Source organism: Pseudomonas sp. AK-TSAG1-1, assembly GCF_056821665.1.
Genome location: NZ_CM165965.1, coordinates 5,605,001 through 5,662,671 on the forward strand (window position 1 = coordinate 5,605,001; position 57,671 = coordinate 5,662,671).

51 protein-coding genes and 1 pseudogene (2 of these 52 running past the window's edge) are annotated in these 57,671 nt (G+C 60.2%); 27 read left to right on the forward strand and 25 right to left on the reverse strand.

Going from position 1 to position 57,671, the window contains the following annotated elements; all coding sequences use genetic code 11:
- Both AC1UK9_RS25455 and AC1UK9_RS25460 read left to right on the forward strand, forming a co-directional pair.
- A protein-coding gene (locus tag AC1UK9_RS25455; protein WP_482578703.1) for a peptidoglycan DD-metalloendopeptidase family protein crosses the window boundary here: on the forward strand, positions 1-1,377 show its 3' portion. It extends 48 nt beyond the left edge of the window; the window shows 1,377 of its 1,425 coding nt (coding positions 49-1,425); its start codon lies beyond the left edge, outside the window; it ends in the stop codon at positions 1,375-1,377.
- Between the two features lie 3 nt (positions 1,378-1,380).
- Positions 1,381-2,472: an anhydro-N-acetylmuramic acid kinase gene (locus tag AC1UK9_RS25460; protein WP_482578704.1), complete on the forward strand. Its 1,092-nt coding sequence runs from the start codon at positions 1,381-1,383 to the stop codon at positions 2,470-2,472.
- A 75-nt stretch (positions 2,473-2,547) separates the two neighbouring features.
- Here the strand turns inward: AC1UK9_RS25460 and erpA are convergent, their stop codons facing one another.
- Together erpA and argC are read right to left on the reverse strand one after the other, a co-directional pair.
- The gene (erpA, locus tag AC1UK9_RS25465; protein ID WP_003228776.1) at positions 2,548-2,898 is read right to left on the reverse strand and encodes an iron-sulfur cluster insertion protein ErpA; all 351 of its coding nucleotides are present in this window, start codon (positions 2,896-2,898) and stop codon (positions 2,548-2,550) included.
- Between the two features lie 168 nt (positions 2,899-3,066).
- Positions 3,067-4,101: an N-acetyl-gamma-glutamyl-phosphate reductase gene (argC, locus tag AC1UK9_RS25470; RefSeq protein ID WP_064589472.1), complete on the reverse strand. Its 1,035-nt coding sequence runs from the start codon at positions 4,099-4,101 to the stop codon at positions 3,067-3,069.
- 135 nt (positions 4,102-4,236) lie between these two features.
- On the opposite strand from argC, the gene hemJ reads away from it, so the two are divergent.
- From hemJ to coq7, 6 genes are all read left to right on the forward strand, one after another.
- The gene (gene hemJ, locus AC1UK9_RS25475) at positions 4,237-4,665 is read left to right on the forward strand and encodes a protoporphyrinogen oxidase HemJ (protein WP_025113540.1); all 429 of its coding nucleotides are present in this window, start codon (positions 4,237-4,239) and stop codon (positions 4,663-4,665) included.
- Between the two features lie 33 nt (positions 4,666-4,698).
- Positions 4,699-5,667, forward strand: a complete 969-nt coding sequence (locus AC1UK9_RS25480; protein ID WP_482578705.1) for an NAD(P)H-dependent flavin oxidoreductase — start codon at positions 4,699-4,701, stop codon at positions 5,665-5,667.
- A gap of 77 nt (positions 5,668-5,744) precedes the next feature.
- A complete protein-coding gene (locus AC1UK9_RS25485; protein WP_482578706.1) occupies positions 5,745-6,695 on the forward strand; it encodes a DUF805 domain-containing protein in 951 nt (316 codons plus the stop codon).
- A gap of 61 nt (positions 6,696-6,756) precedes the next feature.
- Complete coding sequence (locus tag AC1UK9_RS25490) at positions 6,757-7,545, forward strand: SDR family NAD(P)-dependent oxidoreductase (protein ID WP_025113537.1); 789 nt, start codon at positions 6,757-6,759, stop codon at positions 7,543-7,545.
- A gap of 80 nt (positions 7,546-7,625) precedes the next feature.
- A complete protein-coding gene (locus AC1UK9_RS25495) occupies positions 7,626-7,964 on the forward strand; it encodes a histidine triad nucleotide-binding protein (RefSeq protein WP_003228789.1) in 339 nt (112 codons plus the stop codon).
- A 209-nt stretch (positions 7,965-8,173) separates the two neighbouring features.
- Positions 8,174-8,821, forward strand: a complete 648-nt coding sequence (gene coq7, locus AC1UK9_RS25500; RefSeq protein WP_025113536.1) for a 2-polyprenyl-3-methyl-6-methoxy-1,4-benzoquinone monooxygenase — start codon at positions 8,174-8,176, stop codon at positions 8,819-8,821.
- Between the two features lie 97 nt (positions 8,822-8,918).
- On the opposite strand, the gene speD is transcribed toward coq7, so the two are convergent.
- Together speD and AC1UK9_RS25510 are read right to left on the reverse strand one after the other, a co-directional pair.
- A complete protein-coding gene (speD, locus tag AC1UK9_RS25505) occupies positions 8,919-9,713 on the reverse strand; it encodes an adenosylmethionine decarboxylase (RefSeq protein ID WP_025113535.1) in 795 nt (264 codons plus the stop codon).
- A 237-nt stretch (positions 9,714-9,950) separates the two neighbouring features.
- Positions 9,951-10,373 (reverse strand): OsmC family protein, encoded by a 423-nt coding sequence (locus tag AC1UK9_RS25510; RefSeq protein WP_016772921.1) that lies wholly within the window; start codon positions 10,371-10,373, stop codon positions 9,951-9,953.
- 239 nt (positions 10,374-10,612) lie between these two features.
- On the opposite strand from AC1UK9_RS25510, the gene crp reads away from it, so the two are divergent.
- Complete coding sequence (crp, locus tag AC1UK9_RS25515; RefSeq protein ID WP_003228797.1) at positions 10,613-11,257, forward strand: cAMP-activated global transcriptional regulator CRP; 645 nt, start codon at positions 10,613-10,615, stop codon at positions 11,255-11,257.
- A 10-nt stretch (positions 11,258-11,267) separates the two neighbouring features.
- Here the strand turns inward: crp and AC1UK9_RS25520 are convergent, their stop codons facing one another.
- The 4 genes from AC1UK9_RS25520 to AC1UK9_RS25535 form a co-directional block, all read right to left on the reverse strand.
- The gene (locus AC1UK9_RS25520; protein ID WP_482578707.1) at positions 11,268-11,966 is read right to left on the reverse strand and encodes a lipoate--protein ligase family protein; all 699 of its coding nucleotides are present in this window, start codon (positions 11,964-11,966) and stop codon (positions 11,268-11,270) included.
- A gap of 135 nt (positions 11,967-12,101) precedes the next feature.
- Entirely contained in the window at positions 12,102-12,938 is an 837-nt protein-coding gene (gene trpC, locus AC1UK9_RS25525; protein WP_025113533.1) for an indole-3-glycerol phosphate synthase TrpC, read from the reverse strand.
- Entirely contained in the window at positions 12,935-13,984 is a 1,050-nt protein-coding gene (trpD, locus tag AC1UK9_RS25530) for an anthranilate phosphoribosyltransferase (protein ID WP_025113532.1), read from the reverse strand. The genes trpC and trpD overlap by 4 nt, the downstream gene beginning before the upstream one ends.
- An 8-nt stretch (positions 13,985-13,992) precedes the next feature.
- Entirely contained in the window at positions 13,993-14,586 is a 594-nt protein-coding gene (locus tag AC1UK9_RS25535; RefSeq protein WP_025113531.1) for an aminodeoxychorismate/anthranilate synthase component II, read from the reverse strand.
- 408 nt (positions 14,587-14,994) lie between these two features.
- Here AC1UK9_RS25535 and estP point away from each other — a divergent pair, with 408 nt between their 5' ends.
- Positions 14,995-16,905, forward strand: coding sequence for an esterase EstP (gene estP / locus AC1UK9_RS25540; protein WP_473013729.1), 1,911 nt, complete (start codon positions 14,995-14,997; stop codon positions 16,903-16,905).
- A 175-nt stretch (positions 16,906-17,080) separates the two neighbouring features.
- Here estP and trpE read toward each other — a convergent pair whose 3' ends face one another.
- The 11 genes and pseudogenes from trpE to AC1UK9_RS25595 form a co-directional block, all read right to left on the reverse strand.
- A complete protein-coding gene (gene trpE / locus AC1UK9_RS25545; RefSeq protein ID WP_473013730.1) occupies positions 17,081-18,562 on the reverse strand; it encodes an anthranilate synthase component I in 1,482 nt (493 codons plus the stop codon).
- A 71-nt stretch (positions 18,563-18,633) separates the two neighbouring features.
- On the reverse strand, positions 18,634-19,452 hold the full coding sequence (locus AC1UK9_RS25550) for a phosphoglycolate phosphatase (RefSeq protein WP_102356217.1): 819 nt from the start codon (positions 19,450-19,452) through the stop codon (positions 18,634-18,636).
- Entirely contained in the window at positions 19,449-20,123 is a 675-nt protein-coding gene (gene rpe / locus AC1UK9_RS25555) for a ribulose-phosphate 3-epimerase (RefSeq protein WP_003228808.1), read from the reverse strand. Before rpe ends, AC1UK9_RS25550 begins: the two co-directional genes overlap by 4 nt.
- A gap of 113 nt (positions 20,124-20,236) precedes the next feature.
- A complete protein-coding gene (locus AC1UK9_RS25560; RefSeq protein ID WP_025113556.1) occupies positions 20,237-21,385 on the reverse strand; it encodes an iron-containing alcohol dehydrogenase in 1,149 nt (382 codons plus the stop codon).
- A 223-nt stretch (positions 21,386-21,608) separates the two neighbouring features.
- Positions 21,609-21,713 (reverse strand): annotated as a pseudogene (locus AC1UK9_RS25565) (ABC transporter permease); the annotation flags it as partial.
- Positions 21,714-21,897: 184 nt separating this feature from the next.
- Entirely contained in the window at positions 21,898-22,722 is an 825-nt protein-coding gene (locus AC1UK9_RS25570; protein ID WP_007966446.1) for an ABC transporter permease, read from the reverse strand.
- Positions 22,723-22,734: 12 nt separating this feature from the next.
- Entirely contained in the window at positions 22,735-23,982 is a 1,248-nt protein-coding gene (locus AC1UK9_RS25575) for an ABC transporter permease (RefSeq protein WP_482578708.1), read from the reverse strand.
- A gap of 160 nt (positions 23,983-24,142) precedes the next feature.
- The gene (locus tag AC1UK9_RS25580; protein WP_025113554.1) at positions 24,143-25,186 is read right to left on the reverse strand and encodes an ABC transporter substrate-binding protein; all 1,044 of its coding nucleotides are present in this window, start codon (positions 25,184-25,186) and stop codon (positions 24,143-24,145) included.
- A gap of 48 nt (positions 25,187-25,234) precedes the next feature.
- Entirely contained in the window at positions 25,235-26,359 is a 1,125-nt protein-coding gene (locus AC1UK9_RS25585) for an ABC transporter ATP-binding protein (RefSeq protein ID WP_025113553.1), read from the reverse strand.
- A gap of 354 nt (positions 26,360-26,713) precedes the next feature.
- On the reverse strand, positions 26,714-27,343 hold the full coding sequence (locus tag AC1UK9_RS25590; protein WP_003228820.1) for a response regulator: 630 nt from the start codon (positions 27,341-27,343) through the stop codon (positions 26,714-26,716).
- 125 nt (positions 27,344-27,468) lie between these two features.
- On the reverse strand, positions 27,469-29,865 hold the full coding sequence (locus tag AC1UK9_RS25595) for a PAS domain-containing sensor histidine kinase (RefSeq protein WP_482578709.1): 2,397 nt from the start codon (positions 29,863-29,865) through the stop codon (positions 27,469-27,471).
- A gap of 74 nt (positions 29,866-29,939) precedes the next feature.
- Between AC1UK9_RS25595 and AC1UK9_RS25600 the strand changes: the two genes are divergently transcribed.
- Positions 29,940-30,929: an alpha/beta hydrolase family protein gene (locus AC1UK9_RS25600; protein ID WP_482578710.1), complete on the forward strand. Its 990-nt coding sequence runs from the start codon at positions 29,940-29,942 to the stop codon at positions 30,927-30,929.
- A 129-nt stretch (positions 30,930-31,058) separates the two neighbouring features.
- Here the strand turns inward: AC1UK9_RS25600 and AC1UK9_RS25605 are convergent, their stop codons facing one another.
- The 3 genes from AC1UK9_RS25605 to AC1UK9_RS25615 are packed head-to-tail and all read right to left on the reverse strand — an operon-like array spanning position 31,059 to position 33,515.
- The gene (locus AC1UK9_RS25605; RefSeq protein WP_025108658.1) at positions 31,059-31,826 is read right to left on the reverse strand and encodes a TerB family tellurite resistance protein; all 768 of its coding nucleotides are present in this window, start codon (positions 31,824-31,826) and stop codon (positions 31,059-31,061) included.
- A 1-nt stretch (position 31,827) separates the two neighbouring features.
- A complete protein-coding gene (murU, locus tag AC1UK9_RS25610) occupies positions 31,828-32,499 on the reverse strand; it encodes an N-acetylmuramate alpha-1-phosphate uridylyltransferase MurU (protein ID WP_482578711.1) in 672 nt (223 codons plus the stop codon).
- Positions 32,496-33,515: an aminoglycoside phosphotransferase family protein gene (locus tag AC1UK9_RS25615; RefSeq protein WP_473013736.1), complete on the reverse strand. Its 1,020-nt coding sequence runs from the start codon at positions 33,513-33,515 to the stop codon at positions 32,496-32,498. Before AC1UK9_RS25615 ends, murU begins: the two co-directional genes overlap by 4 nt.
- Before the next feature lie 130 nt (positions 33,516-33,645).
- Between AC1UK9_RS25615 and AC1UK9_RS25620 the strand changes: the two genes are divergently transcribed.
- From AC1UK9_RS25620 to AC1UK9_RS25670, 11 genes are all read left to right on the forward strand, one after another.
- Positions 33,646-36,441 carry an LPS-assembly protein LptD gene (locus AC1UK9_RS25620; protein WP_025108655.1) on the forward strand — a complete coding sequence of 932 codons (2,796 nt, stop codon included), beginning with the start codon at positions 33,646-33,648 and terminating at the stop codon, positions 36,439-36,441.
- Positions 36,416-37,738, forward strand: coding sequence for a peptidylprolyl isomerase SurA (gene surA, locus AC1UK9_RS25625; RefSeq protein ID WP_029977375.1), 1,323 nt, complete (start codon positions 36,416-36,418; stop codon positions 37,736-37,738). The genes AC1UK9_RS25620 and surA overlap by 26 nt, the downstream gene beginning before the upstream one ends.
- Complete coding sequence (gene pdxA / locus AC1UK9_RS25630) at positions 37,735-38,724, forward strand: 4-hydroxythreonine-4-phosphate dehydrogenase PdxA (RefSeq protein WP_482578712.1); 990 nt, start codon at positions 37,735-37,737, stop codon at positions 38,722-38,724. Before surA ends, pdxA begins: the two co-directional genes overlap by 4 nt.
- On the forward strand, positions 38,721-39,536 hold the full coding sequence (gene rsmA, locus AC1UK9_RS25635; protein ID WP_025108652.1) for a 16S rRNA (adenine(1518)-N(6)/adenine(1519)-N(6))-dimethyltransferase RsmA: 816 nt from the start codon (positions 38,721-38,723) through the stop codon (positions 39,534-39,536). Before pdxA ends, rsmA begins: the two co-directional genes overlap by 4 nt.
- A gap of 114 nt (positions 39,537-39,650) precedes the next feature.
- Positions 39,651-40,031, forward strand: a complete 381-nt coding sequence (gene apaG, locus AC1UK9_RS25640) for a Co2+/Mg2+ efflux protein ApaG (protein WP_025108651.1) — start codon at positions 39,651-39,653, stop codon at positions 40,029-40,031.
- Positions 40,031-40,912: a symmetrical bis(5'-nucleosyl)-tetraphosphatase gene (locus AC1UK9_RS25645; protein WP_482578713.1), complete on the forward strand. Its 882-nt coding sequence runs from the start codon at positions 40,031-40,033 to the stop codon at positions 40,910-40,912. Before apaG ends, AC1UK9_RS25645 begins: the two co-directional genes overlap by 1 nt.
- 33 nt (positions 40,913-40,945) lie before the next feature.
- Positions 40,946-41,275 (forward strand): thiosulfate sulfurtransferase GlpE, encoded by a 330-nt coding sequence (glpE, locus tag AC1UK9_RS25650; protein ID WP_025108649.1) that lies wholly within the window; start codon positions 40,946-40,948, stop codon positions 41,273-41,275.
- Positions 41,276-41,569: 294 nt separating this feature from the next.
- Positions 41,570-43,492 carry a PrkA family serine protein kinase gene (locus AC1UK9_RS25655; protein ID WP_003228848.1) on the forward strand — a complete coding sequence of 641 codons (1,923 nt, stop codon included), beginning with the start codon at positions 41,570-41,572 and terminating at the stop codon, positions 43,490-43,492.
- A gap of 105 nt (positions 43,493-43,597) precedes the next feature.
- Entirely contained in the window at positions 43,598-44,869 is a 1,272-nt protein-coding gene (locus AC1UK9_RS25660) for a YeaH/YhbH family protein (RefSeq protein WP_003228849.1), read from the forward strand.
- Entirely contained in the window at positions 44,866-46,428 is a 1,563-nt protein-coding gene (locus tag AC1UK9_RS25665) for a SpoVR family protein (RefSeq protein WP_473013740.1), read from the forward strand. Before AC1UK9_RS25660 ends, AC1UK9_RS25665 begins: the two co-directional genes overlap by 4 nt.
- Before the next feature lie 63 nt (positions 46,429-46,491).
- Positions 46,492-47,721 (forward strand): multifunctional CCA addition/repair protein, encoded by a 1,230-nt coding sequence (locus AC1UK9_RS25670; protein WP_482578714.1) that lies wholly within the window; start codon positions 46,492-46,494, stop codon positions 47,719-47,721.
- Positions 47,722-47,805: 84 nt separating this feature from the next.
- Here AC1UK9_RS25670 and folK read toward each other — a convergent pair whose 3' ends face one another.
- Both folK and folB read right to left on the reverse strand, forming a co-directional pair.
- Positions 47,806-48,324 (reverse strand): 2-amino-4-hydroxy-6-hydroxymethyldihydropteridine diphosphokinase, encoded by a 519-nt coding sequence (gene folK / locus AC1UK9_RS25675; protein ID WP_482578715.1) that lies wholly within the window; start codon positions 48,322-48,324, stop codon positions 47,806-47,808.
- Positions 48,315-48,671, reverse strand: coding sequence for a dihydroneopterin aldolase (gene folB / locus AC1UK9_RS25680; protein ID WP_016772885.1), 357 nt, complete (start codon positions 48,669-48,671; stop codon positions 48,315-48,317). Before folB ends, folK begins: the two co-directional genes overlap by 10 nt.
- 74 nt (positions 48,672-48,745) lie before the next feature.
- On the opposite strand from folB, the gene plsY reads away from it, so the two are divergent.
- A complete protein-coding gene (gene plsY / locus AC1UK9_RS25685; protein ID WP_025108645.1) occupies positions 48,746-49,315 on the forward strand; it encodes a glycerol-3-phosphate 1-O-acyltransferase PlsY in 570 nt (189 codons plus the stop codon).
- Positions 49,316-49,338: 23 nt separating this feature from the next.
- Here the strand turns inward: plsY and tsaD are convergent, their stop codons facing one another.
- On the reverse strand, positions 49,339-50,364 hold the full coding sequence (gene tsaD, locus AC1UK9_RS25690; protein WP_482578716.1) for a tRNA (adenosine(37)-N6)-threonylcarbamoyltransferase complex transferase subunit TsaD: 1,026 nt from the start codon (positions 50,362-50,364) through the stop codon (positions 49,339-49,341).
- 199 nt (positions 50,365-50,563) lie between these two features.
- Between tsaD and rpsU the strand changes: the two genes are divergently transcribed.
- The 4 genes from rpsU to AC1UK9_RS25710 all read left to right on the forward strand — a co-directional run.
- Positions 50,564-50,779, forward strand: coding sequence for a 30S ribosomal protein S21 (gene rpsU / locus AC1UK9_RS25695; RefSeq protein WP_002551877.1), 216 nt, complete (start codon positions 50,564-50,566; stop codon positions 50,777-50,779).
- A gap of 481 nt (positions 50,780-51,260) precedes the next feature.
- Positions 51,261-53,225, forward strand: coding sequence for a DNA primase (gene dnaG, locus AC1UK9_RS25700; protein ID WP_482578717.1), 1,965 nt, complete (start codon positions 51,261-51,263; stop codon positions 53,223-53,225).
- 67 nt (positions 53,226-53,292) lie between these two features.
- A complete protein-coding gene (rpoD, locus tag AC1UK9_RS25705; protein ID WP_025108642.1) occupies positions 53,293-55,140 on the forward strand; it encodes an RNA polymerase sigma factor RpoD in 1,848 nt (615 codons plus the stop codon).
- 126 nt (positions 55,141-55,266) lie between these two features.
- Positions 55,267-57,671, forward strand: partial view of a bifunctional diguanylate cyclase/phosphodiesterase gene (locus AC1UK9_RS25710; RefSeq protein ID WP_482578718.1) — the 5' portion only. 1,342 nt of this gene lie beyond the right edge of the window; 2,405 of the gene's 3,747 nt are visible here — the first part of the coding sequence; it begins with the start codon at positions 55,267-55,269; its stop codon lies beyond the right edge, outside the window.

Here is a 57,671-nt window from a genome sequence, read left to right on the forward strand (position 1 = left end):
CTGCTCGCCGCAAGTGGAATCGCCGCCCTTCTCAGCCTGGCGCTCCTGGTATTCCCTTCCAGTGATGTTGAAGCGAAAAAGACGACCCTGAGTCTTGAACTGGAAAGTCCTGCTGAACAACTGACACAAGATCAAGACGCTGCTGATGCGGCTCAAGCCACAAATGAGCCCGTTGCCTCGCCATTTGCCCAGATCGAAAACACTGACGAAAACACCCCGCAAACCGCTGAAACGGCACCAGCGCCGGCTCCCGCTGCTGAAAAACCAAAGGCTCCCGGCCATCGGGAAGTGATCGTTGCCAAGGGCGACACGCTGTCCACCCTGTTTGAAAAGGTGGGCCTGCCAGCTGCAGCCGTCCATGACGTACTGGCCAGCGATAAACAAGCCAAACAGTTCAGCCAACTCAAGCACGGCCAGAAGCTCGAGTTCGAATTGAACCCGCAAGGCCAACTGACCAGCCTGCACAGCAAGGTCAGTGACGTGGAAACCATCACCCTGACCAAGAATGACAAGGGATATGCGTTCAACCGGGTCACCGCCAAACCTACCGTTCGCACCGCTTACGTCCACGGCGTCATCAATAGCTCGCTGTCACAATCCGCCGCTCGCGCCGGTCTCTCCCATAGCCTGACCATGGACATGGCCAGCGTCTTCGGCTACGACGTCGACTTCGCGCAGGACATCCGCCAGGGCGACGAATTCGACGTGATCTACGAGCAGAAAGTGGTCAACGGCAAAGCCGTCGGCACCGGTCCGATTCTGTCTGCGCGCTTCACCAACCGCGGCAAGACCTACACCGCCGTGCGCTACACCAACAAACAAGGCAACAGCAGCTATTACACCGCCGATGGCAACAGCATGCGCAAGGCGTTCATCCGCACGCCGGTGGACTTCGCCCGCATCAGCTCGAAGTTCTCCATGGGTCGCAAACACCCGATCCTCAACAAGATCCGCGCCCACAAAGGCGTCGATTACGCAGCGCCACGCGGCACGCCAATCAAGGCTGCCGGTGACGGCAAAGTGCTGCTGGCCGGGCGTCGCGGCGGCTACGGCAACACCGTGATCATTCAACACGGCAACACCTACCGCACCTTGTATGGCCACATGCAGGGCTTCGCCAAAGGCGTGAAGACAGGTGGCACGGTCAAGCAAGGCCAGGTAATCGGCTACATTGGCACCACCGGCCTGTCCACCGGCCCACACTTGCACTATGAGTTCCAGGTCAATGGCGTCCACGTCGACCCACTGGGCCAGAAGTTGCCGATGGCCGATCCGATTGCCAAGTCAGAACGTGCACGCTTCCTTGCGCAGAGCCAGCCGCTGATGGCGCGTATGGACCAAGAGAAGGCCACCATGCTGGCCTCGAGCAAGCGTTAAGCCATGGCCCTTTATATCGGTGTGATGTCCGGAACCAGCCTCGATGGACTGGACATCGCGCTGATCGAGCAGACCCAGGCGATCAAGCTGGTCGCCACACACTACATCCCAATGCCTGACACCCTGCGCACTGAGCTCTTGAGCTTGTGCGCCAGCGGCCCTGACGAAATAGCCCGCTCGGCGATTGCCCAGCACCATTGGGTGACACTCGCCGCACAGGGTATCCATACCCTCCTCGACCAGCAGCAGCTCAAGCCTGAAGCCATTCGCGCCATTGGCAGCCATGGCCAAACCATTCGTCATGAGCCGGCACGTGGCTTCACGGTACAGATAGGCAATCCTGCGCTGCTCACAGAGCTGACCGGTATCACTGTCGTCAGTGATTTCCGTAGCCGCGATGTCGCCGCCGGCGGTCAGGGCGCCCCTTTAGTGCCTGCGTTCCACGAGGCTTTGTTCGAAGAGCGTACCGGTAACCGTGCGGTCTTGAATGTCGGCGGTTTCAGCAATCTCAGTCTGATTGAACCGACCAGGCCTGTAGCCGGTTTCGACTGCGGCCCGGGGAATGTGCTGATGGATGCCTGGATTCACCAGCAACGCGGCGAGAACTATGATCGCAACGGCCAGTGGGCAGCCACCGGCACTGTCGAACCCACACTGCTGGAAGCCCTGCTCAGCGACCCGTTCTTCGTCACCAAAGGCCCGAAAAGCACTGGCCGCGAAGTGTTCAACCTGCCTTGGCTGGAACAACATCTCTCAAAACTGCCGACCTTTGCGGCGCAAAACGTCCAGGCTACGCTGCTGGAGTTGACGGCACTGACCATCGTCGAGTCGCTGCAAAGCGCTCAAGCCGACACCCGGGAAATGCTGGTCTGCGGTGGTGGCGCGCACAATGCCACGCTGATGAAACGCCTGGCGGATCTACTGCCGAATGCAATCGTTGCCAGTACTGCCAGCCACGGCGTCGATCCAGACTGGGTCGAGGCCATGGCCTTCGCCTGGCTGGCTCATTGCTGCCTCGAAGGCATAGCCGCCAACCGCCCGAGTGTCACCGGCGCAAGAGGCTTGCGCGTACTTGGTGCGATCTACCCTAACTAAGCAAAACGCAGACAACAAAAAACGCCGCAGAACCGTAGGGCTCTGCGGCGTTTTGTTGTGTGTAACGCAGTGCGATCAGATCGAGAACGAAGAACCGCAACCACAGGTCGTGGTGGCGTTCGGGTTCTTGATCACGAAGCGCGAACCCTCCAGACCTTCCTGGTAGTCGACTTCGGCACCGGCCAGGTACTGGAAGCTCATCGGATCGACCACCAGGCTCACGCCTTCGCGCTCGACGATGGTGTCGTCCTCGGCCACATCTTCATCGAAGGTGAAACCGTACTGAAACCCTGAACAACCGCCGCCCGTAACGAATACGCGCAGCTTCAAGCGATCATTCCCCTCTTCATCGACCAGGCTCTTCACCTTGTGCGCAGCACCTTGGGTGAATTGCAAAGCCGTGGGGGTGAAGGATTCGACGCTCATGCTGACTATCTCCCGGCGTTACGCCGCCATAATGCGTGATGACGCGCATTATCCGCTTGTCCTAGAAAATCGGTCAACTATTGTTACGGTATATCAATAAACCCGACCAACTGCCCAAAATGCAAAAAGGCCCGTTTAACGGGCCTTTTTGCTGTGTTGCCGAAAGTGTTACGGCAGCATACCGGCGTGGGAAAGGCCGAAGCGCTCATCCAGGCCAAACAGGATGTTCATGTTCTGCACTGCCTGACCCGACGCACCTTTGACCAGGTTGTCGATCACCGACAGCACCACCACCAGGTCGCCATCCTGCGGACGGTGAACCGCGATGCGGCAGACGTTGGCGCCACGCACGCTACGGGTTTCCGGATGGCTGCCGGCCGGCATCACATCGACGAACGGCTCGTTGGCATAACGCTTTTCAAACAGCGCCTGCAGATCCACCGAACGATCGACCACGGTCGCGTAGAGCGTGGAGTGAATGCCACGGATCATCGGAGTCAGGTGCGGCACGAAGGTCAGACCGACGTCTTTACCGGCGGCGCGGCGCAGGCCCTGACGAATTTCCGGCAGGTGACGGTGACCTTTCACCGCGTAAGCCTTCATGCTTTCCGACGTCTCGGAGTACAGCGAACCTACCGCCGCGCCACGACCGGCGCCGCTGACACCGGATTTGCAGTCGGCGATCAGGCGCGAAGTATCGGCCAGACCCGCCTCAAGCAGTGGCAGGAAACCCAGCTGAGTAGCGGTTGGATAGCAACCCGGAACGGCGATCAGGCGCGCCTTCTTGATCTGCTCGCGATTGACTTCCGGCAGCCCGTAGACCGCTTCGTCCAGCAGCGCCGGCGCGCCGTGCGGCTGGCCGTACCACTTGGCCCACTCTTCAGCGTCCTGCAGACGGAAGTCGGCCGACAGGTCGATGACCTTGGTACCCGCTGCCAGCAATTCACCGGCCAACGCATGGGCGACACCGTGCGGGGTAGCGAAGAACACCACGTCGCAGGCGCCAAGGGTCTTGATGTCCGGCACGCTGAACGCGAGGCCATCGTAGTGGCCGCGCAGGTTCGGATACATGTCAGCCACAGCCAGACCGGCCTCGGATCGGGAAGTGATCACTACCACTTCTGCCTGCGGATGCTGTGCCAACAGACGCAGCAGTTCGACACCGGTGTAACCCGTGCCGCCGACGATACCGACCTTGACCATAAACCTGCCCTCAACGAACCCACTGGAAAGCCGTCGATAATAGGGGCCGCGCGCGCCTGCGACAACCGTCAAGGTGACGTGCGGACGCTCAAGCCTCTACTATCCCGGCTACCGTGAACCTGGGAATAACCAAAAATGCTCTATCTATGGATCAAAGCGTTTCATATCGTCAGCATCGTGTGCTGGTTTGCCGGGCTGTTCTACCTGCCGCGGCTGTTCGTTTATCACGCGCAAAGCGAAGACGCGATCAGCAAGGAACGCTTCAGTACCATGGAGCGCAAGCTGTATCGCGGCATCATGGGCCCGGCAATGATCGCCACGCTGATTTTCGGCGGCTGGCTGATCTACCTCAATCCAGGCATCTTCAGCATGGGCGGCTGGATTCACGCCAAGCTGACCCTGGTGGTGTTGCTGATCGGTTATCACCACATGTGCGGCGCGCAGGTAAAACGTTTCGCCCGTGGCGAGAACACCCGCAGCCATGTCTTTTATCGCTGGTTCAATGAAGTGCCGGTTCTGATATTGCTGGCTATCGTAATTCTGGTCGTGGTCAAGCCGTTCTAACTTCAACAGGCACCACACTTCGGGGGATTTCCAATGTCGCTGCCCGCTCTACTCGAACAACGTCTGCGTCTGCCCGTCGTGGCGGCGCCGATGTTCCTGATTTCCAACCCGCAGCTGGTGCTCGCCTGCTGCCGTAACGGCGTGGTCGGCAGCTTTCCGGCCCTGAACCAGCGCGAAAGCAGTGGTTTCAAAGCCTGGCTGGAACAGATCGAAGCGGGACTGGCGACGCTGGATAACCCCGCGCCGTATGCAGTGAACCTGATCGTGCACAACAGCAACCCGCGCCTGCAGGCGGACCTGAACATCTGCGTCGAGCACAAGGTGCCGATTGTCATCACCAGCCTCGGTGCGGTGAAGGAATTGGTCGACGCCGTTCACAGCTATGGCGGTCTGGTGTTCCACGACGTAACCACCCGCCGCCATGCCGAGAAAGCGGCCGAGGCCGGGGTCGATGGCTTGATCGCCGTAGCGGCGGGCGCCGGTGGCCATGCCGGCACCTGGAGCCCGTTTGCACTGATCGCCGAGATCCGCGAGTTCTTCGATAAAACCCTGCTGCTTGCAGGATGTCTTAACCACGGCCATGAGATTCTTGCCGCGCAGCTGCTCGGCGCGGATCTGGCCTACTTCGGCACGCGATTTATCGGCACCACCGAAAGCCATGCGCCTGACGCTTACAAGCAGATGCTGCTGACAGCCAAGGCAGCGGACATCATTCATACTCCTGCGGTCTCTGGGGTGCCGGCCAGCTTCATGCGCCAAAGCCTGCAAGCGGCAGGTTTCGACATGGCCGCGCTGCAAGGCAAGGGCGAGGTCAATTTCGGCGACAAGCTCAAACCGATCAACGATGAAGCCAAGGCCTGGAAGACCGTGTGGTCCGCCGGCCAGGGCGTGGGGCAAATCGACGACTTGCCGAGTGTGGATCAGTTGATCGCCCGACTCGATGCGGAATATCGTCAGGCACTGGAACGCGCAGCGCAGTTGCCGAAACACTGGCCGCGCTGAGAAAAACCAGGCCAGTCGCCAACCGACTGGCCTTACAATCCGACCTTCAATTCATTCGCGACAAGGATGCCTCGGCCATGAGCGAACCCCGTTACAAGATCGTTTTCGACGGTGCTCTACAGCCCGGTGTCGATCTCACCACTGCCAAGCTCAATCTGGCGGCCCTGTTCAAAAGCGATGTCGCCGGCGTCGAGCGTCTGTTCAACGGCAATACCATCGCCCTCAAACACGACCTGTCCCACAGTGACGCCCAGACCTATCTACAGGCACTGAGCAAGACCGGGATCGAGGCGCGGATCGAAGCCGAAACCGCAATTGAGCTGAACCTGGCGGACGTGCACGAACACCCGACCACCTCTGCAGAACCGGACTCCCCCTACGCACCACCGCGCGCCAACGTTGGCGAGCACCTGCCGGCATTCGCTACGCTCAAGCCATTCAGTGTCGAAGGACGTATCGGTCGCCTGCGCTTCCTCGCCTGGACGATGGTGTTGAGCCTGGTGACCCTGCCGATCGTTGGCGTGTTCGCACTGATCGGTCTCGGCCTGGTCAGCGGCGACTCCACCACAGGCCTGATCATCGGCGGGATTTTTGCGTTCTTCCTATTCCTCGGCTTCATCATTGTCAGCATCCTGTTCAGCGTGCAGCGCCTGCACGACATCGGCTGGTCCGGCTGGCTGTGGTTGCTGAACCTGGTGCCCTTCGTGGGCAGCTTCTTCCCGCTGGTAATCATGGTCGTGCCGGGCAACACCGGCGCCAACCGCTATGGCCCGCCACCGCCACCCAACAGCACCGCGGTCAAGGTCCTGTGCTCGCTGTGGATCGTGTTCTTCGCACTGGTATTTGCCGGCGGCATGCTGGGCGGCATCTCGGCCATTCAGCAGGAATATGAGACCAACCTTGAGAGCAGCTATGAAAGCGGTTCGGTCACCACCGATGAAGTCGAGGTAGAGACCGCACCCGCGGCGAATTCGGTGGATGATGCAGCCGAAGCGGCTCCGGCCCCTGTAGACTCTGCGAAAGAATGAACAACGCTCCCCGCCGTGACACCTGCGTCGCTGGCGCGGAGCTGTTGCGATGGAGAATTGCATGACCCGTTACGCTCTGATCACTGGTGCCTCCAGCGGCATCGGCCTGGCCATGGCCGAAGCCCTGGCCCGGCGCGGCCGCAGCCTGATTCTGGTGGCCCGACAGCGTGATCAGCTGGAAAGTATCGCAATCGAACTGACCCAGCGCTTTGGCGTGGAGGTCTTGTTCCGTGCCTGCGACCTCGGCGAGCCTTTGCGCCTGTCCGGCTTCCTGCTGGAACTGGAAGAAGGCGATCGACAGATCGATCTGTTGGTCAACTGCGCCGGCATCGGCACCTGCGGCCCGTTTCTGGCTCAGGACTGGATGACCGAGCAGGACCTGATCGAAGTGAACATCCTCGCCCTCACCCGCCTGTGCCACGCCATTGGCAACAGCATGGCACTGCAGGGCGGCGGGCAGATTCTGAATGTTGCCTCGGTGGCGGCGTTCAATCCCGGCCCGTGGATGAGCACCTACTACGCCAGCAAGGCTTACGTATTGCACTTCTCCGAAGCCCTGCGAGTTGAGCTCAAACAGAGCGCGGTCAAGGTGTCGGTGCTCTGCCCCGGCCCGACCCGCACTGCGTTTTTCCGCACCGCGCAACTCAACAGCGACAAACTCAAGGACAGCAAGCTATTGATGAGTCCCGAGGAAGTCGCGCTCTACACCGTGCGTGCGCTGGAGAAAAACCGCGCAATCATCATTCCTGGACGGCGCAACCGCTGGTTCGCCTTCCTGCCGCGCCTCGGATCGCGCTGGCTCAACCGCACCATCGTCGGCATGGTCAACAAGGCTTACTGCCCGCGCTGAACTGTCCTACGGCAAAACACTGGGCGGGGTCATTTCCCATGAGTACACTCAGGCCAGCCCACACAACGGAGAAAACAGCAGTGGATACTCTGTTCACCAAGATCATCAACCGGGAGATCCCGGCCAAGATCATCTACGAGGACGACCAGGTTCTGGCGTTCCACGACATCGCCCCACAGGCACCCGTGCATTTTCTGGTGATCCCGAAGAAACCGGTGCGCACCCTCAATGACCTGACAGAAGACGACAAGGCACTGGCCGGGCACATCCTGTTCACTGCCCAGCGCCTGGCGCTGGAACTGGGCTGCGAGGAAGGTTTCCGGGTGGTGATGAACTGCAATGAAAAAGGTGGGCAGACCGTCTATCACATTCATATGCACGTACTGGGTCAGCGCCAGATGAACTGGCCACCGGGCTGATTCAGCGGAAATCCTGTGGGAGCGGGCTTGCTCGCGAAGCGGATTGTCTGGCAATGAGATTTTGAATGTGCCGGCGTCTTCGCGAGCAAGCCCGCTCCCACCCAGAGCATGAACGCACGCCCCCTATACCGTGCGGCAAATGACCCAGCGCAAACCTTCCCCGGCCGATTCGGTTAAACTGGCGGTCGAGATTTTTCCCGGAGGTCAGCATGACTACCCAACGTCACTACTCGCCGATTGACCGTCTTCTGCTGCAAGCCGATGCCGCGATGCGTACCCTGCTGCCCTTCAGCGGCCAGCCTTACCGTCCGTCGCCCGCTATCGTGCAGCCTGAAGTGCAGATGAGCGACGAGAACACCCGTCACGTTGCCGGCCTGATGCGCATCAACCATACCGGTGAAGTCTGTGCCCAAGCGCTGTACCAAGGGCAGGCGCTGACCGCCAAGTTGCCGCAGGTGCGTGCAGCCATGGAGCACGCTGCCGAAGAAGAAATCGATCATCTGGTGTGGTGCGAGCAGCGCATTCATCAGCTAGGCAGCCACACCAGCGTGCTCAATCCGCTGTTCTACGGCATGTCGTTCGGCATTGGCGCTGTGGCCGGCTTGATCAGCGACAAGGTCAGCCTCGGTTTCGTCGCGGCCACCGAGCATCAGGTGTGCAAGCACTTGAACGAACACCTTGAGCAATTGCCGGCCGAGGACGAGAAGTCCCGGGCGATTCTGCAGCAGATGCGCATCGATGAAGAACATCATGCGGAGAGTGCACTGGATGCCGGTGGTTTCCGTTTTCCGGCGCCGGTGAAATTCGGGATGAGCCTGTTGGCCAAGGTCATGACCAAGAGCACCTACAGGATCTGACTTTGGCGCTGTCTGGCGCAGCCCCTACAGGTTCTGCATTTCGGCAATAAAAAAGGCGACTACCGCAAAGTAGTCGCCTTTTTTGTGCTTTGAAATCTTACGCCGGCATATTGCGTGCGTAGAAGATTTCGAGCATTTCGTGCTTCACCCGCTCGGTCACCTGAGCGCGTTGCTCAGGGGACAGATTGCTGGTGGCGTCGCCGAACAGGTAGTTATCCAGTTCGAAGTTCTTCAGCAGCATTTTGGTGTGAAACAGGTTTTCCTGGTACACGTTCACGTCGGTCATCTGGTACGCGTCGCGGGTGTCTTCGGAAAGGTAGTTCTGGATCGAGTTGATCTCGTGGTCGATGAAGTGCTTGTTGCCTTCAACGTCACGGGTGAAGCCGCGCACACGGTAATCCACGGTCACGATGTCCGAATCGAACTGGTGAATGAGGAAGTTGAGCGCTTTAAGCGGTGAAATGACACCACAGGTCGACACGTCGATGTCCACACGGAAAGTCGCAATACCGGCGTCCGGATGGATTTCCGGGTAGGTATGCACCGTGATGTGGCTCTTGTCGAGGTGGGCAAGGATGATTTCGGGCAATGGACCCGGGGACTCTTCGATCTGGCTGTCAGTCGGGGTCACCGGCTCTTCCGAGATCAGAATCGTGACGCTGGCACCCTGAGGCTCATAATTCTGACTGGCAATGTTCAGAATGTTGGCACCAATGATTTCGACAACTTCCGTGAGGATCTGCGTCAGGCGTTCGGCGTTGTACTCTTGATTGATGTACTCGACGTAAGCCTGCTGGTCTTGCGGGGTTTCCGCGTAGCAGATGTCATAGATGTTGAAGCTCAAGGTCTTTGTCAGGTTATTGAACCCGTGGAGCTTGAGTTTGCTTTTCACCGTTAAAAACTCTCTATGTATGCGGCGCAGCCGCGTGATCAAGCATGCCCGTCAAGTGCGAACAACGCACCTGCGTAGGACGGTTAACACCTCTTCGCGATGGCGATTTTGGTTATCTGTTCAGGCGGATGACCCGTCGGTTGACCGATCACTGCCCTGAAAAAAGTGGCGCATTATGCAGACGTCAGCGAGGGATCGCCAGAGTCTGCACTGCTTTTATGATAGTTGAATGTCGGTTCAACCGAGTTCGACGATTTCATAATCGTGAGTGATCGCCACACCGGCCGCGCCGAGCATGATCGAGGCCGAGCAATACTTCTCGGCAGACAGTTCGATGGCGCGTTTGACCTGGGCTTCTTTCAGGCCACGGCCCTTGACCACAAAGTGCATGTGGATCTTGGTAAACACCTTCGGATCTTCGGTCGCACGCTCGGCGTCGAGGAACGCTTCGCAGCTTTCAACCGCCTGACGCGACTTCTTCAGGATGCTGACCACGTCGAAGTTGCTGCAACCGCCAACGCCCAGCAGGAGCATTTCCATCGGGCGAACACCCAGATTACGACCACCGGCGTCCGGCGGACCGTCCATGACCACGACATGACCGCTACCGGATTCGCCGAGGAACATGGCTTCGCCAGCCCATTGGATGCGTGCCTTCATCGCCAAGACTCCACTGTAGAAAAAAGGGTCGCCAGCTTAGCACAGGCCTTTGCTTTGACAGCGCACGCGGCTCTTAGGACGGAGCCCTTTGCAACGTAGGTAATTTCTCGAATTTTCGACGAAGTGTCTGGTAAGCTGGCGCCAATTCGCTGGCGCCAATTGTCAGCCTGTGTAGCGACCGCCTTCAGCGCCTCATAAAAAAATCAAACATCACCGTGCAGTCTTTTCGGGATACAACCATGGTTGCTATTACCCCCACACCCAAAATCAAGAACCTCGACAAGCTGTTGATGCATTGCCAGCGCCGTCGCCATGCGGCCAAGAGCAACATCATCTGTGCCGGCGATCGCTCGGACACGCTGTACTTCATCATCAAGGGTTCGGTAACCATCCTGATCGAGGATGACGACGGTCGCGAAATGATCATCGCCTATCTCAATGCCGGGGACTTCTTCGGTGAGCTGGGCCTGTTCGAACAAGCCGGCCAGGAGCAGGAACGCAGTGCCTGGGTGCGGGCCAAGGTCGAATGCGAAATCGCTGAAATCAGCTACGTGAAGTTCCGCGAATTGTCGCAGCAGGATCCTGACATTCTTTACGTCCTCAGCGGACAAATCGCACAACGCCTGCGCAATACCACGCGCAAGGTCGGCGACCTGGCATTTTTTGACGTTACCGGTCGCGTGGCTCGCTGCCTGCTGGAACTGTGCAAACAACCCGACGCGATGACCCACCCGGACGGCATGCAGATCAAGGTGACCCGTCAGGAGATAGGGCGGATTGTCGGTTGTTCGCGGGAGATGGTCGGTCGCGTGCTCAAGGATCTTGAAGAACGCAACCTGGTCGACGTGAAAGGCAAGACCATGGTGGTCTTCGGTACGCGCTAAGCGCGTAACGTCAGGCGCTGTAGACCTGCGCCAGCATCAAACGGAACAGCTCATCAAGACGCGCCAATGCATTTGGCGCGGCGAACTTCTCGTGCAGGGCAATGTGGCTTTCAGCCCGTACTCGTTGCGCCAGACCACAGGCCTGATTGAAGCGATTGACCGCCGCGACCATCGACTCACGCTCGTTATCTATCAGCATCGCCCCATGCACCAGCCCCACCGGGCGTTGACCACCCTGACTCTGGCGCCAGCGCTGGGCCGTGCCGACGATCTTGCGCCCATCGAGATTGACGTTGAAACGACCGTCGCAGAACGCACCGTCGATTTCACCCAGCGACGACGTGCCGCCCAACTCATCGAGCAATTCGCAGATCGGATCACACAGGCGCCGGTAGCCGGTTTCGATGCGGTTCAGATCGCCTTCGCTACGTGGCGGGGCATAGACCAACGCGATGTTGATGGTTGAAGCCGATTGCGGGACCGGTTCACCGCCAGTTTCACGCAGCAGCACCGGCCAGCCGGCAGCGGCGGAGATGTCGCAGGCATGCTCGAAACCGGGCAGGCGATTGAGACGGCGCGGCATGACCAGTGCGCGATCGCTGGGTTGCCAGAACAGCAGGCCGAATTCGGCGTCGCCGGCGCAGACCGAGGCCAGCAAATCCTGTTCGGCTTGCAGGCCGGCTTCGATGGTCAAGGAAGCTGGAGTCATAAAGAAGTCCGTTAGACGATCAGTCTGTGGTGAATCTTATGGCCTCTTCGCGAGCAAGCCCGCTCCCACATCGGGAATACATTCCTACTGTGGGAGCGAGCCTGCTCGCGAAGGGGTCGACTCGGTCTGACTGATTCAGTCGAGGGTCGAACCGCTGACCGGCACACCACGCTCCGGGAAGAACAGGCGCTGCAACTCGGTGCCCGGGCTTTCGGCACGCATGAACGCCTCACCCACCAGGAACGCGTAAACGTCGCTGATTTCCATCAGTTCGACATCGGCGCGGTTGAGGATGCCGCTCTCGGTGATCACCAGACGATCGCGTGGAATGCGCGGCAGCAGGTCGAGGGTGGTTTCCAGGCTGACGTCGAAGGTGTGCAGGTTACGGTTGTTGACCCCGACCAGTGGCGTGTCGAGGGTTTTCAGCGCGCGCTCCAGCTCATCGCCGTCGTGCACTTCCACCAGCACGTCGAGACCGACGCCTTTGGCGACCGAAGCCAGCTCGGCCATTTTCACGTCATCCAGCGCGGAGACGATCAACAGCACGCAGTCGGCGCCCAGTGCACGGGCTTCGACGATCTGGTAGGGATCGATCATGAAGTCTTTGCGGATCACCGGCAATTTGCACGCAGCGCGGGCCTGTTGCAGGTAGATGTCAGCGCCCTGGAAGTAATCGATATCGGTCAGCACCGACAGGCAGGTCGCCCCGCCCTTCTCGTAGCTCCTGGCGATGTCGGCGGGCACGAAGTTCTCGCGGATCACACCTTTGCTCGGCGAAGCCTTCTTGATTTCAGCGATCACCGCCGGTTGTTTCTTCTTGGCCTGCGCCAGCAATGCCTGGGCAAAACCACGGGGTGCATCGGCCGCCTTGGCCAGACTTTCCAGCTCGCTCAGGCTGACGCGAGCGCTACGCTCGGCGACTTCCTGGACTTTACGCGCCAGAATGTTTTCCAGAACCGTCGGTACACTCATCCCTCATTCTCCACTTTGAATACCGCGGTAAAGGCACCCAGCTCCTCAAGTTTTTCCCGAGCCAGACCGGTGTGCAGAGCGTCGTGCGCAAGCGCCACGCCTTCTTTCAGACTCGTGGCCAGGTCGGCGGCGTACAACGCGGCACCGGCATTGAGCACAATCATTTCAGCAGCTTTCTGGCCGTTTTCGGTTTTGCGCTTGCCCAGTGCATCACGGATCAGCGCCAGCGACGCTTCCGGACCTTCGACCGACAGGCCGTGCAGGCTCTGGCTCTTCATGCCCAGATCTTCCGGCTCCACCCAATACTCAGTGATCTCGTTATTTTTCAGCTCGGCAACATAAGTCGGCGCGGCCAGGCTGAATTCGTCCAGACCGTCCTTGGAGTGCACCACCAGCACGTGTTTGCTGCCCAGGCGCTGCAAGACTTCGGCCAATGGCCGGCACAAGGCCTGGGTGAACACGCCCACCACCTGATGTTTTACACCGGCCGGATTCGTAAGCGGGCCGAGCATGTTGAACAGCGTACGCAGGCCGAGATCGCGGCGCGGGCCGGCGGCGTACTTCATGGCTTTGTGATGGGTCTGGGCAAACATGAAACCGATGCCGACGTTGTCGATGCAACGGGCGACCTGTACCGGCGTCAGGTTCAGGTAGATGCCGGCAGCTTCGAGCAAATCGGCGCTGCCGCTCTTGCCCGATACCGCGCGGTTGCCGTGCTTGGCCACGGTGCAACCGGCTGCTGCGACAACAAAGGAAGAAGCGGTCGACACGTTGAAGATGTTCGCGCCGTCACCGCCGGTCCCGACCACGTCGACCACACCGTCGAGGGTCTTGAGTTCGACTTGATCGGCCAGTTCCCGCATCACCGACACCGCACCGACGATTTCGTCAATGCTCTCGCTCTTCATGCGCATGGCCATCATGAACGCGCCGATCTGCGCGTCGGTGCATTGGCCGGTCATGATTTCGCGCATCACATCGCGCATTTCTTCGGTGCTGAGATCGAGGTGCTCGACGATACGGCTCAGGGCTGTCTTGATATTCATGGAAGTCCTTAGCGCGTGCCGCCGGTTTGTTTGAGGAAGTTCGCAAACAGTTCATGACCCTGCTCGGTCAGAATCGACTCGGGGTGGAACTGTACGCCCTCAATGTTCAGAGTCTTGTGACGCAGGCCCATGATCTCGTCGACGCTGCCGTCATCGTGCTGGGTCCACGCGGTCAGCTCCAGGCAATCAGGCAAAGTATCGTGCTTGACGATCAGCGAGTGGTAACGGGTAACCGTCAGCGGATGATTCAGGCCGGCAAAAACGCCCTTGTCCTCGTGGAATACCGGGCTAGTCTTACCGTGCATCACTTGGCGGGCACGCACCACATCGCCGCCGAAGGCCTGACCGATGGACTGGTGACCCAGGCACACACCGAGAATCGGCAGTTTGCCGGCGAAATGCTTGATGGCTTCGATGGAGATGCCGGCTTCGGTCGGGGTGCATGGACCGGGGGAAACCACGATGCGCTCCGGGTTGAGCGCTTCGATTTCAGCGATGGTCAGCTCGTCGTTGCGCACGACTTTGACTTCGGCACCCAGCTCGCCAAGGTATTGCACAACGTTGTAAGTAAAGGAGTCGTAGTTGTCGATCATCAGCAACATGGCGTTTCGAACCTCTTGAATTCTGACTTGAAGACAGCCTTCAGATGACTTGCCCGCAGGGCGCTGCACGATGTCGGACGCGGGAATGCGCGTCGGCACAGCGGGATATCAAACGGGCAAGGAAGGCAAAGCGATACAGATCCGGCGGGGCCGGCAGAAAAGATTCAGGCGCGCCAACGCCAGCGGGCGTGTGCCTTGATGACTTGATCCAGAAGTTTGCTGGTGATCAACACGGGGAAGGTCTCGTTCATACGTTCCAGCACAGTAACTTAGCTGGGCAGAGCGTGCAATATGGCGGGGCCGGCAGGGGGTCAAACTTTAGGAGGGTTCACGACCGATGGCAAAAGGCCGGAAGTTTTTGGTACTGTCGTTTCGTTCACCTACAACAATAAATAAACGGACTTGCTCATGATCAAACAGACGTTGTTTGTACCGCTCGCCGGATGCCTGCTCGCCATGGCATGTGCCCAGGCGTACGCAGCACCCGCTCCCTACTCCAACTTCATCGTCTTCGGCGACAGCCTGAACGATGCCGGGACTTTCAAGGACACCGGCGGCCCGGCCGGCGCCACACAGCGCTACACCAACCGCACTGGCCCGCTGTACAAGGATGGCACCGGCGAAAACCGTGACCTCAACGCCACCCAGATCATCGGCGGCAAACTGGGGTTCAGCCCGGATCAGACAGCGTCCTCGTCCTCTGCCGTGCGTGCCGGTGAGGGTCTGGCGGATGGCAATAACTGGGCAGTGGGTGGCTACCGCACTGACCAGATTCTCGACTCGATCACCACGCAATCGGCCACCGGCGAGCGCACCCGCAGCGGCTATCTGCCCTCGAACGGCCTGCGCGCCGATCCGAATGCCCTGTATTACCTGTCCGGTGGCGGTAACGACTTCCTTCAGGGCCGCGTGCTCAGTCTCGATCAGGCCAACGCGGCAGCCGATCGCCTGGCCGACAGCGTGCGTACGCTGCAAGGTGCCGGCGCCAAATACATCATGGTCTGGCTGCTGCCGGACATCGGCCTGACCCCGGCGATCAACGGCTCGCCACTGCAGGGTTTCACCTCGCAGCTCAGCGCCCAGTTCAACACTGAGCTGGTCAGCCAGTTGCAAGGCATCAGCGCCGAAATCATTCCACTGAACATTCCGGTGCTGCTCAAAGAGGCCTTCGCCAATCCGGCGCAATTCGGTCTCGCGACAGACCAGAACCTCACGGCCACCTGCTTCAGCGGCAACAGTTGCACGGAGAACGCCAAATACGGCATCAACAGCGCCACCCCGGATCCGACCAAGCTGATCTACAACGACGCGGTGCACCCGACCGAAGCTGGCCAGCGGCTGATTGCCGATTACGCCTATTCGCTGCTGGCGGCACCGTGGGAACTGACCCTGCTGCCGGAAATGGCCCAGGGCTCGTTGCGCGCGCATCAAGATGAACTGCGCAACCAATGGCTGGCCGACTGGGAAAACTGGCAAGGCATCGGCCAATGGCGGGCGATTGTCGCCGGTGGCGGTCAACATCAAGATTTCGACGGCCAGCACAGCGCAGCCAGTGCCGACGGCAATGGCTATAACCTGAACATCGGCGGCAGCTATCGCGTCAACGAAGCCTGGCGTGTGGGCGTGGCGGCAGGTCTCTATCACCAGAAACTCGAAGCTGGCGATGCTGACTCGCAATACAAGCTCAACTCCTACATGGGCACCGCCTTCGCCCAGTATCAGCAAAACCGCTGGTGGGGCGACCTGGCAATGACCGCCGGCAAACTCGACTACGACAGCCTCAAGCGTAAATTCCAGCTGGGGGTGAACGAGCGCGGGGAAAAAGGCGACACCGACGGCTACGTGCTGGCGATCAGCGGCCGCATCGGCTACGACATCGCACAGCAGGCCAGCAGTCCGTGGCATCTGTCGCCGTTCGTCAGCGCCGATTTCGGCAAGACCGAAGTGGATGGTTACTCGGAAAAAGGCGCGGACTCGACGGCGCTGACCTTCGATGACCAGTCGCGCAACTCGCGGCGCCTGGGTCTGGGTATCCAGGGCAAGTACCAGATCACCGCGCAGACCGAGGTGTTCGGCGAGTTCGCTCACGAACGTGAGTACAACGATGATCGGCAGGACCTGACCATCAACCTCAACAGCCTGCCGAATAACCGTTTCACCCTGGAAGGCTACGAGCCGCAGACCAATCTGAATCGCCTGAACCTGGGCGTGAGCCACAAACTCACGCAGGACCTGGCCCTGCGCGCCAGCTACAACGTGCGCAAGGATGATGACTTCACCCAGCAGGGGGTCAACCTTGGAGTCAGTCTGGATTTCTGATCTGTAGGCATAAAAAACGCGGCGCCCTCACAGGCGCCGCGTTTTTTTATGCCTGACCACAACACAATGTGGGAGCGGGCTTGCTCGCGAAAGCGGTGTATCAGTCGACATCAATCTTGAATGTCAGTCCGCATTCGCGAGCAAGCCCGCTCCCACAGAGGAGGATTGTGTGCACTCAGCTTTCCGGGGTTTGCTCGGCCAGGGCAACGGCGCGGAACATCGCGCGGCGCTTGTTCAGGGTTTCTTCCCATTCCAGCGCCGGCACCGAGTCGGCAACAATGCCGCCACCGGCCTGCACGTGCAGTTCGCCGTTTTTGATCACCGCGGTACGAATCGCAATCGCGGTGTCCATGTTGCCGTTCCAGGCGAAGTAACCGACCGCGCCGCCATACACGCCACGCTTGACCGGCTCCAGTTCGTCGATGATTTCCATCGCGCGAATCTTCGGCGCGCCAGACAAGGTGCCCGCCGGCAGGATCGCCCGCAGTGCGTCCATTGCCGTCAACCCGGCCTTCAACTGGCCGGTGACGTTAGAGACGATGTGCATCACGTTGGAATAGCGTTCGATGACCATTTTCTCGGTGAGCTTCACCGAACCGATTTCCGAAACCCGCCCGGTGTCGTTACGACCGAGGTCGATCAGCATCAGGTGCTCGGCGATCTCCTTGTCGTCCGACAGCAGATCCTCTTCCAGCGCCAGATCCGCTTCTTCGGTAGCACCCCGCGGACGCGTACCGGCAATCGGGCGCACGGTGATCAGGTTGTCTTCGACCCGCACCAGCACTTCCGGGGAACTGCCGACGACGTGGAAGTCGCCGAAGTTGAAGAAGTACATGTACGGCGTCGGGTTGAAGCAACGCAGAGCGCGGTAGAGATCAATCGGCGCTGCCTTGAAGTCGATCGACATGCGCTGCGACGGCACGACTTGCATGCAATCACCGGCAAGGATGTACTCCTTGATGGTGTCGACGGCTTTTTCGTAGTCGTCCTGAGTGAAACTGGAGCGAAATACCGGATCAGCCGCTTGCTGCTTGCTGAAGTCCAGGCCACGGCGCGGGGTGATCGGCTGGCGCAGTTTTTCCAGCAGCGCCTGCAATTGCGCCTGGCCCTGTTCGTAAGCATCGGCGTGCGCCGGGTCGGCCAGGACGATGGCGTGCATCTTGCCGGCGAGGTTGTCGAAAACGACGACGGCATCGGACACCATCAGCAGAATGTCCGGCACACCCAGCGGATCCGGGTTCGGGCATTTGCCCAGACGCTTTTCGACATAGCGCACGCAGTCATAACCGAAGTAACCGACCAGACCACCGTTGAAACGCGGCAGACCGGCAACGGTCGGCACGTTATAGCGAGCCTTGAAGGCTTCGACGAAGGCCAACGGATCTTCAACGTCGTGGCTTTCGGTCTCGACGCCATCAACGGTGATGCTCACGTGGTGGTCGTGAACCCGCAGCACGGTGCGACACGGCAGGCCGATGATCGAGTAACGGCCCCATTTCTCACCACCCTGCACCGATTCGAGCAGGTAGGAGTTGGGCTGGTCGGCCAGTTTCAGGTAGATCGACAGCGGCGTGTCGAAGTCGGCCAGGGTTTCGCAGGCCAACGGAATGCGGTTGTAGCCGTCAGCGGCCAAGCGCAGGAATTCTTCGCGGATCATAAGGTGCCTCGTGGTGTGAGGTGCAAATCAGTCAGGTGTGCAAACGCGCCGGCAGGCCGGCCAGGAACAAGTCAGGCGCGCCAACGCCAGCGGGCCAGGGCCTTGATGACTTTCATCCAGAGTTTGCGGGTGACCACCACGATGGCGTTTCCAGAATGGGATTGAGAAGCGTCGGCCAACGTTATCTCAGCGGCTGTACCGAGGCAACCGGGAATTAGCTTGCGCAGGTCGTCGATCACCAATGCCGGCGATTCCTCGGCAATTGGTCGGCCGTGGTTGTAGCCATAGCTCAGCGCCACGCATTTGACCCCCGCCGCTTTCGCCGCCAGCACGTCGCTGCGCGAGTCACCGACGAACAGCGATTGCGAGGCCGGGATGTTGGCCATTTTCATCACGAAGAACAGCGCGGCCGGGTCGGGCTTCTTCTGCGGCAGCGTATCGCCGCCGATGATCCACTTGAAGTAGCGGCCGATCTTCATCTGATCCAGCAGCGGCGCGACAAAACGCTCCGGCTTGTTGGTGATCAGCGCCATCGCCACGCCCTGTTTGTGCAACCACTTGAGGGTGTCGCGCACGCCGGGATAGACCACGGTCAGCTCATGGCTCGCGCCGTAGGCTTCCATGAACACTTCCAGTGCGTGCTCGGCTTCAACGTCATCCACCGCAGAATGATCGATGCCGCCGGCCAGCGCCCGGCGCACCAGCACCGGTGCGCCGTTGCCGACCCACTCGCGCACCGACTCGATACCGGCAGGCTTGCGGCCGAGGGAGAGCAGCATGGTGTCCACCGCCGCCGCCAGGTCGGGAACCGAGTCGATCAGCGTGCCATCCAGATCGAACATCACCAACCGTGGCAGTTGCCCCGGGAACAGCTGCTCAAAACCGCTCATGGGCGCGCCAGCGCCAGTTCGGAACGCATCTTGTCGATGACTTCCTGATAGTTCGGCGCATTGAAGATCGCCGAGCCGGCGACGAAAGTGTCCGCACCGGCCGCGGCGATTTCACGGATGTTGTTGACGTTGACGCCGCCGTCGATTTCCAGACGGATGTCGCGGCCCGAGGCATCGATGATCGCCCGCGCTTCGCGCAGTTTGTCGAGGGTGCCGGGGATGAACTTCTGCCCACCGAAGCCCGGGTTGACGCTCATCAGCAAGACCATGTCGACCTTGTCGATCACATACTTGAGCACGTCCAGCGGGGTCGCCGGGTTGAACACCAGGCCGGATTTGCAGCCGCCTTCACGGATCAGTTGCAGCGAACGATCGACGTGCAGCGTGGCTTCCGGGTGGAAGGTGATATAGGTGGCGCCGGCCTCGATGAAGTCGCCAACGATGCGATCCACCGGGCTGACCATCAGGTGCGCGTCGATCGGCGCGGTGATCCCGTACTTGCGCAGTGCGGCGCAAACCATCGGACCGATGGTCAGGTTCGGCACGTAGTGGTTGTCCATGACATCGAAGTGGACGAAGTCGGCACCGGCGGCCAGAACGTTGTCCACTTCTTCGCCGAGGCGGGCGAAGTCGGCGGAGAGAATCGACGGAGCAATTACGAAGGGCTGCATGACGCACCTTTTCTGAGCTAAATCACGATGGCGCGCATTGTAGCCTCATGCATTGACGCGCGCACCGTAACCGCGATGATTGGGTTGTGCCATGAGCACTGACCGAGCGCGGCTCAATAAGCCGCGCGGTAGATTTTCTCGATGTCTGCGGCGCTGAGCTTGCGCGGGTTGTTGCGCATCAAACGCTCGATCCCCGCGGCCTCCACGGCCATGGCCGGGATCGCCTCTTGCGGCACACCGAAACTGCGCAGCCCGGCCGGAATCTCCACCGCCGCACACAGTTCGCTCATCGCCTGCACGGCTTTGTCCGCCGCCTCCATGGCACTCAGATGCGCAGTCTTCACCCCCATGGCTTCGGCGATATCCTGCATGCGCTCGACGCAGGCCATCTTGTTCCAGGTCATGACATACGGCAGCAGCAACGCATTACTCACGCCATGGGCAATGTTGAAACGCCCGCCCAGCGGGTACGCCAGCGCATGCACCGCGCCAACCCCCGCGTTGCCGAACGCCATGCCGGCCATCAGGCTGGCGGTGGCCATGTCTTCCCGGGCCTGCAGGTTCGCGCCGTTGGCGTAGGCCTTGGGCAGCGACCTGGCGATCAGCTTGATCGCGCCGAGGGCCAGCGCGTCGGTGATGGGCGAGGCGTTGACCGACAGATAGGATTCGATGGCATGCACCAGTGCATCCACACCACTGGCGGCGGTGACGCTGCGCGGGCAAGTCAGGGTCATTTGCGGGCTGACCAGCGCCACGTCCGGCAATAGATAGTCGCTGACGATGCCTTTTTTCAGTTGCGCGACCTTGTCGGAAAGGATCGCCACGTTGGTCACTTCCGAACCGGTGCCGGCGGTGGTCGGGATGGCAATCAGCGGCGGGCCTTTGCGTGGCACCTGATCGACGCCGAACAGATCCTCCAGCGCGCCGTGATAACCGGCGTAGGCCGCGACACTTTTGGCGATGTCGATGGCACTGCCGCCGCCGAGGCCGATCAAGCCGTCATGCCCGCCTTCGCGGTACACGCGCATGCAGTCTTCGACGATGGCGATTTCCGGGTCGGGCAGCACCCGGTCGAAGATCTCGTACTCGCGCCCGCCCAATTGGCACAGCGCCAGCTCCACGGTGCCGGACTTGACTAGCGCGGCGTCGGTAACGATCAGCGGGTTGTCGATATCCAGGCGAGTGAGTTCCGCCGCCAGTTGCTCGATAGCCGCAGCGCCGGTGATCAGTTTGTGAGCGATTTTGAACTGGGACAGACTCATCGTGCGCAGCCTCTTATAAATGTGGGAGCTGAGCACAAGCGTAGCTGAGGGTTTGGGGTTGTCTGCCATTCACTCCATGAATGACCCAAACCTCTGAACACACCAAAAATCCCCTGTGGGAGGGGGCTTGCTCCCGAAGGTGGTGGGTCAGTCGACATCTATTTCAACTGTTCCACCGCTTTCGGGAGCAAGCCCCCTCCCACAGTTTTCACCGAGTACGGCTTCAGACCTGAGCGGTGCGCAGTTTCTCGCTACGACCGCGCAACCATTCCAGAGTCAGTAGAAGGATGACGGAGAAAGCGATGAGTAATGTGGGAGCTGAGCACAAGCGTAGCTGAGGGTTTGGGGTTGTCTGCCATTCACTCCATGAATGACCCAAACCTCTGAACACACCAAAAATCCCCTGTGGGAGGGGGCTTGCTCCCGAAGGCGGTGGGTCAGTCGACATCTATTTCAACTGTTCCACCGCTTTCGGGAGCAAGCCCCCTCCCACAGTTTTCACCGAGTACGGCTCAGACCTGAGCGGTGCGCAGTTTCTCGCTACGACCGCGCAGCCATTCCAGAGTCAGAAGAAGGATGACGGAGAAAGCGATGAGTAACGTCGCGGCAGCTGCAATTGTCGGGCTGAGGTTCTCGCGGATCCCGCTGAACATCTGCCGTGGCAAGGTCGCCTGCTCGGGGCCGGCGAGGAACAGCGTCACGACCACCTCATCGAACGATGTCGCAAAGGCAAACAGCGCCCCGGAAATCACCCCCGGTGCAATCAGCGGCAAGGTCACCCGGCGGAACGTGGTCAGCGGCGAAGCACCGAGGCTGGCCGCCGCCCGCACCAGGTTGTGGTTGAACCCCTGCAACGTCGCCGACACGGTGATGATCACGAACGGCACACCCAGCACCGCGTGCACCACGATCAGCGAGAAGAAGCTGTTGCCCAGCCCCAGCGGCGCGAAGAACAGATAACTCGCCACACCGATGATCACCACCGGCACCACCATCGGCGAAATCACCAGCGCCATCACCAGCGACTTGCCGGGGAAGTCGCCACGGGTCAGACCGATCGCGGCCAATGTGCCGAAGACCATCGCCAGTACGGTCGCGGCGGGAGCGACGATGATGCTGTTCTTCAGCGAGCGCATCCATTCGGCTGAGGCGAAGAAGTCCTGATACCAGTGCAGGGAAAAGCCTTGCAGCGGATACACCAGAAAACTGCCCGAGTTGAACGAAAGCGGCACGATCACCAGCACCGGCAGAATCAGGAACAGCAGGATCAGGCCGCAGAGAATCCGCAAGCTGTAGAACCACACCCGTTCGATGGGCGACATGTAAGGACTCAGCATTTCAAATTCCCCTTAGCTCAGGCGCAGGCGACTGGCGCCCACCAGCCAGCTGTAGATCAGATAAAGCACCACAGTCGCCAGCAGCAACAAGCCGCCCAGCGCAGTGGCCATGCCCCAGTTGATGCTGGTGTTGGTGTAGAACGCGACGAAGTAACTGACCATCTGATCGTTCGGGCTGCCGAGCAGCGCCGGGGTGATGTAGTAGCCGATGGCGAGGATGAACACCAACAGGCAACCGGCGCCGACGCCGGCATAGGTCTGCGGGAAGTACACCCGCCAGAAACTGGCGAATGGATGGCAGCCCAGCGAGATGGCGGCGCGCATGTAGGTGGGCGAGATGCCTTTCATCACGCTGTAGATCGGCAGGATCATGAACGGCAGCAGGATGTGCACCATCGAGATGTACACACCGGTGCGGTTGAACACCAACTCCAGCGGCTTGTCGATGATGCCCATCGCCATCAGCGCGCTGTTGATCAACCCGCCCGATTGCAGCAGCACGATCCATGCTGCGACCCGTACCAGAATCGAGGTCCAAAATGGCAGCAGCACCAGAATCATCAGCAGGTTGCTTTGGCGCGACGGCAGGTTCGCCAGCAGGTAGGCCAGTGGATACGCGAGGAACAGGCAGATCACGGTGATGATCAGGCCCATCCAGAACGTGCGCGCAAAGATGTCGAGGTAGATCGCCTGATCCGGCGTGGCCGGGGCCAGTTCGCCGAGGTCGTCGATGCGGTGATCGACCGCTGCCAGCAGGTAATACGGGGTGATGCTGCTGGTGTTGCGTTTGACCGCCTGCCAGTAGGCCGGATCGCCCCAGCGCTCGTCGAGGCCTTCGAGTGCTTCTTTATAGGAGGCCGGTTCGCTGGTGAACGGCAGCGCCCGGGCAGTTTTGGTCAGCAGGCTGCGATAGCCGGCCAACTCCATGTTCAAGCGCTTGGACAAGTCGCCCAGCGTCTGGTTTTTGCGGGCTTCGGCAAGGTCTTCGCCCGCCGCTTTGTACACCGGTTCAGCGGGCAGGCCGCGACCGTCCCAACTGGCGATGGCCGCCACGGTGCGCGGCATGCCGCCGACCACTTCCGGGTTACCGACGCTTTTGTAGAGCAGCACCACGATCGGCACCAGGAACACCAGCAACAGAAACAGCACCAACGGCGCAATCAACGCCTGGGCCTTCCAGCGGTTGACCCGTTCGGCGCGCTTGAGCTTCTGCTTCAAGGTGGGGCTGGCGCCCTCGTTCAGGGGAACGGCGATGGCCATGACGTACTCCGCAAATCTTTGATCGTTACAGAGGCAGTGAACCGCCTCGAACTTTTAAATGTGGGAGCGGGCTTGCTCGCGAAGGCGGCGTGTCAGTGGACATCAATGTTGAATGTGCTGACGCTTTCGCGAGCAAGCCCGCTTCCACAGGGTCGTGCGCTTACTTTGCTGCCCAGGAATTGAAGCGCTGCTCCAGTTGCTCGCCGTTGTCAGCCCAGAAGCTGACGTCGATCTGCACCTGATTGGCGATGTTTTCCGGGGTAGTCGGCATGTCCTTCAGCACGTCCTTGCTCAGCAGCGGGACTGCTTGAGTGTTGGCCGGGCCGTAGGCGATGTTTTCCGAGTAGGTCTTCTGCTGCTGCGGCTGGACCGAGTAAGCAATGAATTTCTTCGCCGCTTCAGCACGCGCCTTGTCCAGGCCTTTGGGGATGGCCCACGCGTCGAAGTCGTAGATCCCGCCGTTCCACACCACTTTCAGGTTGGATTCTTTCTGCACCGCAGCGATACGACCGTTGTAGGCCGAGCTCATGACCACGTCACCGGAAGCAAGGTACTGCGGCGGTTGCGCGCCGGCTTCCCACCACTGGATGCTTGGCTTGAGTTCATCGAGCTTCTTGAACGCACGGTCCTGGCCATCTTTGCCAGCCAGCACTTTGTAGACGTCTTTCGGCGCCACACCGTCGGCCATCAACGCGAATTCCAGGGTGTACTTGGCGCCTTTACGCAGGCCACGCTTGCCCGGGAATTTCTTGGTGTCCCAGAAATCGGCCCAACTGGTCGGCGCGGTTTTCAGCTTGTCGGCGTTGTAGGCCAGCACGGTCGACCAGACGAAGAAGCCCACGCCGCAAGGCTGGATCGCACCCTTGACGTAATCTTCAGACTTGCCGAACAGCGCCGGGTCCAGCGGCTCGAACATGTCTTCATCGCAACCACGGGCCAATTCTGGCGATTCGACTTCCACCAGGTCCCACGACACGCTCTTGGTGTCGACCATGGCTTTGACCTTGGCCATTTCGCCGTTGTATTCGCCGGCGACGATCTTGCCGTTACCCGCTGCTTCCCACGGTGCATAGAAGGCTTTGACCTGCGCAGCCTTGTTCGCCCCGCCAAACGACACCACAGTCAAATCCGGGCCAGCAGCCATTGCGCTGGCCGCCCCCATCAGGCCCAGGGTCAGGGCGGTGAACTTCAGGGATCTCAACATTTATTGTTCTCTCCACGTGCAGGGTTGGTGTTGGTATTGCGGGGGCGATCAGTTCGCCTCTAACAGCGGGTCAAGTGCACGTACGTGCTCGACCTGCCAGCCAAGCGGTACCACGTCCCCGACCGCGAGCGCTGGATCGAGCTCGGCAATCGGCTGTTTCACGAAGAAGTCGGTCTTGCCGCAGACTTCCAGGCGCACCCGGACGTGGTCGCCCAGATAGATGAATTCCGCCACCCTCCCTGAGAAGCGGTTGACGCATTGATCGCTCGAGCCATTGAGACTGACGCGTTCCGGACGAATCGACAGGGTCACCGGTTCGCCGGTCTGGCCGACGTTGACCGCCAGCGCCTCGACCTTTTCGCCACGGCCCAGCTCGACCACGCAGCGCTCACCGCTCTGGCTGAGCAGGCGGCCATTGAGGCGATTGTTCTCGCCGATGAAGTTGGCGACGAAGGTGTTTTTCGGTTCTTCGTAGAGGGTGCGCGGCGGGGCAATCTGCTGGATCTCGCCCTGGTGAAACACGGCCACGCGGTCGGACATGGTCAGGGCCTCGCCCTGGTCGTGGGTCACGTAGACCACGGTCACGCCGAGGCGTTGGTGCAGGTGCTTGATCTCCATCTGCATGTGTTCACGCAACTGTTTATCGAGGGCACCCAGCGGTTCGTCCATCAATACCAGCTGCGGTTCGAACACCAGCGCCCGGGCCAGCGCCACCCGCTGCTGCTGACCACCGGACAGTTGCGCCGGATAACGCGCAGCGAAGGCGTCGAGCTGGACCATGCTCAGGACTTTCTTGACCTTGTCGCTGACGTCGCTCTTGTTCAGGCCACGCACGGTCAGCGGGAAGGCGAGGTTTTCGGCGACGGTCATGTGCGGGAACAGCGCGTAGTTCTGAAACACCATGCCGATGTCGCGCTTGTGCGGCGGCACGTTGTTGATTGCGCGGCCAGCCAGGAGGATTTCGCCGGCGGTCGGCGTTTCGAACCCGGCGAGCATCATCAGACTGGTGGTCTTGCCGGAGCCGGACGGCCCGAGCAGGGTCAGGAACTCGCCCTTGCGAATGTCCAGGTTGAGGTCTTTGACGATCAGGTTCTCGCCGTCGTAGCTCTTCTGCACTCCACGAAAGCTGACCAGCACGTCACTGGCCCCTGCGTTTGAATCGACCTGGCTCATACCCACACCTTTGTTATTGGTAACTGCTGTGGATTAAGCCTAGTGGCTGGCGCCAGCCACGCAAATCGGGGCGCAGGAGAGAATCGCCTCAGCCGGATGGAAGGTTGGGGGTAGGGATTGCCCTACAAGGATGGCGCGTTTTGGCAACCGCAGCGGCAAGCAACAAGCGGCGAGCCGCAAGAACAGGCAAAAGCACATGTCGTTAATGGATATGAGCTCAATCCTGAGCACGGTGAAGATCTTATGTGGGAGGGGGCTTTCTCCCGAATGCGGTGTGTCAGTCGCTAAATAAGTTGGATGGCCCACCGCATTCGGGAGCAAGCCCCCTCCCACAGTTTTAGATTGCGGTGTGGCTCAGAGGAGTTTGTGTTCCATCGCGTACTTCACCAGCTCGGCCAGCGAGGTGATGTTGAGCTTCTGCATCAGCCGCGCCTTGTGGGTGCTGATGGTCTTGCTGCTCAGGGCCAGTTGCTGAGCGATATCGTTGACGTTGGCGCCCTGGGCCAGGCGCTCGAACACCGAGAACTCACGTTCGGACAGCAGCGAATGCAACGGGCGCGTGTCGGTCAGGCCGACTTCGAAGACCATCCGGTCAGCCAGCTCCGGGTCGATATAGCGCCCGCCGGCCGCGACTTTGCGAATGGCCGTCAGCAACAGCGCCGGATCGCTGTCCTTGGTCGCATACCCCGCCGCGCCCACCTTCAGCGCGCGGGCGGCCATTTGCGCTTCATCGTGCATCGACAGCACCAGAATCGCCGGCGGATTGTTCAGCGCGCGGATCCGCGGGATCGCCTCCAGCCCGTTGACCCCAGGCATCGAGATGTCCAGCAGCACCACCTCGCACGGCACACTGCGCAGGGTCTCAAGCAACTGCTCGCCATTGCTCGCCTCGCCCACGACTTGCAGATCCTTGGCCAGGCCGATCAATTGCTTGATCCCTTCACGGACGATGGTGTGGTCTTCGGCTACCAGTACACGGATCACGTTCTTCTCCATTGTTCTTCTTCAGCGTCAGGATCATTCGCGAGCAGGCTCGCTCCCACAGGGAAATGCATTCCAATGTGGGAGCGAGCCTGCTCGCGAAGAGGCCAGCATCAACACCACAAAAATCAGACCTCGGTCACCGGCACCCACACCACCAGACTGGTGCCCTCCCCCGGCTCACTCTCAAGCAGCAAGCGCCCGCCCATGATCAGCACGCGCTCGCGCATGCCCACCAGACCAAAGGAAGTCGAGCGGCCGGTGGCGGCGACAAAGCCTACGCCATCATCACTGACCGTCAGACACAATTCGTCGCCTTCCAGCGCCAGCGTCAGCTCCACAGTATGCGCCTGGGCATGGCGCATCACATTGGTCAGCGCCTCCTGCAAAATCCGGAACAGCCCGATCGCCTTGGCATCGCTGAGCGCCGGCAGATTGTCCGGCACCTGCACCAGACACGGAATCTGCGTGCGCGCCTCGAACCGCCGCGCCTGCCACTCAATCGCCGAGGCGATCCCGGCGTCGAGAATCGGCGGCCGCAGCGCGGTCGCCACGTCGCGCACCAGCTGAAACAACTGGGCGATCAGGCGTTTCATGCTGTTCAACCGTTCATTCAGCCCCGGATCGAGTTGCGCATAGGCCAGCTCGCACATCGAGGTTTCCAGTTTCAGCACCGTGAGCATCTGTCCCAGCTCATCGTGCACTTCCCGGGCAATGCGCGCCTTCTCTTCTTCACGCACGCTCTCAAGGTGCGCCGACAGCTCGCGCAGTTGCTCGCGGGACGCCGCCAGTTCCAGTTCGATGCGCTTGCTTTCGCTGATGTCCCAGACAATACCGTCCCAGACATAGGCACCGTCCTCCAGTTGCCGGGTGATCGCCTTGATCTCGGCCCAGCGTTGCTCGCCCTGCCGGGTGAGGATGCGACCCTGCCACGACCAGTCGCTGTCAGTGTCCAGCGCTTGATCCTGGGTCTGGTGATAACTGGCCTTGTCATCGGGATGCACCAGACTGCGCAGGCCCATGTCACGGTGCGCGATGGTGGCCGGTGCGTAACCGACCAGACTTTCGCTGCCCTCACTGATGTAGGCGAAATCGATCTGCCCGGTCACCGGTGCGCGCTCGAGGCGGAACACCAGCCCCGGCACGTTGGCGGCGATGCCCTGCAGGCGCGCTTCACTCTCCTGCAAGGCGGCCAGCGCGCGGCGGCGCTCGGTGACGTCGGTGAGATAAACCACCAGGTACTCGCTGTCGCGAAACCGCAGAAAACTCAGCGATACGTCCGCCGGCAGAACGCTGCCATCGGCGCGCACGCAACTGGTTTCAAAGCTCAACGGCCCTTCTTCACTGGCCCGCGCACGTTTCCACAGGTTGAGCCAGCGGTCCATGTGCAGACCGGGCTCGAAGTCGATCAGCGGCCGTTCGATGAGCGCGCCCTGTGGATAACCGAGCATGCTTTCCGCCGCCCGGTTGGCGTAGCGCACATGGCTGTCCCAGTTGACCCAGAGAATGCCGACGGTGCTTTGGTCGATGGAAAACTGGGTCAGGCGCAGGGCCTCTTCGCTGGCTGCGCGCAGGGCGATGTCTTCTCGCGCTGCCAGTAACCGATGTTCAAGGCTGTGCTGCTGACGCCGCTGCCACCAGACAATGGCGATACAACTGAGCAGCATCACGGCGAACAGCAGGCTGAGGTTCTGCCAGAACCCTGGCGACTCCGACAGACGTGGATACTTGGGTTGAAGCCATTGCGTGTGCAGGCGCTCCAGATCCTTGGCCGGGATCGCCCGCAACGCGCTTTCGACAATTGCGGCCAGCTGCGGCCAGTCGCGTCGCGTAGCCACCCGCAACAGTTGCGGCAGCCCGATATCACCGACCACCACCAACCCGGCGAACTCAGGTTCGGCGGACAAGCGCCCGAGTTGCGCCTCATCCACCACGGCGTAGGACGCCTGCTGACTCAACAGCAGTTGCAGCGCCTGACGCTCCAGCGGCACGCCTTGCAGATTCAGGTGCGGATAATTGCTGCGCAAATAATCGGCGGTGGCGCTGGGCATGCGCACAGCGACGCGGGCCAGGCTGTCGACTTTCTCCAGCTCCACCACGCCGCCGCTCTTCTGGTCGCTGACCACCAGTTGCGGTACGCGCATGTACGGATCGGAAAACAGCCACAGCCGCAGCGCCCCGGGGGTCTGGGTCAGGCCCGGGGCAATGTCGATTTCGCCTTCGCGGGCTGCGTCTTCCAGTTGCGCCAGATCCTGGAAATTGCGCCAGCTCAGCTCGACGTTCAACGTCTTGGCCAGTGTCTTCATCAATTCGACGTTGGCCCCGGACAATCGCTGCAGACGCCGATCGTATTGCGCGTACGGCGTCTGCAGGACCAGGCCTACCCGCAACTCACGGTGCTGCGCCAGCCACTGCTGCTCACTGAACGTCAACGGCGCGGCATGCGCTGCCGGCGCAGACGCTGCCCAGCCCATCAAGGGAAAACACAACCAGCCGATAACCCACAGGCAGCAAAAACGCATCATTGAAGTCTCGTACACTGACAAATTCTGACCAACCCATTAGGCTGCCGGGATACTTTTCTGGCCTGGAATAACCGATGCCCTCTGTCTACCGCCTGGCAATGCCAGCATTGTGCCTGTCGCTGATCCTGCCTTGTGCGTTTTCCGTCGAAGCCGCTGATCCGGCGCCCGCCTCCACCGCCGAGCAACCGGCCGCCGAAAAACCGGCTGAACGCCAGCCACTGCTTGAGCGTAGTCAGGAAGAGGCCGCGGCACTTGAACGCAAAGTCCCGGCACAAGAACAGCAGCAATTGCAGGCCGGCGCCGACACCTTCCTCGCGCTGTGGAAACCGGCCAATACCGCCGAGCCAAAAGGCGCGGTGATTATTGTCCCAGGCGCCGGCGAAACGGCTGACTGGCCGCAAGTCATCGGCCCGCTACGAAATAAATTGCCCGACGTCGAGTGGAGCAGTCTGAGTATCACCCTGCCCGACCTGCAAAGCGATGCCATCGCACCGCGGGTGATGGCAGCCCCGGCGGCGCCGAAAGCTGCGGAAAGTGGCAGCAAGGATTCCACGACCGCCCAACCGATCGAGCAGGCCGCTGGCGGTGAAGCCGAGGTCGCAGACCAAGTGGTTGCCGAGACCAGCGAAGAGCAAGCCAAGGCTGACGCCGACCGCATCTTTGCGCGTATCGATGCCGCGATCGGCTACGCCGAACAGCAAAGTGCCCGGCACATCGTGGTGCTCGGTCATGGCACTGGCGCTTATTGGGCGGCGCGTTTTCTCAGCGAGCGGCAGACCGCCCAGGTGGAAAAATTCGTCATGGTCGACGCCCAGACACCGGCCAAGGCCAAACCGCAACTGGCCGAGCTGACGCCGACATTGAAGCTGCCGACGGCCGACATTTTCTACATGGACAAGGCGCTGGATCGCAACGCGGCGCTGGAGCGCATGCAGGCCAGCAAGCGCTTGAAGACTTCAGCCTTCAGCCAGGTGGCGCTCAAGGCATTGCCGGACAACAAGGCCGAGCAGGAACAGCTGTTTCGTCGGGTGCGTGGCTGGTTGAATCCACAGAAGACCGACTGACAGACCGGGTCGCCCCATTCGCGAGCAAGCCCGCTCCCAGCCTGATCGCGTTCCACCCGTTGGAATACGATCAGGCTGGGAGCGGGCTTGCTCGCGAAGAGGCCCTCATCAACAACTCAATTCTAACGATCAGCGAAAATCCCGCCTCGCCCGAATCAGGGTAAACGCGTTGTGCAGCTCGCGAGTTTTCTCGGTCGCCTCGCGCACCTGTTCCGGCGTCGCACCGCTGCCGGCAATCTTGTCCGGATGATGCCGACTGAGCAGGCGCCGGTAGGCTCGTTTGATCTGCGCCGGCTCGCTGGTCGCCGACACGCCGAGCAGGCGCATCGCTTCCTGATAGCTCACCGCCGCACTGACAATCGGGCGCTTGTTCGGCTCGTAGTCGCTGGCCAGCGCCTGTATCTGGTGCGTTGTCCAACCCAGCCACTTGCCCCACTGCGCCAACAGTTCACGCTCGCTGACGCCGGCGCGGCCGTCGGCCCAGACCATGCGCCAGCAGGCACGCAACACGCCTTCGGCCGCATGGGGCTGAGCACTCAGGCGCCGCAGATAACCGCGCAGGTGGTCGCCGCCGGATTTGCCGCGATTGAACGCGGCAATCGCCCGACGCCGTGCCGGCTCGCTCATCTCCAGCGCGTTCATTTCATTGCGCGCCTGCTGGATATGGCCGTCCGTCACCCGTCCATCACTCTTGGCCAGACGCCCGAGCAACACGAACAACAGTTCGTCGTTGCGCAACATCGGCCGCCCACCAAGTTTTTCCCGCAGATGTCCCCAGCTCTGCAAGTGCAGGCGCCGATCCAGCGCCTGCCCCAGCAAAGCCCCAAGCATGGCCCCCGGAATGCTGGCAATTGCAAAACCCGCTCCGGCTCCAATCAGAGTCCCTGGCCACAACATATCAACGACTCGCTTTTATCAATGCTTCAGCTTCGGCCAGACGCTCGTGCGTACCGACATCGACCCAGTGACCTTTCAGGCGCTCGCCCGTGACCTGTCCTTCTGCCATCGCGTTGCGCAGCAGTGGCGCAAGCTTGAACGCGCCGTCCGGGCAGCCATCGAACAATTGCGGATGCAGGACCGCGATGCCGCTGTAGGTCAGGGTTGGCGCGTCCGGCTGGCCATCGATCACCTGACCGTTGGCCAAGGTGAAATCGCCGCTCGGGTGATGGGCCGGATTGTCCGCCAGCACCAGATGGGCCAGACCGTTGATCGGTTGATGCAGCACGCTGAAGTCGTAATCGGTCCAGATGTCACCGTTCACCACCAGAAAGGCATCGTCACCGAGCAACGGCAAGGCCCGGAAAATCCCGCCGCCGGTTTCCAGCGGCTCGCCTTCCGGCGAGTACTGAATGCTCACGCCAAACTGCGAACCATCGCCCAGGTAATCCTCGATCTGCTGGCCGAGCCAGGCATGGTTGATCACGATTTCGCTGAAACCCGCCGCGGCCAGCGCGCGCAGGTGATACTCGATCAATGGCACGCCGCCAGCGCGCACCAGCGGCTTGGGGGTGGTCAGGGTCAGCGGGCGCATGCGCTCGCCCTTGCCTGCCGCCAGAATCATTGCCTTCATGCAGTCACTCCGCCACGCAGACTGGCGAGCAGCGCCTGCAGATCCGCCAGTTCAGGACGGCGCACGAGCACCGCTTCTATATAAGCAAAGAAACGCGGCACGTCGGCCAGATAACGCGGTTTGCCATCGCGATGGCAAATGCGGGCAAAGATGCCGATGACTTTCAAGTGGCGCTGCACGCCCATCAGGTCACTGGCACGCAGGAAGTCTTCGAAATCCGCCTGCACCGGGATGTTCAGCGCGGCGGCTTGCTGCCAATAAGTTTCCAGCCAGCCACGCACACGCTCTTCAGGCCAGCTGAGGAACGCGTCCTTGAACAGACAGGTCACGTCGTAGGTCACCGGGCCATACACCGCATCCTGGAAATCGAGCACGCCTGGATTCGGCTCACTGAGCATCAGGTTGCGCGGCATGTAGTCGCGATGTACCAGCACTTTCGGCTGGGCCAGGGCGCTGTCGATCAGCAGTTCGCTGACGGCTTGCCATTGCTGTTGCTGTGCCGCGTCGAACTCGATACCGAGTTCGCGCTTCACGTACCACTCGGGGAACAGTTCCAGCTCGCGACGCAGCAGTGCGACGTCGTAACTCGGCAGCGGCGCCACCATCGGCAATTGCTGAAAAGCCAACAGTGCCTGCAGGGCATCGCTGAACAAAGCGTCGGCATTTTCGCTGTCGATCACGTCCAGATAGGTCTTGTTGCCCAGGTCATTGAGCAAAAGAAATCCGCGTTCGAGGTCTTCGGCATAAATTTTCGGCACGTTAATTCCGGATTTCGCCAGCAAAAACGCGATATCCACGAACGGTTTGCAGTTTTCCTGAGGGGGCGGCGCGTCCATCACGACGAAGCTGCGGCCCTCGCCTTCCCAGCGAAAATAACGCCGGAAACTCGCGTCGCTGCTGGCCGCGGTCAACGTGGCCGGGGGCACGGCGCCCCAGCCCTGATCTGCAAACAGGATTGCCAACTGCTCATCGAGCCAAACTTTCAGGTGTTGCAAGCGTACATCTTGGTCAGGCATTGCAAGGGTCTCCGACGGCGCTAGCCGTCAAGCGGGTCATGCTTTATTATCCAGCATCTTTTTCAGACCATCGAGAGGCGTGCGGCCCACACCGCGGGCAGATGGCACGCAGGAAGCCCGGACTAATAAGATGGCATTGAAATCCCCCGCGTTTCGTAAAAAATTTCCGTTGTTGGTAACCGGCAGTCTGCTGGCTATGCAACCTCTGGCCAGCCAATTCGTTGTTGCCGCCGAGCAGTATGACTGCGCCGTCTCGGCAACGGGTGGCTGGGCGTGTGCGCCAAAGGCGCCGGCCGCTGCATTGCCGCCGCGTCCGGTACATGACGGCAGCGCCGTCAGCGCCGCTGGCGAAGCCCCGGCCCAGAACGGTTCCACTTCCGACACCGGCGCCAAACCTGCGCTGGTCACCGAAGCCAAGGGCCGCGGCCTGAAATCCCGTAGCGAAGACTACAGTCACCTCGACTGGGTTCCGCGCGAGAAGCTCACCGCCGCCCAATTGGCCGAGACCGGTCCTTACTGCTCTGGTTCCTATATCGAACCGATTCGTCCTGGCATGAATGACAAGACGAATAAAAGTGACGCACCGACCTTTATCGGCGCCAAGGCCTCGCGCTACAACACCGAAGATCAGGTGGGTACGCTGGCCGGCGACGTGGTTCTGCGTCAGGGCAGCATGCAGGTCGAGTCCGACGAGGCCAGCCTGTATCAGGCCGAGAGCCGCGCCGAACTCAACGGCGACGTACGCATCCGCGACAACGGCGCGCTGATCGTCGGCGACCACGCCGATGTGCAGCTCGACACCGGTGAAGCCAAGGTCGACAACGCCGAATACGTGATGCACAAATCGCGCATTCGCGGTAACGCGCTGTACGCCAAGCGTGCCGAAAACGCGATCATCCGCTTGAAGGACGGCACGTACACCACGTGCGAACCAAACAGCAACGCCTGGCAGCTCAAGGGCAACAACATCACCCTGAACCCTGCCACCGGCTTCGGCACCGCGACCAACGTGACGCTGCGGGTCAAGGACATTCCGATCCTGTACACGCCGTACATCTACTTCCCGATCGACGACCGTCGCCAGTCGGGTTTCCTGCCGCCGACCATCGGCACCGGCAGCGATACCGGCTTCACGCTGGTCACCCCGTACTACTTCAACCTGGCGCCGAACTACGATGCCACGTTGTACCCGCGCTACATGAGCAAGCGCGGCATGCTGGTCGAAGGCGAGTTCCGCTACCTGACCAAGTCCAGCGAAGGTCAGTTCGGTGCTGCGTATCTGAACGACGAAGATACCGATCGCAGCAAGCAGACCGACTACGAAAAGAATCGCTACATGTACAACTGGCAGCACAAGGGTGGTCTCGACTCCCGCGTGTACACCCAGGTTGACTACACCAAGATCAGCGACCCGTACTACTTCCAGGACCTGACCACCGATCAGATCGGGGTGAAGAGCGCCGACTACGTGAACCAGCAGGGTCTGGTTTCCTACCGTGGCGACTCGTACACCGCCACCTTGAATGCTCAGCAGTACCAGCTCGCTACCGTTTCGAACATCACGCCTTATGGTCGTCTGCCGCAGATCACCTTCAATGGTCAGCTGCCGTATCACCCGGAAGGCTTGAATTTCGATTACGAGACCGAGGTTGTGCGGTTTGATCGTGATCTGAAAACAGGCCAGTTCTCTGATGAAAACGGCAACCTGTCGGATCGACTGGACAAAAACGTGTCCGGGTTGGCCCGAGCTAATGGCACCCGCCTGAACCTGAAGCCAGGTGTCAGTCTGCCAATGAACTGGACCTATGGTTTCCTGAAGCCATCGCTCAAGTATCAATACACTCAGTACGATCTTGACCTTGATGGCCAGGGCAAAAATGATCTGGTAACAAACCGCAACGGCTCCTCCGCTCTCGGCGAGTCGTTCAGCAGCTCGCAGAACCGCGGCGTACCGATCGCCAGCATCGACAGCGGCCTGTACTTCGACCGCAATACCTCGTACTTCGGCAAGAACTACCGTCAGACGCTGGAACCTCGTCTGTTCTACCTTTATGTACCTGAGGAAGACCAGAAGGACATTCCGGTATTCGACACCAGTGAATACACCTTCAACTACGCCTCGCTGTTCCGTGACAACCGTTTCTCGGGCTCCGACCGTGTCGGCGACGAGAACAAACTGTCGCTGGGCGTAACCAGCCGCTGGATCGAAGACAATGGCTTCGAACGTCAACGCATCAGCGTCGGCCAGGCTTACTACTTCAAGAATCGTGAAGTACAACTGCCAGGCATTGATCCAAAGACCCGCGATGACGCGCAATCCAATGTGTCGCCATACGCGCTGGAATACGAATATCGCTGGAACCGCGACTGGCGCACCACTGCCGACTACAACTGGGATCCGGACAGCCGCAGCCCACGCTCCGGCAGTGCGATGTTCCACTATCAGCCTGAAGACAACCCGAACAAGGTCATCAACGCGGGTTACCGCTATCGCAATGACCAGGTTCGTTACGACCAGAGCACCGGCAAGTGGAGTATCGGCGGTGACTACGGCGAAGCGGGCAAACCGGGCTTCATCAAGGACTACTACAAGATCCAGCAGCACGACTTCTCGGTCATCTGGCCGATCGTGCCGCAATGGAACGCCATCAGCCGCTGGCAGTACGACTACAACCGCAACCGTACGCTGGAAGCGTTCGGTGGTTTCGAGTACGACAACTGCTGCTGGAAACTGCGCCTGATCAACCGTTACTGGGTGTCTTATGACGAGTTCAGTCAAGATGCCCCGCAAAACGAAAAAGGCGACCACGGCGTCTTCCTCCAAATTGTTCTGAAGGGACTCGGCGGCCTGACTGGCGCCAAGGTAGAGAGCTTCCTCGACAAAGGCATTCAAGGTTATCGTGAACGTGAAGACCAAGCTTTCTGATTGTCTGCGCCCGCTGCTGCTGGGCGCGCTGTTCCTGGGTACTGCGGCCAACGCCGCAGTACAGTCCATCGATAAAGTGGTCGCGATCGTTGATAACGACGTGGTCATGCAGAGCCAACTGGACCAGCGTGTCCACGAAGTTCAGCAGACCATCGCCAAGCGTGGTGGCGGCATGCCGCCTCCGGGCGTGCTGGATCAACAGGTGCTCGAGCGCCTGATCGTCGAAAACCTGCAACTGCAGATCGGCGAACGTTCCGGCATCCGCATTACCGATGAAGAACTGAACCAGGCTGTCGGCACTATCGCCCAGCGCAACAACATGACCGTGGATCAATTCCGCGCCGCCCTGGCTCACGACGGTCTGAACTATGACGACGCCCGTGACCAGATCAAGCGCGAAATGATCATCAGCCGTGTGCGTCAGCGCCGCGTGGCAGAACGCATTCAGGTCTCCGAGCAGGAAGTGAAGAACTTCCTCGCCTCGGACCTGGGCAAGATGCAACTGTCCGAAGAACTGCACCTGGCCAACATCCTGATTCCAACGCCGGAAAGCGCCAGCTCTGAAGCCATTCAGAGCGCTTACCGTCAGGCCATGGACGTTTACCAGCAACTCAAGCAAGGCGCTGACTTCGGTCAACTGGCCGTTGCCAAGTCCGGCAGCGACAACGCCCTGGAAGGCGGCGACATGGGCTGGCGCAAAGCCGCGCAACTGCCACCGCCGTTCGACCGCGAGCTGAGCAGCATGGCCGTTGGCGACATCACCCAGCCTGCGCGCACCCCGGGTGGTTTCATCATCCTCAAGTTGCTGGCCAAACGCGGTGGCGAAGCGCAGATGCGCGATGAGGTGCACGTGCGCCACATCCTGGTCAAGCCAAGCCCGATCCGTGACGAAGCCAAAACCAAAGCACTGGTGCAATCGCTGTACGATCGCATCCTGGCCGGTGAAGACTTCGCTGAACTGGCGAAGAACTACTCCGAAGACCCGGGCTCGGCGCTCAACGGCGGCGACCTGAACTGGATCGACCCAAGCGTGCTGGTACCGGAATTCCGCGAAGTGATGGCCAAGACCCCGCAAGGTCAGCTGTCCAAGCCATTCCAGACCCAGTACGGCTGGCATGTACTGGAAGTCCTTGGCCGTCGCGCCACCGACAGCACCGAGCAGGCTCGCGAGCAACAGGCGATGACTGTTCTGCGTAACAAAAAATACGATGAAGAGCTGCAAAACTGGCTGCGTCAGATTCGTGAAGAAGCCTACGTAGAAATCAAACTCCCTGGCGCAGACCAGGCAGCGCAGTGAAACCCAAGCGTTTCGCGCTGACACCCGGCGAACCAGCCGGCATTGGTCCCGACCTGTGCCTGCTGCTCGCCTCGCAAGCCCAGCCACACCCCTTGATTGCCATCACCAGCCGCGACCTGCTCCTTGAGCGGGCCGCGCAGTTGGGGCTGGCCGTCAACTTGTTGGAGGTGGCGCCCGGCCATTGGCCGGACGCACCCGCACCTGCAGGCAGCCTTTACGTCTGGAACACCCCGCTCAGCGCCCCCGTGGTTGCCGGGCAACTGGACAAGGCCAACGCTGCATTCGTCCTCGAAACCCTGACCCGCGCCGGTAATGGCTGCCTGAACGGCGATTTCGCCGCAATGATCACCGCCCCGGTACACAAGGGTGTGATCAACGAATCCGGCATCCCGTTCTCCGGGCACACCGAGTTTCTCGCAGACCTGACCCACACCGCCCAAGTGGTAATGATGCTCGCCACTCGCGGCCTGCGCGTGGCGCTGGTCACCACGCACCTGCCCCTGCGCGAGATTGCCGATGCGATCACCCCGGAGCGGCTGGAGCGGGTCACGCGGATTCTGCACGCCGACCTGCAAGATAAATTCGGCATTGCCCAGCCACGCATCTTGGTCTGCGGACTCAACCCGCACGCCGGTGAAGGCGGACACCTGGGCCATGAAGAAATCGACATCATCGAACCTACCTTAGAGCGCCTGCGCGGCGAGGGCATGGACCTTCGTGGCCCGCTGCCTGCCGACACTCTGTTTACCCCCAAATATCTGGAGCACTGCGACGCAGTGCTGGCGATGTACCACGACCAGGGGCTGCCCGTGCTGAAGTACAAAGGCTTCGGCGCTGCGGTCAACATTACCCTTGGCCTGCCGATCATTCGTACTTCGGTCGATCACGGCACCGCCCTGGATCTGGCCGGCAGCGGCAAGATCGACACCGGCAGCCTGCAGGTCGCCCTGGAAACCGCCTACCAGATGGCCGAGACCCGTTTATGACCGAGCAATACCAACACAAGGCGCGCAAACGCTTTGGCCAGAACTTCCTGCACGATGCCGGCGTCATCGACCGCATCCTGCGCTCCATCAGCGCCAAGCCTGACGACCGCATGCTGGAAATCGGCCCGGGCCAGGGCGCACTGACCGCCGGCCTGCTGAGCTCCGGCGCGCAACTCGACGTGGTGGAGCTGGACAAGGACCTGATCCCGATCCTCAACCAGCAGTTCGCCGGCAAGAGCAACTTCAACCTGCACCAGGGCGACGCGCTGAAGTTCGACTTCAACACGCTCAACGCGGCACCGAACAGCCTGCGTGTGGTCGGCAACCTGCCTTACAACATCTCCACGCCGCTGATTTTTCACCTGCTGAACAACGCCGGCATCATTCGCGACATGCACTTCATGCTGCAGAAGGAAGTGGTCGAGCGTCTGGCGGCCGGCCCGGGTGGCGGTGACTGGGGTCGCCTGTCGATCATGGTTCAGTACCACTGCCGCGTAGAGCACCTGTTCAACGTTGGCCCGGGTGCGTTCAACCCGCCGCCGAAGGTCGACTCGGCCATCGTCCGCCTGGTGCCGCACGCAGTACTGCCGCATCCGGCCAAGGATCATCGCCTGCTCGAGCGCGTCGTTCGGGAAGCCTTCAACCAGCGTCGCAAGACCCTGCGCAACACCCTCAAGCAATTGATGACCGCCGCCGAGATCGAAGCCGCCGGTGTCGATGGCAGCCTGCGTCCCGAGCAACTGGACCTGGCCGCGTTCGTGCGCCTGGCCGACAAGCTCAGCGAGCAAGCCCCCGCTCCCGCCGCCGACTGACTGGCGATGAACGCTATCGGGCAGGACGCCACTCTGGTTTACTGCCCGATACTTGCCTAGACTGATTCCCCATCAGCTACGCCTCGCGTTCCGCTTTGCTTAAGGCCCTTTTGCATGTCCGATCCTCGTTACCAGGTCGATGTCAGTGTCGTCACCCACTATCTGGCAGACCAATCGCAACCCGAGCACGACCGCTTCGCCTTCGCCTACACCATCACCGTGCAGAACAATGGAGAGAAGCCCGCTCGCCTGATGTCGCGACACTGGGTGATCACCGATGGCGACGGACATGTCGAAGAGGTTCGCGGCGCAGGCGTCGTCGGCCAGCAACCGCTGATCGACGCTGGCAAAAGCCACACTTACAGCAGTGGCACGGTCATGACCACCAAGGTCGGCACCATGCAGGGCACCTACGAAATGGTCGCCACCGATGGCAAACATTTCGACGCAATCATCAAGCCCTTCCGCCTCGCCGTCCCCGGAGCCCTGCACTGATGACGACGTATGCCGTAGGTGATCTGCAAGGCTGTCTCGAACCGCTCAAGTGCCTGCTCAGGCAAGTGGCGTTCGACCCGGCGCGCGATCGACTCTGGCTGGTCGGCGATCTGGTCAACCGTGGGCCACAATCGCTGGAAACCCTGCGTTTTCTCTATGGCATGCGCGAGTCGCTGGTGTGTGTGCTCGGCAATCATGACCTGCACCTGCTGGCTGTCAGCAGGCACGTCGAGCGCTTGAAAAAGTCCGACACCCTGCGCGAGATCCTCGAAGCACCCGACGGCCCTGTACTGCTTGAGTGGCTGCGCCAGCAAAAGCTGATGCACTACGATGAGCAGCGCGATGTCGTCATGGTTCACGCCGGCATTCCGCCGCAATGGTCGCTTCGTCGTGCCTTGAAGTGCGCTGGCGAAGTGGAAACGGCTTTGCACGATGACCATCTGCTCCCGGCGTTTCTTGACGGCATGTACGGCAATGAACCCGCCAAATGGGACAACGACCTCAAAGGCGTCACCCGCCTGCGCGTCATCACCAACTATTTCACCCGCATGCGCTTCTGCACCGCCGAGGGCAAACTCGATCTCAAGAGCAAGGAAGGCCTCGACACCGCACCGCCAGGCTACAAGCCGTGGTTCCAGCACAAAGAGCGCAAGACCCGTGGTTTACGGATCATCTTCGGCCACTGGGCTGCACTCGAAGGCGATGTCCACGAACCGGGCATCTCGGCACTGGACACCGGGTGTGTCTGGGGCGGCAGCCTGACACTGATGAACGTCGACAGTGGCGAACGCGTGTCGTGCAAATGCGATGAACACGGTGACCTTGCGCCAACCGTCGCACCACTTATCCCCGAAACGTCGCCAGTCAACGTCCCGCGTTAGACTGCGCATTCTGCCGAGCTACAGGAACCCGCCATGAGCGAATTCAAACGAATCCCCCCGGAACAGGCCCAGGCCCTGCGTGAGCAAGGTGCGGTGGTGGTCGATATCCGCGACCCGCAAACCTACGCCGCGCTGCACATCGCCGGCTCGACCCATCTGGATAACCATTCGATCTCGGAATTCATCCGCAACGCCGATCTCGACGCACCACTGGTGGTGGTCTGCTATCACGGCAATTCCAGTCAGAACGCGGCCGCCTACCTGATCAGTCAGGGCTTCTCCGACGTCTACAGCATGGATGGCGGCTTCGAGTTGTGGCGTACGACTTATCCTGCGGAAACCGCGCAAGGCACCGCCGAATAATTTTTTTGTCACGTGCAGGCCCCGGCTGCCGTGGGCCTGCGCGCGGCAGACGAACGGTCTGCGACAACTAATTGCGTATCTCGCCTTTACCTCCCGAATTCCCAACTATCCTTAAGCCCAGGCCATCCAAAACAGGGGAGAGCCGGTACACCGGCGCACGGGTCATCGGGAGTGACTTTCAAGGTTGTCGACCGCGAAAGTGTTCTGGGGGGTAAACAAGCGGCCACCGCGGCTGCTTGCCAGCATCGACTGAGTGATCCGGCGTCGGCTCCACGTATCGAGCGAGGTGACGTCATGAGTATCTTTAGCCACTTCCAACAACGCTTCGAGTCCACACGCCAGGAAGAACTCTCGCTGCAGGAGTACCTGGAGCTGTGCAAAAAGGACCGCAGCGCTTACGTTTCCGCCGCCGAGCGTCTATTGATGGCAATTGGCGAACCCGAGCTGCTCGACACGTCGACCAACTCACGGCTGTCGCGGATCTTCTCCAACAAGGTGATCCGTCGCTATCCGGCCTTTGAAGACTTCCACGGGATGGAAGAATGCATCGACCAGATCGTCTCGTATTTCCGCCATGCCGCCCAAGGTCTGGAAGAGAAGAAACAGATCCTCTATCTGCTCGGCCCCGTCGGTGGCGGTAAATCGTCGCTGGCCGAGAAGCTGAAACAGCTGATGGAAAAAGTGCCCTTCTACGCGATCAAGGGCTCACCGGTATTCGAATCACCCCTGGGTCTGTTCAACGCCACCGAAGATGGCGCGATCCTCGAGGAAGACTTCGGCATCCCACGGCGCTACCTGAACACCATCATGTCGCCTTGGGCGACCAAGCGCCTGGCCGAATTCGGCGGCGATATCAGCCAGTTCCGCGTGGTCAAGCTGTACCCGTCGATCCTCAACCAGATCGCCGTGGCCAAGACCGAACCGGGCGACGAGAACAACCAGGACATTTCCGCTCTGGTCGGCAAGGTCGACATCCGCAAACTCGAGGAATACCCACAGAACGACGCCGACGCCTACAGCTACTCCGGTGCGCTGTGCCGGGCCAACCAGGGCCTGATGGAATTCGTCGAAATGTTCAAGGCACCGATCAAGGTGCTGCACCCGTTGCTGACCGCCACTCAGGAAGGCAACTACAACAGTACCGAAGGTCTTGGCGCCATTCCGTTCACCGGGATCCTGCTCGCCCACTCCAACGAATCGGAGTGGCACACCTTCCGCAACAACAAGAACAACGAAGCCTTCATCGACCGGATCTACATCGTCAAAGTACCGTACTGCCTGCGGGTCAGCGACGAGGTGAAGATTTACGACAAGCTGCTGTTCAACAGCTCCCTGGCCAAGGCCCACTGCGCGCCCGACACCCTGAAGATGCTGGCGCAGTTCACTGTGCTGTCACGCCTCAAGGAGCCGGAAAACTCCAACATCTATTCGAAGATGCGCGTCTACGACGGGGAAAACCTCAAGGACACCGATCCGAAAGCCAAATCGATTCAGGAATACCGCGACTCGGCCGGCGTCGACGAGGGCATGAACGGCCTGTCGACCCGCTTTGCGTTCAAGATCCTGTCCAAAGTGTTCAACTTCGATCCGCATGAAATCGCCGCCAACCCGGTGCACCTGCTCTATGTGCTGGAACAGCAGATCGAACAGGAACAATTCCAGGCCGAGACCCGCGAGCGTTATCTGCGCTATCTCAAGGAGTACCTGGCACCGCGTTATATCGAATTCATTGGCAAGGAGATCCAGACCGCGTACCTGGAGTCTTACAGCGAATACGGTCAAAACATCTTCGACCGCTACGTGCTGTACGCGGACTTCTGGATTCAGGATCAGGAATACCGCGATCCGGAAACCGGCGAGATCCTCAACCGCGTCGCGTTGAACGAGGAACTGGAAAAAATCGAAAAACCGGCCGGCATCAGCAATCCGAAAGATTTCCGCAACGAAATCGTCAACTTCGTACTGCGTGCCCGGGCCAACAACAACGGCAAGAACCCGACCTGGCTCAGCTACGAAAAACTGCGGGTGGTCATCGAGAAAAAAATGTTCTCGAACACCGAAGACCTGCTGCCAGTCATCAGCTTCAATGCCAAGGCCAGCAAAGAGGATCAACAGAAACACAACGACTTCGTTACTCGAATGGTCGAACGCGGCTACACCGACAAACAGGTACGACTGCTGTCCGAATGGTACCTACGGGTCCGGAAATCGCAGTAAAACAGCTACAAGCCTCAAGCTACGAGCTGCAGGGAAAAAGCGTGAACGCTGTGCTTCTACTTGCAGCTCGCAGCTCACAACTTGAAGCTGCCCGGAGGGCCTCCTATGAGCTATGTGATCGACCGACGCCTCAATGGCAAGAACAAGAGCACGGTGAACCGCCAGCGTTTCCTGCGGCGTTACCGTGATCACATCAAGAAGGCCGTCGAAGAGGCGGTCAGCCGGCGCTCCATCACCGACATGGAGCACGGCGAACAGATCAGCATTCCCGGTCGCGACATCGACGAACCGGTGCTTCACCACGGGCGCGGCGGCAAGCAGACCGTGGTTCACCCCGGCAACAAGGAATTCACCGCCGGCGAGCACATCGCCAGGCCACCGGGGGGTGGCGGCGGACGTGGGCCGGGCAAGGCTGGCAACTCCGGCGAGGGCATGGACGAATTCGTCTTCCAGATCACCCAGGAAGAATTCCTCGAATTCATGTTCGAAGACCTTGAACTCCCTAATCTGGTGAAACGTAACCTCAGCGGCACCGACACCTTCAAGACCGTGCGCGCCGGGATCAGCAACGAAGGCAATCCCTCGCGGATAAACATTATCCGCACCCTGCGCTCGGCTCATGCCCGGCGCATTGCGCTGTCCGGCAGCAGCCGCGCCAAGCTGCGCGAAGCCAAAGAGGAACTGGCGCGACTCAAACGCGAAGAGCCGGACAACTTCGGCGATATTCAGGAACTCGAAGCCGAAATCGAGAAACTCAGCGCACGCATCCATCGCGTGCCGTTCCTCGACACGTTCGACCTCAAGTACAACCTGCTGATCAAGCAACCCAACCCCAGCTCCAAGGCAGTGATGTTCTGCCTGATGGACGTTTCCGGCTCCATGACCCAGGCCACCAAGGACATTGCCAAGCGCTTTTTCATCCTGTTGTATCTGTTCTTGAAGCGTAACTACGACAAGATCGACGTAGTCTTCATCCGTCACCACACCAGCGCCCGGGAAGTGGACGAAGAGGAGTTCTTCTATTCGCGGGAAACCGGCGGCACCATCGTTTCCAGCGCGTTGAAACTGATGCAGGAGATCATGGCCGAGCGCTATCCGAGCAACGAGTGGAACATCTACGCCGCTCAGGCTTCCGACGGCGACAACTGGAACGATGACTCGCCGATCTGCCGCGACATCCTGATCAATCAGATCATGCCGTTTGTGCAGTACTACACTTATGTGGAGATCACCCCGCGCGAACACCAGGCCCTCTGGTACGAATACGAACGCATCGCCGAAGCCTTTTCCGACACGTTTGCCCAGCAGCAGCTGGTCTCGGCCGGGGATATTTATCCGGTCTTCCGTGAACTCTTCCAGCGCAGGTTAGTGACATGACCGCCAAAGAGCAGAAACGCCAACCCATTTCCACCGGCTCCGAATGGACATTCGAGCTGATTCAGGCCTACGACCGCGAGATCAGCCGGCTCGCCGATCGCTACGCCCTGGATACCTATCCCAACCAGATCGAAGTGATCACCGCCGAACAGATGATGGATGCCTATGCTTCGGTCGGCATGCCGCTGGGGTATCACCACTGGTCCTACGGCAAACACTTCCTCAGCACCGAGAAATCCTACAGTCGCGGGCAGATGGGGCTGGCCTACGAGATCGTGATCAATTCGGACCCGTGCATTGCCTACCTGATGGAAGAAAACACCATCTGCATGCAGGCGCTGGTGGTGGCTCACGCGTGCTACGGCCACAACAGCTTCTTCAAGGGCAACTATCTGTTCCGCACCTGGACCGATGCCAGTTCGATCATCGATTACCTGGTGTTCGCCAAGCAGTACATCATGCAGTGCGAGGAACGCCACGGCATCGATGCAGTGGAGGACCTGCTCGACTCCTGCCACGCCCTGATGAACTACGGCGTCGACCGCTACAAACGCCCGTATCCGATATCCGCCGAGGAAGAACGTCGGCGGCAAAAGGACCGCGAAGAGCACATGCAGAAACAGATCAACGATCTGTGGCGCACCATCCCCAAAGGTGCGGACAAATACAGCGACAAGGACAACGCACGCTTCCCGGCCGAACCGCAGGAGAACATCCTGTATTTCATCGAGAAGCACGCCCCGCTGCTGGAGCCGTGGCAGCGGGAAATCGTGCGGATCGTGCGCAAGATTGCCCAGTATTTCTATCCACAGCGCCAGACCCAGGTGATGAACGAAGGCTGGGCAACGTTCTGGCACTACACGTTGATGAACGATCTGTACGACGAAGGCCTGGTGACTGACGGCTTCATGATGGAATTCCTCACCTCGCACACCAGCGTGGTGTTTCAGCCAGGCTTCGACAGCCCCTACTACAGCGGCATCAACCCTTACGCACTGGGCTTTGCGATGTACCGCGATATCCGGCGCATGTGCGAAGAACCTACCGAGGAAGACCGCCGCTGGTTCCCGGACATTGCCGGCACGGACTGGCTCTCATCCATCAAGTTCGCCATGAGCAGCTTCAAGGATGAGAGCTTCATCCTGCAGTACCTGTCACCGAAAGTGATCCGCGATCTGAAGTTGTTCAGCATCCTCGACGACGACCAGAAGGACGACCTGCTGGTGCCGGCGATCCACGACGAAACCGGTTACCGGATCATCCGGGAAACCCTGGCCGCACAGTACAACCTCGGCAATCGTGAACCAAACGTGCAGATCTACAGCATCGACCGGCGCGGCGACCGTTCCCTGACCCTGCGCCATCAGCAGCACGACCGCAAACCACTGGGCGACTCCACCGACGAGGTACTGAAACATCTGCACCGGTTGTGGGGCTTCGACATTCACCTGGAAACCCTGCAAGGCGACCAGATCATGAAAACCCACCACGTACCGCCACGCAGTGAACACAGCGAAGGGGATTACGGCAGGCTTGATCTGGCCGTGATTCATCTTTGATCCGGTTTTGGCCTCCGAAAGTCCGGCGCAAGGGTTATCCTGTCGGGCCAACGGAGGTTTTTTATGCAGATTTACAAGGTCGGCGGCGCAGTACGTGATCGCCTGCTCGGGTTACCGGTTACCGACATCGATTGGGTGGTGGTCGGGGCCACGACAGAAGAGATGCTCGCCCAGGGTTATCGTCCGGTCGGCGCGGATTTCCCGGTGTTTCTTCATCCCAAGACCGGCGAGGAATACGCCCTCGCCCGCACCGAGCGTAAAAGCGGCCGCGGTTATGGCGGCTTCACCTTTCACGCCAGCCCCGAAGTGACCCTTGAAGAAGACCTCATTCGCCGTGACCTGACGATCAACGCGATGGCCGAGGACCGCCAGCAGAATCTGACCGATCCTTATCACGGCCAACGCGACCTCGAAAATCGAATCCTGCGCCACGTTTCCCCGGCGTTTGCCGAAGATCCGCTCCGTGTATTGCGCGTTGCGCGCTTTGCCGCTCGCTATGCCGGGCTGGGTTTCACCGTCGCCCCAGAGACTCTCGAACTGATGACTCAGCTCAGCGAGTCCGGCGAGCTGCAAGCCCTGACCGCCGAGCGCAGCTGGAAAGAGATCTCGCGCGCGCTGATGGAAGATCAGCCACAGGTGTTCATCCAGGTGTTGCGTGACTGCGGCGCCTTGAAGGTCTTGATGCCGGAGGTGGACGCACTGTTCGGCGTGCCGCAGCCGGAGGCCCATCACCCGGAAATCGACAGCGGCATCCACACCCTGAGCGTGCTCGAACAAGCGGCGCAGCACCAACAGCCTCTGACCGTGCGCTGGGCCTGCCTGCTGCATGACCTCGGCAAAGGCCTGACTCCGGAAGAAGAGTGGCCACGGCACATCGCACATGAGCATAAAGGGCTGAAGTTGATCAAAGCGGTCAACGAACGTTTCAAGGCACCGAAAGATTGTCAGGAACTGGCACTGCTGGTCGGCCAATATCACACCCACAGCCACCGCGCCCTGGAACTGAAGGCGTCAACCTTGCTGGAGTTACTGCAGAGCTTCGACGTTTATCGCCGTCCGCAGCGCTTTGAGGAGTTTATCGTCGCGTGCGAGATGGATGCTCGCGGCCGCAAGGGACTGGAACAGCGCAGTTATCCACAGGCAGATTATTTGCGCGGCGCGGCGAAAGTAGCACGGGAAGTCGCGGTACAGCCGTTGCTGGAGAAGGGATTCAAAGGGCCGGAACTGGGCGAAGCGCTGAAGCGCGAGCGACTGAAAGCGCTGAAGACCTATAAAGACACAGCGTCAGCCTGAAAAGCTTCGCGAGCAAGCCTGCTCCCACAAGGGAAATACATTCCAAATGTGGGAGCGGGCTTGCTGGCGAAGGCGGCAGTCAACTCAACGAAGATCCGAAGGCGTGAGTTGCTGCCCGCGCCATTCAAACCCGACCGGCGCCAACACCTGATCAATCTGCGCCTCGGCCCACAACGTCGCGAAGCTTTTTCCTACACCCGGATGCACCCGATCCGGCGCAATCAGCGACAGCGGCCACAGCACAAAAGCGTTTTTCAGAATTTCGGCACGCGGCAGGATCAAACCGTCAAAGTTACCCGTCAGTTCGCCGTACAACAGCACGTCGATATCCAGCGGCAAACCCTTGCGGTCCGGTGCATAGCGACCGTTATCGGCCTCGATGTATTTCAGGCGCCGATCCAGCTCCATCAACGGCAGATCGGTAAACGCCGAGACCACGAAGTTGAAGAACGGCCCGCTCTTGATCCCCACCGGCTGGCTCTCGAACACCGCCGAACAGCGGATATCCACGAGGAATGTCGCCAAAGCGTCGAGCCCGGCGCGCAAATGGGTATCACGCTCGATATTGCTACCGAGCCCAAGGTAAACCTGAGTCAGCGACATCCGCGCTCGATCTCCACACCCACACCACCCTTGGCTGCCGGCACGGCGCCTGGCTTGGTCAGTTTCAGACGAACCCAGGTGATCTTGAATTCGGCCATCAGCACTTCGACCAATCGCTCGGCGAAGGTCTCGACCAACTGAAATTGCGCCTGCTCGGCAAAGGCCTGGATGCGCGTGGAAACGCTGGCGTAATCGAGCGCCAGCGTCAGGTCGTCACCAGCCGCGGCCGGGCGATTGTCCCAGGCGAAGCTCAGATCAAGACGCAGACACTGTCGGATGCCGCGCTCCCAGTCGTAGGCACCGATCACGGTGTCGACTTCCAGGCCCTCGATAAACACTCTGTCCAAGCACTTTTCTCCGCTGCACGACAAGGGCGCAATGCGCCGTTAGAATCAGGGCGTCCTCGCCCGGAATAGTTAGCATGTTTTGGTTACTGGCGACTCTCGCCTACCTGCTCGGCTCGCTGTCCTTCGCCATTTTGCTCAGCCGCCTGACCGGAAACCCGGACCCGCGAATGAGTGGCTCGGGTAATGCCGGCGCCACCAACATGCTGCGCCTGGCCGGCCGCAAACTTGCGATCCTGACCCTGCTCGGTGATCTGTGCAAAGGCCTGTTGCCGGTGCTGATCGCAGCGGCCATGGGCCTTTCGCTGCAGGATCAGGCCTGGATCGGCGTGTGCGCCGTGATCGGTCACCTGTTCCCGCTGTATTTCCGTTTTCGCGGCGGCAAAGGCGTCGCCACGGCTGCCGGCATGCTGCTGGGCCTGTATCCGCCCGCCGCGCTGCTGGCGGTATGCGCCTGGCTGCTGACGTTCTACCTGACCCGTACCAGCTCGCTGGCGGCATTGATCGCCACGCCCCTGACCCTGCCATTGCTGGCTTGGCAGGAACCCGAAGCACTGCTGCCAATGAGCGCGTTGACGCTACTGATCGTCTGGCGCCACCGCGGCAATCTACGCGACCTGTTTGCCGGGCGCGAACGGCATTTTTAAATACCGCTCATGAGCGCCGCTCATCACAACGCCGACAGCTGCTCCATCGGCCAGCGCGCCTGCACGCTGATCGCCAGGCTTTCCTGCTGACCAGCCTGCAGACGCTGGCAACCGGCAAACGCGATCATCGCGCCATTGTCGGTGCAGAACTCGGGACGGGCGTAGAACACATCGCCCTTCATATCGCCGAGCATCTTTTCCAGCGAAACACGCAACGCCTTGTTGGCGCTGACGCCGCCAGCGATCACCAGACGCTTCATGCCGGCCTGTTTCAGGGCGCGTTTACACTTGATGGTCAAAGTCTCCACCACCGCCTGCTGGAACGCCAGCGCGATGTCGCAACGGGCTTGCTCGCTGTCGTCCCCGGCGCTGACGCATTGCTGCCAGGTGTTAAGAGCGAAGGTCTTCAGACCGCTGAAGCTGAAATCCAGACCCGGGCGATCACACATCGGACGCGGGAAAGTAAAACGTCCTGCAACGCCCTTCTCCGCCAACTTGGCGATTTCCGGTCCGCCCGGATAATTGAGACCCATCATTTTTGCAGTCTTGTCGAACGCTTCGCCGGCGGCATCGTCGAGGGTCTCGCCGAGCAGGCTGTATTGGCCAATGCCATCGACCTGAACCAGCTGGGTATGACCACCGGAAACCAACAAAGCGACGAACGGGAATTCTGGCGGTTTTGGCTCCAGCATCGGCGCCAGTAAATGACCTTCCATGTGGTGCACACCGAGCGCCGGAATACCCCAGGCAAACGCCAGCGCCTGGGCGCAAGAAGCACCGACCAGCAGCGCCCCGACCAGTCCAGGACCTGCGGTATAGGCGATGGCATCGATCTCGGTCGTCACGCAGTCGGCTTCAGCCAACACCTGACGAATCAAGGGCAGCATGCGTTTGACGTGGTCACGCGAGGCCAGCTCCGGTACCACACCGCCATAGGCACGGTGCAGGTCGATCTGACTGAACAGCGCGTCGGCCAGCAGGCCGCGTTCACTGTCATATAATGCGACGCCGGTTTCGTCGCAGGAAGTTTCTAATCCCAGTACTAGCATGGGTTTGCGCCTTGTTTAGGCTGAATTCGAAGGCGCGCATAATAGTCGCCGCGTGATGCCCCGACCAGCGGTTTTCGATCAGAGGCTTTGCATTCCGAGCGATGAGGGGTTAACATCCGCAACCCTTAAAAACCGACGTCTTCAAGTGCTCTTTTGCCGCGAGGATGTTGACCCCGGTAATGAATGAAGGTAGCTCTGGATGCCAGCCGTCAAAGTTAAAGAGAACGAACCCTTCGACGTAGCTCTGCGTCGTTTCAAGCGCTCCTGCGAAAAAGCCGGTGTACTGGCTGAAGTTCGTAGCCGCGAATTTTACGAGAAGCCAACTTCTGAGCGTAAGCGCAAAGCAGCAGCCGCTGTTAAGCGTCACGCCAAGAAAGTTCAGCGCGAACAGCGCCGCGCCGTTCGTCTGTACTAATACGCAGACGTTCGTAGCAAGCTTCTTGCCTAAGCCCGGCCCTCAGCCGGGCTAATGGCATTTGCGTAAAACGCTTGATGCTTCACCGTCGAAGCCGCAGATGCGACCGAGACAAAACTGCTTCACCGCGTCAGGCCTGGCTTTTTTGCCAGCGGTGCACGTCTTTCTGACGAGCCTTTCAAGGCTACTGACGAGCACACCCACTGATTCCTCTCACGACGATCAGCCCAAGGCACCTGCATGCGTGCCCGCTTTATTGAGCTATCCGAGGCCCTTGACCGGCCGTCAGCGGATTCAGCGCAACACTTTCAAATAGTCGAAAACTGATGAGCACTAACGTCAGTGGATTTTCGGCAGATACACTTCCCGACAGCGATCACGCAACCGACCCCGGTCGAGCCGCCCATTGCGCGCGCCTCACTCAAGACCTGCGTCCAGCCGCCCTTCGCATCGGACTCATTACAGCACAGACGAGAACGCCATGGCCGGGCTGATTCCCCAGAGCTTTATTGACGACCTCCTGAACCGCACCGACATCGTCGACGTGGTCAGCTCGCGTGTGCAACTGAAAAAGGCCGGCAAAAACTACACCGCCTGCTGCCCGTTCCATAAAGAGAAAACCCCGTCGTTCAGCGTCAGCCCCGACAAGCAGTTCTATTACTGCTTCGGTTGTGGTGCCGGCGGCAACGCCTTGGGCTTTCTCATGGACCACGACAACCTGGACTTCCCCCAGGCCGTCGAAGATCTGGCCAAAGCCGCCGGAATGGAAATCCCCCGCGAAGAAAGCGGCCGCCCGCACAAACCGCGGCAACCGACCGATTCGCCGCTGTACCCGCTACTGACCGCCGCCGCCGACTTTTACCGGCAGGCGCTCAAGAGCCATCCTGCGCGCAAGGCCGCCGTGGATTACCTCAAGGGCCGCGGCCTGACCGGCGAGATCGCCCGGGACTTCGGCCTCGGTTTCGCGCCGCCGGGCTGGGACAATCTGTTCAAACACTTGAGCAGCGATACCCTGCAACAGAAGGCCATGATCGACGCAGGCCTGTTGATCGAGAACGCCGAAACCGGCAAACGCTATGACCGCTTCCGCGATCGCGTGATGTTTCCGATCCGTGACACGCGCGGCCGGATCATCGCTTTCGGTGGCCGTGTACTCGGCGACGACAAGCCGAAATACCTGAACTCGCCGGAAACCCCGGTCTTCCATAAAGGCCAGGAGCTCTACGGCCTCTATGAAGCACGCAAGAACAACCGCAACCTCGATGAAATCATCGTCGTCGAAGGCTACATGGACGTCATCGCTCTCGCCCAGCAAGGCTTGAAAAATGCCGTCGCAACGCTGGGTACCGCGACCAGCGAAGAACATTTGAAACGCCTGTTTCGCGTAGTGCCGAACGTGCTGTTCTGCTTCGACGGCGACCAGGCCGGCCGCAACGCCGCCTGGCGCGCGCTGGAGGCCACACTGTCGAGCTTGCAGGACGGGCGTCGTGCGCGATTCCTGTTTCTGCCCGAAGGCGAAGACCCGGACACCTTGGTGCGCGCCGAAGGCACTGATGCCTTCAAGGCTCGAATCAACCAGCATGCGCAGCCGTTGGCGGACTATTTCTTCCAGCAACTGACCGAAGAAGCCGATCCGCGCTCTCTTGAGGGCAAGGCTCACATGGCCACCCTCGCCGCACCGTTGATCGATAAAGTGCCCGGGGCCAATTTGCGCATTCTGATGCGTCAGCGCCTGACCGAAATCACCGGCCTGAGCAACGAAACCGTCAGTCAGCTCGCGCAAAGTGCGCCGCAGGAAGCGCCGCCGGCGTACGATCCAGGCATCGATTACGACGCAATGCCGGACTACAGCGACTACCATCAGCCGCAGGCACAGGACATGTATGTGCCGCAGCAGGAGTGGACGCCGAAGAAACTCGGCGCCGGCGGCAAGAAGTGGGACAAGAAACCCTGGGACAAGAACGGCAAACGTGGCGGCGATCGCGATCAACAACGCCCGCGGACGCCAATTGGCGTCGAATCACCGACCCTGACCGCCCTGCGCACCCTGCTTCATCACCCGCAACTGGCCGAACGCGTCGAGGACGCCGGGCACATTGCGGACGAAAATCAGACCAACGCCCAGTTGCTTGTGGCGCTGCTCGAAGCCGTACAGAAGAATCCCAAGCTAAACTCATTTCAGTTGATCGCGCGATGGCACGGCACTGAACAGGGTCGCTTGCTTAAAGCACTCGCGGAAAAGGAGTGGCTGATTGATGGAGAAAACCTTGAACAACAGTTTTTCGACACCATTACTAGCTTGTCAGCCCGCCAACGCGAGCGAAATCTGGAACAGTTGCTCAGGAAAGCGCGTCAAAGCGAACTGAGCATCGAAGAGAAAAATCAACTGCGCGACCTTCTAAGTCGCAATGTTTCCGCATCAAACCCGACCTCAACTGGCGCGTGAGGTCATAGCTCAGGTATAATCCTCGGCTTGTTTTTTGCCCGCCAAGACCTTCAGTGGATAGGGTGTTATGTCCGGAAAAGCGCAACAGCAGTCTCGTATTATTGAGTTGATCAAACTGGGTCGTGAGCAGAAGTATCTGACTTACGCCGAGGTCAACGACCACCTGCCCGAGGATATTTCAGATCCGGAGCAGGTGGAAGACATCATCCGCATGATTAACGACATGGGGATCCCCGTACACGAGAGTGCTCCGGATGCGGACGCCCTTATGTTGGCCGACGCCGATACCGACGAGGCCGCTGCGGAAGAAGCAGCCGCTGCGTTGGCAGCGGTGGAGACCGATATCGGTCGCACCACTGACCCAGTGCGCATGTACATGCGTGAAATGGGTACGGTTGAGCTTCTGACTCGTGAAGGCGAAATCGAAATCGCCAAGCGTATCGAAGAGGGCATCCGTGAAGTGATGAGCGCTATCGCGCACTTCCCTGGCACGGTTGACCACATTCTCTCCGAGTACACTCGCGTTACCACCGAGGGTGGTCGCCTGTCCGACGTTCTGAGCGGTTACATCGACCCGGACGACGGCATTGCGCCGCCGGCTGCCGAAGTGCCGCCGCCGATCGACGCGAAAGCCGCCAAGGCTGACGACGAGACCGAAGACGATGACGCCGAATCTTCGGATGACGAAGAAGAAGCCGAAAGCGGTCCGGATCCGGTCATCGCAGCCCAGCGTTTTGGCGCTGTGGCCGATCAGATGGAAATCACCCGCAAGGCCCTGAAAAAGCACGGTCGTCACAACAAGGCAACGGTTGCCGAGTTGCTGGCCCTGGCCGAGCTGTTCATGCCGATCAAACTGGTGCCGAAGCAATTCGAAGCCCTGGTCGAGCGTGTTCGCAGCGCCCTGGATCGTCTGCGTCAGCAAGAGCGCGCGATCATGCAACTATGCGTACGTGATGCACGTATGCCACGCGCCGATTTCCTGCGTCAGTTCCCGGGCAACGAAGTCGACGAAAGCTGGTCCGACGCCTTGGCCAAAGGCAAGAGCAAATACGCCGAAGCCATTGGTCGCGTGCAGCCGGACATCATCCGTTGCCAGCAGAAACTGATCGCGCTGGAAACCGAAACCGGTCTGACCATCGCAGAAATCAAGGACATCAACCGTCGCATGTCGATCGGTGAGGCCAAGGCCCGCCGCGCGAAGAAAGAGATGGTTGAAGCCAACTTGCGTCTGGTGATCTCGATCGCCAAGAAGTACACCAACCGCGGCCTGCAATTCCTCGATCTGATCCAGGAAGGCAACATCGGTCTGATGAAAGCGGTGGACAAGTTCGAATACCGTCGTGGTTACAAGTTCTCGACTTATGCCACCTGGTGGATCCGTCAGGCGATCACTCGCTCGATCGCCGACCAGGCCCGCACCATCCGTATTCCGGTGCACATGATCGAGACGATCAACAAGCTCAACCGCATTTCCCGCCAGATGCTGCAGGAAATGGGTCGCGAACCGACCCCGGAAGAGCTGGGCGAACGCATGGAAATGCCTGAGGACAAGATCCGCAAGGTGTTGAAGATCGCTAAAGAGCCGATCTCCATGGAAACCCCGATCGGTGATGACGAAGACTCCCATCTGGGCGACTTCATCGAAGACTCGACCATGCAGTCGCCAATCGATGTTGCGACCGTTGAGAGCCTTAAAGAAGCGACTCGCGAAGTGCTGTCCGGCCTCACTGCCCGTGAAGCCAAGGTACTGCGCATGCGTTTCGGTATCGACATGAACACCGACCACACACTCGAAGAAGTGGGCAAACAGTTTGACGTAACGCGTGAGCGGATCCGTCAGATCGAAGCCAAGGCGCTGCGCAAGCTGCGCCACCCGACGCGAAGCGAGCATCTGCGCTCCTTCCTCGACGAGTGATACCAGAACCCCCGGCCCAGGCCGGGGGTTTTGTTTACAGGGCAGATTAAATCCCCCGCACCGCCCCTCCTCCGCATACCCCGTCTACACTCGAAACTATGAATCCCGTGCCCTAACGAGACGGTTATGCCCAGACTGGCGCCCGTGCTTTTCTTGCTGTCACTGATGATCTGGACCGCAACGGCTAACGCGCTGACTCTGACCGATGAAGAACGTAGCTGGCTCGCGGCTCACCCGGACTTGCGCCTGGGTGTCGATGCCTCGTGGCCGCCGTTCGAGTTCCGCGATGAACAGAACCGCTATCAAGGCCTGGCCGCTGATTACATCGACGTGATCCGCCAGCGTCTGGCAGTCAAACTCACCCCGATCGAGCCGTCGAGCTGGACCGAAGTGCTGGCGCAAGTGAAAGCCGGCAAGATTGATCTGCTGCCGGGGATCATGTCCACACCCGAGCGCCAGAACTATCTGTCGTTCACTCGCCCCTATCTCGACTTCCCGATTGTGATCCTCGCCCACATCGGCGGCGCACAACCCCGCAAAATCGAAGACCTGTACGGCCTGAAGATCGCCGTAGTGGAGAACTACGCCCCCCACGAACTCCTGCGCACCCACCATCCCGACCTGAATCTGGTGGCCATGCCCAATGTCAGCTCGGCACTCCAGGCGCTGGCCACCGATGAGGTAGACGCTGTGGTCGGCGACCTCGCGTCCAGCGTCTGGAGCCTGCGCCAGCTCAAACTCGACGGTTTATACGTGAGCGGCGAAACCCCGTATCGCTACCAGTTGGCCATGGGCGTGCCCCGTGACAACAAAATGCTGGTGGGCATTCTGGACAAAGTCCTGGCGGACATGAGCCCGGAGGAAATCAGCAGCATTCAGGAACATTGGGTCGGCAATGTCCTGGACCATCGGACATTCTGGTCGGACCTGCTGATTTACGGCCTGCCAGGTCTTTTGTTGCTGGTGATCATCCTTGTGGTGGTCATTCGTATCAACCGCCGCCTCAGTTCGGAAATCGCTCGACGCGTCGACCTCGAACAGGAATTGCGCAGCAGCGAATACCACTACCGCGGCCTGGTAGAGAGCCTGTCGGCCATCGCCTGGGAAGCGCGCATGAGCGACTTCACCTACAGCTATGTTTCGCCCCATGCCGAGGATTTGCTCGGTTATCCACAGGCGCATTGGTTGATCCCGGGTTTCTGGCGCAACATCATCCACCCCGCCGACCTCACCCGCGCGCAGGCCATCTGCGATGACGCGGTGCGCGAAGGGCGTGATCATACCCTCGACTATCGGGTGATCACCGCTGACGGGCGCTGCCTGTGGGTGCGTGACATCGTCAGCCTGATTGAACACGGGCATGAGCCGGTGATGCGCGGACTGATGATCGACATCAGCGAGACCAAGCGTACCGAGGAGGCGCTGCGGCTGTCGGAGCAGAAATTCGCCTCGGTATTCCAGCAATGCCCGGACATTCTGGTGATCGCGCGACTGTCCGACGGCTGCCTGCTGGAGGTCAACGAAGCCTTTGAAGAACAAATCGGCCTGAAAGCCGAAGAGGTCGTCGGTCAGACCGCCACCGAACTCAACATCTGGGGAATTCCCGGGGTCGGGCCGGGGCTGCTGCAGCGCTTGCAGGCCGGCAGCATCCGCAATCTGGAGATGCCCTTTCGCCGCAACAACGGCCAGGTGTTCACTGGCCTGATCTCCGCCGAACCGTTCGACCTCGACACCACCCCGGCGCTGGTGGTGGTGGTGCGCGACATCACCCAGCTGAAGGAAACCCAGCAGCAGCTGCAAACCTCCGAAGAGAAATTCGCCAAGGCCTTCCACGCCTCGCCGGACGGCTTGCTGCTGTCGCGCCAGAGCGACGGCCTGCTGCTGGAGGTCAATGAGGGTTTCAGCCGCATCACCGGTTTCAACAGCGCGATGTCGGTGGACCGCTCGGCACTGGACCTGGGGATCTGGGTCAACCTCAATGAACGCAAGCAGATGCTCGACCTGCTGCACCGCGACGGTTTCGTGCGCGATTTCAGCTGCCACATCCGCCGCAGCGACGGGCAGATCCGCCTGTGTGAAGTGTCCAGCCGACCGCTGCCGATCGGCGAAGAAGACTGCATGCTGACCATCGCCCGGGACATCACCGAGCGGCATCTGATGCAAGAAAAACTGCAGCAGGCGGCCACCGTGTTCGAGAGCACCGCCGAGGGCGTGCTGATCACCGACACCCAGCAGCACATCAGCGCGGTCAACCGCGCCTTCACCGAAATCACCGGCTACAGCGAAAGCGAAGCCCTCGGCCACACCCCGCGCCTGCTCGCCTCGGGCCTGCACGACAGCGCGTTTTATGCGGCGATGTGGCACCAGTTAACCGACGAGGGTCACTGGCAGGGCGAGATTTCCAACCGGCGCAAGAACGGCGAGTTGTACCCGAGCTGGCTGACCATCAGCGCCGTGCGCAACCGCGACAAGTTCATCACCCACTTCGTCGCGGTGTTTGCCGATATATCCAGCCTCAAACACGCGCAGGC

Bases quoted from the DNA above. Each gene is read 5' to 3' on its own strand.
- AC1UK9_RS25460 (WP_482578704.1), top strand. From the start codon at position 1,381: ATGGCCCTTTATATCGGTGTGATGTCCGGAACCAGCCTCGATGGACTG.
- erpA (WP_003228776.1), bottom strand. From the start codon at position 2,898: ATGAGCGTCGAATCCTTCACCCCCACGGCTTTGCAATTCACCCAAGGT.
- argC (WP_064589472.1), bottom strand. From the start codon at position 4,101: ATGGTCAAGGTCGGTATCGTCGGCGGCACGGGTTACACCGGTGTCGAA.
- hemJ (WP_025113540.1), top strand. From the start codon at position 4,237: ATGCTCTATCTATGGATCAAAGCGTTTCATATCGTCAGCATCGTGTGC.
- AC1UK9_RS25480 (WP_482578705.1), top strand. From the start codon at position 4,699: ATGTCGCTGCCCGCTCTACTCGAACAACGTCTGCGTCTGCCCGTCGTG.
- AC1UK9_RS25485 (WP_482578706.1), top strand. From the start codon at position 5,745: ATGAGCGAACCCCGTTACAAGATCGTTTTCGACGGTGCTCTACAGCCC.
- AC1UK9_RS25490 (WP_025113537.1), top strand. From the start codon at position 6,757: ATGACCCGTTACGCTCTGATCACTGGTGCCTCCAGCGGCATCGGCCTG.
- coq7 (WP_025113536.1), top strand. From the start codon at position 8,174: ATGACTACCCAACGTCACTACTCGCCGATTGACCGTCTTCTGCTGCAA.
- AC1UK9_RS25510 (WP_016772921.1), bottom strand. From the start codon at position 10,373: ATGAAGGCACGCATCCAATGGGCTGGCGAAGCCATGTTCCTCGGCGAA.
- crp (WP_003228797.1), top strand. From the start codon at position 10,613: ATGGTTGCTATTACCCCCACACCCAAAATCAAGAACCTCGACAAGCTG.
- AC1UK9_RS25520 (WP_482578707.1), bottom strand. From the start codon at position 11,966: ATGACTCCAGCTTCCTTGACCATCGAAGCCGGCCTGCAAGCCGAACAG.
- trpC (WP_025113533.1), bottom strand. From the start codon at position 12,938: ATGAGTGTACCGACGGTTCTGGAAAACATTCTGGCGCGTAAAGTCCAG.
- trpD (WP_025113532.1), bottom strand. From the start codon at position 13,984: ATGAATATCAAGACAGCCCTGAGCCGTATCGTCGAGCACCTCGATCTC.
- AC1UK9_RS25535 (WP_025113531.1), bottom strand. From the start codon at position 14,586: ATGTTGCTGATGATCGACAACTACGACTCCTTTACTTACAACGTTGTG.
- estP (WP_473013729.1), top strand. From the start codon at position 14,995: ATGATCAAACAGACGTTGTTTGTACCGCTCGCCGGATGCCTGCTCGCC.
- trpE (WP_473013730.1), bottom strand. From the start codon at position 18,562: ATGATCCGCGAAGAATTCCTGCGCTTGGCCGCTGACGGCTACAACCGC.
- AC1UK9_RS25550 (WP_102356217.1), bottom strand. From the start codon at position 19,452: ATGAGCGGTTTTGAGCAGCTGTTCCCGGGGCAACTGCCACGGTTGGTG.
- rpe (WP_003228808.1), bottom strand. From the start codon at position 20,123: ATGCAGCCCTTCGTAATTGCTCCGTCGATTCTCTCCGCCGACTTCGCC.
- AC1UK9_RS25560 (WP_025113556.1), bottom strand. From the start codon at position 21,385: ATGAGTCTGTCCCAGTTCAAAATCGCTCACAAACTGATCACCGGCGCT.
- AC1UK9_RS25570 (WP_007966446.1), bottom strand. From the start codon at position 22,722: ATGCTGAGTCCTTACATGTCGCCCATCGAACGGGTGTGGTTCTACAGC.
- AC1UK9_RS25575 (WP_482578708.1), bottom strand. From the start codon at position 23,982: ATGGCCATCGCCGTTCCCCTGAACGAGGGCGCCAGCCCCACCTTGAAG.
- AC1UK9_RS25580 (WP_025113554.1), bottom strand. From the start codon at position 25,186: ATGTTGAGATCCCTGAAGTTCACCGCCCTGACCCTGGGCCTGATGGGG.
- AC1UK9_RS25585 (WP_025113553.1), bottom strand. From the start codon at position 26,359: ATGAGCCAGGTCGATTCAAACGCAGGGGCCAGTGACGTGCTGGTCAGC.
- AC1UK9_RS25595 (WP_482578709.1), bottom strand. From the start codon at position 29,865: ATGATGCGTTTTTGCTGCCTGTGGGTTATCGGCTGGTTGTGTTTTCCC.
- AC1UK9_RS25600 (WP_482578710.1), top strand. From the start codon at position 29,940: ATGCCCTCTGTCTACCGCCTGGCAATGCCAGCATTGTGCCTGTCGCTG.
- AC1UK9_RS25605 (WP_025108658.1), bottom strand. From the start codon at position 31,826: ATGTTGTGGCCAGGGACTCTGATTGGAGCCGGAGCGGGTTTTGCAATT.
- murU (WP_482578711.1), bottom strand. From the start codon at position 32,499: ATGAAGGCAATGATTCTGGCGGCAGGCAAGGGCGAGCGCATGCGCCCG.
- AC1UK9_RS25615 (WP_473013736.1), bottom strand. From the start codon at position 33,515: ATGCCTGACCAAGATGTACGCTTGCAACACCTGAAAGTTTGGCTCGAT.
- AC1UK9_RS25620 (WP_025108655.1), top strand. From the start codon at position 33,646: ATGGCATTGAAATCCCCCGCGTTTCGTAAAAAATTTCCGTTGTTGGTA.
- rsmA (WP_025108652.1), top strand. From the start codon at position 38,721: ATGACCGAGCAATACCAACACAAGGCGCGCAAACGCTTTGGCCAGAAC.
- apaG (WP_025108651.1), top strand. From the start codon at position 39,651: ATGTCCGATCCTCGTTACCAGGTCGATGTCAGTGTCGTCACCCACTAT.
- AC1UK9_RS25645 (WP_482578713.1), top strand. From the start codon at position 40,031: ATGACGACGTATGCCGTAGGTGATCTGCAAGGCTGTCTCGAACCGCTC.
- glpE (WP_025108649.1), top strand. From the start codon at position 40,946: ATGAGCGAATTCAAACGAATCCCCCCGGAACAGGCCCAGGCCCTGCGT.
- AC1UK9_RS25655 (WP_003228848.1), top strand. From the start codon at position 41,570: ATGAGTATCTTTAGCCACTTCCAACAACGCTTCGAGTCCACACGCCAG.
- AC1UK9_RS25660 (WP_003228849.1), top strand. From the start codon at position 43,598: ATGAGCTATGTGATCGACCGACGCCTCAATGGCAAGAACAAGAGCACG.
- AC1UK9_RS25665 (WP_473013740.1), top strand. From the start codon at position 44,866: ATGACCGCCAAAGAGCAGAAACGCCAACCCATTTCCACCGGCTCCGAA.
- AC1UK9_RS25670 (WP_482578714.1), top strand. From the start codon at position 46,492: ATGCAGATTTACAAGGTCGGCGGCGCAGTACGTGATCGCCTGCTCGGG.
- folK (WP_482578715.1), bottom strand. From the start codon at position 48,324: ATGTCGCTGACTCAGGTTTACCTTGGGCTCGGTAGCAATATCGAGCGT.
- plsY (WP_025108645.1), top strand. From the start codon at position 48,746: ATGTTTTGGTTACTGGCGACTCTCGCCTACCTGCTCGGCTCGCTGTCC.
- tsaD (WP_482578716.1), bottom strand. From the start codon at position 50,364: ATGCTAGTACTGGGATTAGAAACTTCCTGCGACGAAACCGGCGTCGCA.
- rpsU (WP_002551877.1), top strand. From the start codon at position 50,564: ATGCCAGCCGTCAAAGTTAAAGAGAACGAACCCTTCGACGTAGCTCTG.
- dnaG (WP_482578717.1), top strand. From the start codon at position 51,261: ATGGCCGGGCTGATTCCCCAGAGCTTTATTGACGACCTCCTGAACCGC.
- rpoD (WP_025108642.1), top strand. From the start codon at position 53,293: ATGTCCGGAAAAGCGCAACAGCAGTCTCGTATTATTGAGTTGATCAAA.